The 56,890-nt window shown below is 65.8% G+C and carries 54 protein-coding genes, 1 tRNA gene, 1 pseudogene and 1 riboswitch (2 of these 57 only partly in view); of the genes and pseudogenes, 32 read left to right on the top strand and 24 right to left on the bottom strand.

The genetic code is table 11. The annotated features are described in order from the left end of the window. From ACFULV_RS05175 to ACFULV_RS05155, 5 genes are all read left to right on the top strand, one after another. Window positions 1-310: the 3' portion of an alcohol dehydrogenase catalytic domain-containing protein gene (locus ACFULV_RS05175; RefSeq protein WP_378653349.1), read on the top strand. It extends 707 nt beyond the left edge of the window; only the last 310 of its 1,017 coding nucleotides appear in the window; the start codon falls outside the window, past its left edge; the stop codon is at window positions 308-310. A 33-nt stretch (window positions 311-343) separates the two neighbouring features. Further along, window positions 344-1,819 (top strand): aldehyde dehydrogenase family protein, encoded by a 1,476-nt coding sequence (locus tag ACFULV_RS05170; RefSeq protein ID WP_378653347.1) that lies wholly within the window; start codon window positions 344-346, stop codon window positions 1,817-1,819. 110 nt (window positions 1,820-1,929) lie between these two features. After that, window positions 1,930-3,285, top strand: a complete 1,356-nt coding sequence (locus tag ACFULV_RS05165) for an MFS transporter (protein WP_378653345.1) — start codon at window positions 1,930-1,932, stop codon at window positions 3,283-3,285. Between the two features lie 128 nt (window positions 3,286-3,413). Then, complete coding sequence (locus ACFULV_RS05160; protein ID WP_378653343.1) at window positions 3,414-4,349, top strand: alpha/beta hydrolase; 936 nt, start codon at window positions 3,414-3,416, stop codon at window positions 4,347-4,349. A 173-nt stretch (window positions 4,350-4,522) separates the two neighbouring features. Beyond that, window positions 4,523-5,545 (top strand): SDR family oxidoreductase, encoded by a 1,023-nt coding sequence (locus tag ACFULV_RS05155; RefSeq protein ID WP_378653341.1) that lies wholly within the window; start codon window positions 4,523-4,525, stop codon window positions 5,543-5,545. Between the two features lie 31 nt (window positions 5,546-5,576). Here the strand turns inward: ACFULV_RS05155 and ACFULV_RS05150 are convergent, their stop codons facing one another. Beyond that, entirely contained in the window at window positions 5,577-5,750 is a 174-nt protein-coding gene (locus ACFULV_RS05150; protein WP_378653339.1) for a hypothetical protein, read from the bottom strand. Here ACFULV_RS05150 and ACFULV_RS05145 point away from each other — a divergent pair. Both ACFULV_RS05145 and ACFULV_RS05140 read left to right on the top strand, forming a co-directional pair. Next, window positions 5,714-6,106: pseudogene (locus tag ACFULV_RS05145) on the top strand (alpha/beta hydrolase-fold protein); the annotation flags it as partial. The gene ACFULV_RS05150 and the pseudogene ACFULV_RS05145 sit on opposite strands and share 37 nt — an antisense overlap. Window positions 6,107-6,281: 175 nt before the next feature. Then, on the top strand, window positions 6,282-6,584 hold the full coding sequence (locus tag ACFULV_RS05140) for a DUF4429 domain-containing protein (protein WP_378653337.1): 303 nt from the start codon (window positions 6,282-6,284) through the stop codon (window positions 6,582-6,584). Between the two features lie 609 nt (window positions 6,585-7,193). On the opposite strand, the gene ACFULV_RS05135 is transcribed toward ACFULV_RS05140, so the two are convergent. Then, window positions 7,194-7,278: transfer RNA gene (locus ACFULV_RS05135), tRNA-Leu, on the bottom strand. Between the two features lie 523 nt (window positions 7,279-7,801). Between ACFULV_RS05135 and ACFULV_RS05130 the strand changes: the two genes are divergently transcribed. Further along, window positions 7,802-8,773 (top strand): DUF6670 family protein, encoded by a 972-nt coding sequence (locus ACFULV_RS05130; protein WP_378653334.1) that lies wholly within the window; start codon window positions 7,802-7,804, stop codon window positions 8,771-8,773. A gap of 99 nt (window positions 8,774-8,872) precedes the next feature. Here ACFULV_RS05130 and ACFULV_RS05125 read toward each other — a convergent pair whose 3' ends face one another. After that, entirely contained in the window at window positions 8,873-9,265 is a 393-nt protein-coding gene (locus tag ACFULV_RS05125) for a hypothetical protein (protein ID WP_378653332.1), read from the bottom strand. A gap of 272 nt (window positions 9,266-9,537) precedes the next feature. Beyond that, window positions 9,538-10,449: a LysR family transcriptional regulator gene (locus tag ACFULV_RS05120; protein ID WP_378653330.1), complete on the bottom strand. Its 912-nt coding sequence runs from the start codon at window positions 10,447-10,449 to the stop codon at window positions 9,538-9,540. 226 nt (window positions 10,450-10,675) lie between these two features. Here ACFULV_RS05120 and ACFULV_RS05115 point away from each other — a divergent pair, with 226 nt between their 5' ends. From ACFULV_RS05115 to ACFULV_RS05095, 5 genes are all read left to right on the top strand, one after another. After that, complete coding sequence (locus tag ACFULV_RS05115; protein WP_378653328.1) at window positions 10,676-11,410, top strand: SDR family NAD(P)-dependent oxidoreductase; 735 nt, start codon at window positions 10,676-10,678, stop codon at window positions 11,408-11,410. 112 nt (window positions 11,411-11,522) lie between these two features. Then, window positions 11,523-12,146, top strand: a complete 624-nt coding sequence (locus ACFULV_RS05110) for an NADPH-dependent F420 reductase (RefSeq protein ID WP_378653325.1) — start codon at window positions 11,523-11,525, stop codon at window positions 12,144-12,146. A 52-nt stretch (window positions 12,147-12,198) separates the two neighbouring features. Further along, complete coding sequence (locus tag ACFULV_RS05105; protein ID WP_378653323.1) at window positions 12,199-12,822, top strand: NADPH-dependent F420 reductase; 624 nt, start codon at window positions 12,199-12,201, stop codon at window positions 12,820-12,822. Window positions 12,823-12,874: 52 nt separating this feature from the next. After that, window positions 12,875-13,807, top strand: coding sequence for an SDR family oxidoreductase (locus tag ACFULV_RS05100; protein WP_378653321.1), 933 nt, complete (start codon window positions 12,875-12,877; stop codon window positions 13,805-13,807). A 262-nt stretch (window positions 13,808-14,069) separates the two neighbouring features. After that, a complete protein-coding gene (locus tag ACFULV_RS05095) occupies window positions 14,070-14,594 on the top strand; it encodes a hypothetical protein (RefSeq protein ID WP_378653319.1) in 525 nt (174 codons plus the stop codon). 7 nt (window positions 14,595-14,601) lie between these two features. Here the strand turns inward: ACFULV_RS05095 and ACFULV_RS05090 are convergent, their stop codons facing one another. Further along, on the bottom strand, window positions 14,602-15,696 hold the full coding sequence (locus ACFULV_RS05090) for a hypothetical protein (RefSeq protein ID WP_378653316.1): 1,095 nt from the start codon (window positions 15,694-15,696) through the stop codon (window positions 14,602-14,604). A 14-nt stretch (window positions 15,697-15,710) separates the two neighbouring features. Here ACFULV_RS05090 and ACFULV_RS05085 point away from each other — a divergent pair, with 14 nt between their 5' ends. Both ACFULV_RS05085 and ACFULV_RS05080 read left to right on the top strand, forming a co-directional pair. Next, window positions 15,711-16,736: a S8 family serine peptidase gene (locus tag ACFULV_RS05085; protein ID WP_378653314.1), complete on the top strand. Its 1,026-nt coding sequence runs from the start codon at window positions 15,711-15,713 to the stop codon at window positions 16,734-16,736. A gap of 144 nt (window positions 16,737-16,880) precedes the next feature. Beyond that, window positions 16,881-17,216 carry a YnfA family protein gene (locus tag ACFULV_RS05080; RefSeq protein WP_378653311.1) on the top strand — a complete coding sequence of 112 codons (336 nt, stop codon included), beginning with the start codon at window positions 16,881-16,883 and terminating at the stop codon, window positions 17,214-17,216. A gap of 123 nt (window positions 17,217-17,339) precedes the next feature. Here the strand turns inward: ACFULV_RS05080 and ACFULV_RS05075 are convergent, their stop codons facing one another. Both ACFULV_RS05075 and ACFULV_RS05070 read right to left on the bottom strand, forming a co-directional pair. Beyond that, window positions 17,340-18,263 (bottom strand): inositol monophosphatase family protein, encoded by a 924-nt coding sequence (locus ACFULV_RS05075; protein ID WP_378653309.1) that lies wholly within the window; start codon window positions 18,261-18,263, stop codon window positions 17,340-17,342. Window positions 18,264-18,286: 23 nt separating this feature from the next. Continuing rightward, window positions 18,287-19,309: a hypothetical protein gene (locus ACFULV_RS05070; protein ID WP_378653307.1), complete on the bottom strand. Its 1,023-nt coding sequence runs from the start codon at window positions 19,307-19,309 to the stop codon at window positions 18,287-18,289. A 613-nt stretch (window positions 19,310-19,922) separates the two neighbouring features. On the opposite strand from ACFULV_RS05070, the gene ACFULV_RS05065 reads away from it, so the two are divergent. From ACFULV_RS05065 to ACFULV_RS05055, 3 genes are all read left to right on the top strand, one after another. Continuing rightward, window positions 19,923-20,153 (top strand): hypothetical protein, encoded by a 231-nt coding sequence (locus ACFULV_RS05065; RefSeq protein ID WP_378653304.1) that lies wholly within the window; start codon window positions 19,923-19,925, stop codon window positions 20,151-20,153. Further along, entirely contained in the window at window positions 20,150-20,629 is a 480-nt protein-coding gene (locus ACFULV_RS05060) for a DNA-directed RNA polymerase subunit beta (RefSeq protein WP_378653302.1), read from the top strand. Before ACFULV_RS05065 ends, ACFULV_RS05060 begins: the two co-directional genes overlap by 4 nt. Window positions 20,630-21,205: 576 nt before the next feature. After that, on the top strand, window positions 21,206-22,000 hold the full coding sequence (locus tag ACFULV_RS05055; RefSeq protein WP_378653300.1) for an SAM-dependent methyltransferase: 795 nt from the start codon (window positions 21,206-21,208) through the stop codon (window positions 21,998-22,000). 82 nt (window positions 22,001-22,082) lie between these two features. Here the strand turns inward: ACFULV_RS05055 and ACFULV_RS05050 are convergent, their stop codons facing one another. Then, complete coding sequence (locus tag ACFULV_RS05050) at window positions 22,083-23,063, bottom strand: zinc-dependent alcohol dehydrogenase family protein (protein ID WP_378653297.1); 981 nt, start codon at window positions 23,061-23,063, stop codon at window positions 22,083-22,085. Window positions 23,064-23,166: 103 nt separating this feature from the next. Between ACFULV_RS05050 and ACFULV_RS05045 the strand changes: the two genes are divergently transcribed. After that, a complete protein-coding gene (locus ACFULV_RS05045) occupies window positions 23,167-23,730 on the top strand; it encodes a TetR/AcrR family transcriptional regulator (RefSeq protein ID WP_378653295.1) in 564 nt (187 codons plus the stop codon). Between the two features lie 93 nt (window positions 23,731-23,823). Here ACFULV_RS05045 and ACFULV_RS05040 read toward each other — a convergent pair whose 3' ends face one another. Next, window positions 23,824-25,029: a PucR family transcriptional regulator gene (locus tag ACFULV_RS05040; RefSeq protein ID WP_378653292.1), complete on the bottom strand. Its 1,206-nt coding sequence runs from the start codon at window positions 25,027-25,029 to the stop codon at window positions 23,824-23,826. 140 nt (window positions 25,030-25,169) lie between these two features. Here ACFULV_RS05040 and ACFULV_RS05035 point away from each other — a divergent pair, with 140 nt between their 5' ends. Together ACFULV_RS05035 and ACFULV_RS05030 are read left to right on the top strand one after the other, a co-directional pair. After that, complete coding sequence (locus ACFULV_RS05035; RefSeq protein WP_378653290.1) at window positions 25,170-26,639, top strand: long-chain fatty acid--CoA ligase; 1,470 nt, start codon at window positions 25,170-25,172, stop codon at window positions 26,637-26,639. 47 nt (window positions 26,640-26,686) lie between these two features. Then, a complete protein-coding gene (locus ACFULV_RS05030) occupies window positions 26,687-27,544 on the top strand; it encodes an alpha/beta fold hydrolase (RefSeq protein WP_378653288.1) in 858 nt (285 codons plus the stop codon). Between the two features lie 87 nt (window positions 27,545-27,631). Here the strand turns inward: ACFULV_RS05030 and ACFULV_RS05025 are convergent, their stop codons facing one another. The 5 genes from ACFULV_RS05025 to ACFULV_RS05005 all read right to left on the bottom strand — a co-directional run bounded on the left by ACFULV_RS05025 (window position 27,632) and on the right by ACFULV_RS05005 (window position 40,390). Beyond that, a complete protein-coding gene (locus ACFULV_RS05025; protein WP_378653286.1) occupies window positions 27,632-30,121 on the bottom strand; it encodes an FAD-dependent monooxygenase in 2,490 nt (829 codons plus the stop codon). A 35-nt stretch (window positions 30,122-30,156) separates the two neighbouring features. After that, entirely contained in the window at window positions 30,157-37,317 is a 7,161-nt protein-coding gene (locus ACFULV_RS05020; protein ID WP_378653283.1) for an amino acid adenylation domain-containing protein, read from the bottom strand. A gap of 309 nt (window positions 37,318-37,626) precedes the next feature. Next, window positions 37,627-38,349, bottom strand: coding sequence for an MMPL family transporter (locus ACFULV_RS05015; RefSeq protein ID WP_378653280.1), 723 nt, complete (start codon window positions 38,347-38,349; stop codon window positions 37,627-37,629). A 2-nt stretch (window positions 38,350-38,351) separates the two neighbouring features. Then, a complete protein-coding gene (locus ACFULV_RS05010) occupies window positions 38,352-39,752 on the bottom strand; it encodes an MMPL family transporter (protein ID WP_378653277.1) in 1,401 nt (466 codons plus the stop codon). Window positions 39,753-40,015: 263 nt separating this feature from the next. Next, a complete protein-coding gene (locus ACFULV_RS05005; RefSeq protein WP_378653275.1) occupies window positions 40,016-40,390 on the bottom strand; it encodes a VOC family protein in 375 nt (124 codons plus the stop codon). 64 nt (window positions 40,391-40,454) lie between these two features. Here ACFULV_RS05005 and ACFULV_RS05000 point away from each other — a divergent pair, with 64 nt between their 5' ends. Next, window positions 40,455-40,823, top strand: a complete 369-nt coding sequence (locus tag ACFULV_RS05000) for a winged helix-turn-helix transcriptional regulator (protein ID WP_378653272.1) — start codon at window positions 40,455-40,457, stop codon at window positions 40,821-40,823. 140 nt (window positions 40,824-40,963) lie between these two features. Then, on the top strand, window positions 40,964-41,605 hold the full coding sequence (locus tag ACFULV_RS04995; protein ID WP_378653270.1) for a hypothetical protein: 642 nt from the start codon (window positions 40,964-40,966) through the stop codon (window positions 41,603-41,605). 89 nt (window positions 41,606-41,694) lie between these two features. Here the strand turns inward: ACFULV_RS04995 and ACFULV_RS04990 are convergent, their stop codons facing one another. Next, window positions 41,695-42,045 carry an Lsr2 family protein gene (locus ACFULV_RS04990; protein ID WP_378653267.1) on the bottom strand — a complete coding sequence of 117 codons (351 nt, stop codon included), beginning with the start codon at window positions 42,043-42,045 and terminating at the stop codon, window positions 41,695-41,697. Window positions 42,046-42,163: 118 nt separating this feature from the next. Continuing rightward, on the bottom strand, window positions 42,164-42,466 hold the full coding sequence (locus ACFULV_RS04985) for a hypothetical protein (RefSeq protein WP_378653265.1): 303 nt from the start codon (window positions 42,464-42,466) through the stop codon (window positions 42,164-42,166). A 63-nt stretch (window positions 42,467-42,529) separates the two neighbouring features. Here ACFULV_RS04985 and ACFULV_RS04980 point away from each other — a divergent pair, with 63 nt between their 5' ends. From ACFULV_RS04980 to ACFULV_RS04970, 3 genes are all read left to right on the top strand, one after another. After that, window positions 42,530-43,198 carry a TetR/AcrR family transcriptional regulator gene (locus tag ACFULV_RS04980; RefSeq protein WP_378653262.1) on the top strand — a complete coding sequence of 223 codons (669 nt, stop codon included), beginning with the start codon at window positions 42,530-42,532 and terminating at the stop codon, window positions 43,196-43,198. A 124-nt stretch (window positions 43,199-43,322) separates the two neighbouring features. After that, entirely contained in the window at window positions 43,323-44,123 is an 801-nt protein-coding gene (locus ACFULV_RS04975) for a helix-turn-helix domain-containing protein (protein WP_378653260.1), read from the top strand. Window positions 44,124-44,498: 375 nt separating this feature from the next. Beyond that, window positions 44,499-46,088, top strand: coding sequence for an alpha/beta hydrolase (locus ACFULV_RS04970; RefSeq protein ID WP_378653257.1), 1,590 nt, complete (start codon window positions 44,499-44,501; stop codon window positions 46,086-46,088). 196 nt (window positions 46,089-46,284) lie between these two features. On the opposite strand, the gene ACFULV_RS04965 is transcribed toward ACFULV_RS04970, so the two are convergent. Both ACFULV_RS04965 and ACFULV_RS04960 read right to left on the bottom strand, forming a co-directional pair. Next, complete coding sequence (locus ACFULV_RS04965; protein ID WP_378653255.1) at window positions 46,285-47,118, bottom strand: alpha/beta fold hydrolase; 834 nt, start codon at window positions 47,116-47,118, stop codon at window positions 46,285-46,287. A gap of 13 nt (window positions 47,119-47,131) precedes the next feature. Beyond that, a complete protein-coding gene (locus ACFULV_RS04960) occupies window positions 47,132-47,314 on the bottom strand; it encodes a hypothetical protein (protein ID WP_378653252.1) in 183 nt (60 codons plus the stop codon). 92 nt (window positions 47,315-47,406) lie between these two features. Here ACFULV_RS04960 and ACFULV_RS04955 point away from each other — a divergent pair, with 92 nt between their 5' ends. Both ACFULV_RS04955 and ACFULV_RS04950 read left to right on the top strand, forming a co-directional pair. Beyond that, window positions 47,407-47,982, top strand: a complete 576-nt coding sequence (locus ACFULV_RS04955; protein WP_378653250.1) for a hypothetical protein — start codon at window positions 47,407-47,409, stop codon at window positions 47,980-47,982. 166 nt (window positions 47,983-48,148) lie between these two features. Further along, the gene (locus ACFULV_RS04950) at window positions 48,149-48,808 is read left to right on the top strand and encodes a DUF3159 domain-containing protein (protein ID WP_378653247.1); all 660 of its coding nucleotides are present in this window, start codon (window positions 48,149-48,151) and stop codon (window positions 48,806-48,808) included. Here the strand turns inward: ACFULV_RS04950 and ACFULV_RS04945 are convergent. The 4 genes from ACFULV_RS04945 to ACFULV_RS04930 all read right to left on the bottom strand — a co-directional run bounded on the left by ACFULV_RS04945 (window position 48,755) and on the right by ACFULV_RS04930 (window position 52,130). After that, entirely contained in the window at window positions 48,755-49,594 is an 840-nt protein-coding gene (locus ACFULV_RS04945; RefSeq protein ID WP_378653245.1) for an ABC transporter ATP-binding protein, read from the bottom strand. The two genes, ACFULV_RS04950 and ACFULV_RS04945, sit on opposite strands and share 54 nt — an antisense overlap. After that, window positions 49,587-50,426: an ABC transporter permease gene (locus ACFULV_RS04940; protein WP_378628501.1), complete on the bottom strand. Its 840-nt coding sequence runs from the start codon at window positions 50,424-50,426 to the stop codon at window positions 49,587-49,589. Before ACFULV_RS04940 ends, ACFULV_RS04945 begins: the two co-directional genes overlap by 8 nt. Continuing rightward, entirely contained in the window at window positions 50,404-51,426 is a 1,023-nt protein-coding gene (locus tag ACFULV_RS04935) for an ABC transporter substrate-binding protein (RefSeq protein ID WP_378653242.1), read from the bottom strand. Before ACFULV_RS04935 ends, ACFULV_RS04940 begins: the two co-directional genes overlap by 23 nt. Next, window positions 51,423-52,130 (bottom strand): TenA family protein, encoded by a 708-nt coding sequence (locus tag ACFULV_RS04930; RefSeq protein WP_378628505.1) that lies wholly within the window; start codon window positions 52,128-52,130, stop codon window positions 51,423-51,425. Before ACFULV_RS04930 ends, ACFULV_RS04935 begins: the two co-directional genes overlap by 4 nt. Then, a riboswitch (TPP riboswitch) is annotated at window positions 52,121-52,217 on the bottom strand. It overlaps the preceding gene by 10 nt. Window positions 52,218-52,381: 164 nt before the next feature. On the opposite strand from ACFULV_RS04930, the gene gndA reads away from it, so the two are divergent. Both gndA and ACFULV_RS04920 read left to right on the top strand, forming a co-directional pair. Next, complete coding sequence (gene gndA, locus ACFULV_RS04925; RefSeq protein WP_378653240.1) at window positions 52,382-53,827, top strand: NADP-dependent phosphogluconate dehydrogenase; 1,446 nt, start codon at window positions 52,382-52,384, stop codon at window positions 53,825-53,827. 319 nt (window positions 53,828-54,146) lie between these two features. Further along, on the top strand, window positions 54,147-55,355 hold the full coding sequence (locus ACFULV_RS04920; protein WP_378653237.1) for an alpha/beta fold hydrolase: 1,209 nt from the start codon (window positions 54,147-54,149) through the stop codon (window positions 55,353-55,355). A 13-nt stretch (window positions 55,356-55,368) separates the two neighbouring features. Here ACFULV_RS04920 and ACFULV_RS04915 read toward each other — a convergent pair whose 3' ends face one another. Continuing rightward, complete coding sequence (locus ACFULV_RS04915; protein ID WP_378653235.1) at window positions 55,369-56,016, bottom strand: TetR/AcrR family transcriptional regulator; 648 nt, start codon at window positions 56,014-56,016, stop codon at window positions 55,369-55,371. Between the two features lie 76 nt (window positions 56,017-56,092). On the opposite strand from ACFULV_RS04915, the gene ACFULV_RS04910 reads away from it, so the two are divergent. Then, the gene (locus tag ACFULV_RS04910; RefSeq protein ID WP_378628513.1) at window positions 56,093-56,473 is read left to right on the top strand and encodes a DUF1761 family protein; all 381 of its coding nucleotides are present in this window, start codon (window positions 56,093-56,095) and stop codon (window positions 56,471-56,473) included. 25 nt (window positions 56,474-56,498) lie between these two features. Beyond that, the gene (locus tag ACFULV_RS04905) at window positions 56,499-56,786 is read left to right on the top strand and encodes a DUF1905 domain-containing protein (RefSeq protein ID WP_378653232.1); all 288 of its coding nucleotides are present in this window, start codon (window positions 56,499-56,501) and stop codon (window positions 56,784-56,786) included. 32 nt (window positions 56,787-56,818) lie between these two features. Here ACFULV_RS04905 and ACFULV_RS04900 read toward each other — a convergent pair whose 3' ends face one another. Further along, window positions 56,819-56,890, bottom strand: the 3' portion of a protein-coding gene (locus tag ACFULV_RS04900; RefSeq protein ID WP_378653230.1) for a MerR family transcriptional regulator. 237 nt of this gene lie beyond the right edge of the window; the window shows 72 of its 309 coding nt (coding positions 238-309); its start codon lies off the right edge, out of view; it ends in the stop codon at window positions 56,819-56,821.

Raw genomic sequence — 56,890 nt, 5'->3', positions numbered from 1 at the left:
TCTCGAGACCTCCGGCCGGGCCGGCGACGACGCTCTCGCCGTCCTCGGCACCTTCGGTCGCGCGGTGTTCACCGGCCTGCCCGGCGATGTCCAGTTCAAGACGCAGGCCGTCTACAAGAAGCAGTGGACGCTCATGACGTCCTGGACCATGTCCTCGATCGAGCAAGCGCGATGCGCTGATTACGTTGTCGCGCACAATCTTCCGGTCGACGAGCTGTATTCGCACACCTGGACCATCGAGCAGGCCGACGAGGCATACCGGTGGTTCGACAAACAGGACGCGGGCAAGGGCGTCTTCCTGTTCGACTGACCGCCGCGCGTCTTTTGTGATTCGGAGAAAACCATGACAACCACCCACCCCCTGCCCACCTTCGTCGGCAACGCCCAGCGCAACCTGATCGGCGGTCGCTGGGTGCCCGCCGCATCCGGCGAGACCATCCCCGTCGTCAATCCCGCCACCGGCGCCGAACTCGGCACCATCGCCGCAGGCGGCGCGGCGGACATCGATGCCGCGGTCGCGGCCGCCCGGGCCGCCTTCGACGGTGAATGGAGCCGGTGGACCCCGCATCAGCGGCGCTCGCTGATCCTGCGGGTCCACGACCTCGTCCTCGAGAATTTCGACGAGCTCGCGACCATCGAGACCCTGGACATGGGCGCACCCCTCACCCGGACCCGCGGTCTGCGCGAATGGACCTCGCAGGTACTGCAATTCTTCGCCTCCCAGGTCGACGCGGGCGCGGCCTCGACCCCGCCGAACTCGCTGCCCGGCGACTTCCTGACCCTGCGCTACCGCGAGCCGGTCGGCGTGGTGGGCGGCATCATTCCCTGGAACGGCCCGCTCATCGGCCTGTGGTGGATCTTCGGTCCGGCGCTCGCTACCGGGTGCACCGCCGTGCTCAAGCCCGCCGAAGACGCGTCGCTGTCGGTGCTGCGCGTGGCCGAATTGCTGACCGAAGCCGGTGTGCCCGACGGCGTCGTCAACGTGGTGACCGGCTACGGGAAGGACGCCGGTGCCACCCTGGCCGAGCATCCCGGCGTCGACCGGATCGCGTTCACCGGCTCGGTGGGCACCGCGCAGACCATCGTGCGGGCTTCGGCCGGGAACATGAAACGGCTACAACTCGAGCTCGGCGGCAAGTCACCCGACATCGTCTTCGCCGACGCCGATCTGGACCTGGCCGTGCCGGGCGCGGCGATGGGCGTGTACACCAACAGCGGTCAGGTCTGCGTCGCCGGGACGCGAATCTTCGTCCAGCGCGCGATCCACGACGAATTCGTCTCGCGCATGGCCGAATTCACCCAGACGATTCGCGTGGGTGACGGCCTCGACCCGAACAGCCAATTGGGCCCGCTGATCTCGCAACGACAGCTCGACAGGGTACTGAACTACATCGACATCGGCTCCGGTGAAGCCGAGCTGGTCAGCGGTGGACGGCGTCTGGACGGCGACCGCGCATCGGGCTTCTTCGTCGAACCGACGGTATTCGCCTCCGCGACCAACGAGATGACCATCGCCCAGGAGGAGATCTTCGGCCCGGTGGCGACGGTGATCCCCTTCGACGACATGGACGAGGCGCTGCACCTGGCCAACGCGACCCCCTACGGCCTGGCCGGCGGTGTCTGGACCAGGGATCTGACCACCGCCCACAAGGTTTCGCGCGGCATCACGGCCGGCACCGTCTGGGTCAACTGCTACGGCGTGCTCGACCCCTCCGTCGGATTCGGCGGCACCAAGATGAGCGGCTACGGCTGGAAGGGCGGGCGCGAACACGTGGAGAGCTACCTCTACCCCAAGGTGGTGTACATGAACCTGGGTTGACCGGCAACGGCGAAGATGCATCACGCACGGAGATTGTGATCCGGCACACTATGCGTGATATATAATCTACAAATCTATAAATCATCCGGGGTGGGGTTAGAAGGTCGACTATGAAACAGCCGTTCGATTCCAGCGACGAGGTCGCGGCACGCCCAGCGCCGGGCCGGTCCGTCGGACCTGCGGTGGTCATCGGTACCTCGTTGGAATGGTTCGACTTCTACCTCTACGCCTCGATGGCGGCACTGGTGTTCGGCAAGGTCTTCTTCCCGTCGAGCAATTCCTCGATCAGCACCCTCGCGGCGTTCGCGACCTTCGCGGTCGGCTTCCTGGCCCGTCCGCTCGGTGGCATTCTGTTCGGGATTCTGGGCGACAAGATCGGACGCAAGGCGGTGCTCTCGCTCAGCTTGCTGATCATGGGCATCGCGTCCGGCTTGATCGGATTACTGCCGTCCTATGAGTCGATCGGCATCGCGGCGCCGATCCTGCTGGTGATCCTGCGGATCCTGCAGGGCTTCGGCGCCAGTGCCGAACTGGGCAGCGCCATCGCTGTGGCCTATGAGTACGCCGACGAGAAGACCAGGGGCCGTTTCGGTGCACTGCCCGCGTTAGGTGCGCAGGTCGGCCTACTCGGCGCCTCGCTGGCGGTAACCGGTGTGACCAGCTTCGGTGACGAGTTCCTCTACGACTGGGGTTGGCGTATCCCGTTCGTCGCCAGCTTCGCCGTTGTCGGCGTCGGCTACTGGATCCGGCGGAACATGCCGGAGACGCCGGACTTCGAGCGGGTCGCCGCGCAAGCCAAGCAGCGCAAGGGTTTCCAGGTGTTCAAGGATCTGCTGAAGTCCGATTGGCGAGGACTCGCGGTGGTCGCCGCGGTCTACGGTGGCTACGCCGCGATCTCCTACACCTTCAAGACCTTCTCGCTGTCCTACCTCACCCAGTTCCAGGACGTGGCCGCCAACGTCGGCGCCTTCGGCATCACCTTGGCCAGCACGGCGGCGATCGTGATGGTGCCGTTCTTCGGCAGGCTCTGCGACAGGGTGGATCTGCGGCGCGTCATGGTGGGCGGCGCGGTGGGCGTCATGCTGCTGGCGTTTCCCATGTTCTGGGTCCTGAACACCGGCGAGCCCGTGCTCATCTGGGCCCTGCTGATCCTGGCGACCGGTGTGCTCGCGCCGCTGATCATCGTGGCCGCGAGCCCGTTCATGGCGCGACAGTTCCCCACCGAGGTCCGTGCGTCGGGTCTCGGTGCGGGCCGCGAAGTCAGCGGCGCGACGGCAGGCGGGCTGGTCCCGCTGGCCGCACTGGCGATCGTCACCGTCTCGCCCACGCACGCGACCTGGGGTGTCTCGCTGTTGATCATCGGCGCGGCCGTCCTGGTGGTCGTCGGTGTGCTCTTCGATCAGAAGGACCGGGCGCACTCACGGATCGTCGGTAAGGATCCGATGACGGAGGCCGAGGCGTACTGACGATGCCCCTTTACAAAGAGCATCTAGAACATAATGCTGAATGTGCACGGCCTCGCCGGGCATGAAGTGCCCGCGGCCCGGGGCCGATGTGCCGAACCATCGGGAGAGCACGACGGGAGAGGAAGCTCATGGCAACCGACAACATCGAGCACGTCCGAATCAAGGCCCTGGCCTGGGACCTCGCGGCCGACATCTACTATCCGCCAGGGTTCGACGCCGAACAGAAATACACCACGATCATCAGCGCCCACCCCACCGGTAGCTGCAAGGAACAGACCTCGGGCAATATCTACGCCACGGCGCTGGCTCAGCAGGGATTCGTCGCGATCGCCTTCGACGCCAGCTTCCAGGGCGACAGTGGCGGCGAACCACGTCTGATCGAAGACCCCGGATTCCGTACCGAGGACTTCAGCTATGTCATCGACTACCTGGTCACCCAGCCATGGGTCGACGAGAACCGCATCGGGGTACTCGCGATTTGCGGCGGCGGCGGCTACGCGGTGAACGCCACCATGACAGAACGACGTATCAAGGCGCTGGGTACCGTCACCGGCGCCAACGTCGGGCGCCGGATGCTCGAGGGGTTCACCGAGTACGACCCGCTCGGCGCGCTCGAGGCGATGGCCGCGCAACGCACCGCAGAGGCACGTGGCACGTCCGAGCAGGTCAACGATCTGCTGCCGCCGTCTCCGGAAGCGGCCGCGCAGGCGGGTCTGACCGATATCGATCTGGTCGAGGCGACCGAGTACTACAAGACCGATCGGGGGCGTAAACCCAACGGCCTCACCAGCTTCCTGTTCTCCCGTCAAGCCCGTCTCGTCGGCTGGGACGCGTATACCCGCGCCGAGATCCTGCTCACCCAGCCACTGTGCATCGTGGTCGGCGACAAGCCCGGCGCGTTCGGCGCCTACCGCGACGCCTTCGAGCTCTACCAACGTGCCGCCTCCGACGACAAGGAACTCGTCGTCTTGGAAGGGGTGTCCCACTACGAGCTCTACGACCAGCCCGAAGCGGTCTCGCAGGCGCTGGACCATCTCATCCCGTTCTTCAAGAAGCACCTCTGAACGGAGATCTACCTCGCAGGTGACGACCGGGCTCGATGCGGGGCCGTCTCTCTGTCTCGCCGGGCAGACCCCCGTGCCGTTGATTGGCGACCGCGAACGCGGGTATGCGCCTGTCATACGCAGATAAAGCATTATGCGTAATCATCGACAAGGGTTGGACTGGGGAGACGCACATGGCAAGGATCAAGCTAGAACCGCTCGCACAGCAGGTGGTTGTCGTCGCTGGTGGATCCAGCGGGATCGGACGGGAGACGGCACTTCGTCTAGCCGCTGCAGGAGCCAAGGTCGTGGTCGCGGCGCGGAACGAGGAAGGCCTCGCGACACTCGTACGTCAGATCGAGGACGCCGGCGGCGAAGCAGTTTACGCGGTCTGTGACGTCAGCGACCGAACTCAGGTCGAGGCCGTTGCCGAACTGGCCGTGGCGACATTCGGTCGCATCAATACCTGGGTCGCGGTGGCCGCGACGGTCGTCTACGCGGATTTCGAGGAGACCACGCCCGAGGAATTCCGTCGGCTCATGGAGGTCAACTTCATGGGGCAGGTGCACGGTTTCCAGGTCGCACTACCGCACCTGCGGCGTGCCGGGAGCGGTGCGCTGGTATCGGTCGGATCGGGTGAGACGGTGATTTCCATGCCGCTCAACAGCGCCTATGCCGCGTCCAAGCACGCGGTGGAAGGAATGATCGATGCGCTGCGGCGCGAGCTGAAAGCTTCGGGCACGCCGGTTTCCGTCACCAGCATCAAACCGGCCGCGATCAACACGCCCTTCTTCACCAACGGCCGCAACAAGATGGACGTGAAACCGAAGGGCGCTCCGCCCTTCTACGATCCGTCCGTCGTTGCGGACTGTGTGCTGTTCGCCGCCGCTCACCCGGTGCGCGATCTCTATGCCGGGGGCGCGGCCAAACTTATGAAGGTGACCCAGCACCTCACTCCGAGGGTGGCCGACGCTTTCCTGGCCAAGTTCGGTATTCCGTTGGAGCGCACAGACGAGCCAGCCGGGAACGCCGACGGCAATCTCTACGAGACCAGCGGAGATGCCCGCGTGCAAGGCGATTTCAGCAAGCAAGCCCTCCCTGCCAGTCCCTACACATGGTTGGCGACGCACCCCGCCGTTCGGCGTCTGATCTGGGTCGGTGCCGCGGGTGCGGTGGGAGCAAAGTGGGTCGGAGGGCGCGCGATGCGGCGCGCCTGAGGCACGCGACGGGCCCATATTCGTTCGGTCCTCAGGCGCGATGACGCTTGTGAGGCGGGTCGACGAAGATGTCGTATTCCAGATCGCCTACGCCACCGTAGGGCGAGAGATCGGTGATGCCCTCGGCGCGCAGCACATCGACGTCGAGGAACGTGTTCCCGGTGACGCCTGGTCGCGCATTGGGCGAACGTGTCGTCGGCGGCAATGGACCTGGCGGGCGGCACGATCTACGGCGCACCGTTCTGGAACCAGGCCAAGGTCAGCGCGGACAATCCGATCGAACAGATCGAACGCTACCGCAACAAACGGATCTTCTTGGCCGCGGGCACCAGCCCGGATCCGCTCAACTGGTTCGACAGTGTGAACGAGACCCAGGTGCTCGCGGGCCAGCGGGAGTTCCGGGCACGCCTGCGCGACGCGGACATACCGCACGAATGGCACGAGTTGCCCGGCGGTCACACCTTCCGGCCCGACATGTTCGCCCTGGATCTCGATGGCATCATCGTTCGGCTGCGACCCGCGGCACTCGTGTCCTCCAGGAACACGGTGCCGCAGCTGTAACCAGACGCCGTTCGGGTGTGTCCACCGAAATTCCAGCGCGACAACGTGATCTCCGTTGATCGGGGCACGCTAGAGTCAGAGCTCGTGAGGATGGTTGCCGGACGGGTCTGTAACGCTGCCAGCCTCGACCGCGACGGGCAACGCACGGACACGAGATGACAGCGAGGTGTGCAGCGTGCAGTACGCCGGACTCAACGGGCAGATCGAGGTAGTGGGCGATGCGTTGATCATCAGACGCACGGGCATGGTGGCCCGGATGGGCGGCACGTCGGGACCGGATCGCAGGATCCCGTTGCCGGCGATCTCGGGTGTGGGGTTCAAGGACGCGACCCGGCTGGTCAACGGGCACATCCAGCTGGGGCTGGGCGGACGGCCGATACGGGAGCTCGGCTCACAGGCCACCGGTGACCCCGACACTGTCGTGTTCACCCACAAGGCCGCGCCAGGTGGTCGCGGGTTCGAATCCTGTCAAGCCTGAAGGGGCAGCCCATCTGCCGGGTCAGCGCTGTTGTCGACCAGCATGCAGACTGTGAGTGCTTCTGATCGTCGCGGCCAAAGCTGCGAGGCGCTCGGGTCTTTCGTCGGGACGGGGCGTGGAGGCGGTATGAGGTCTTGCCTTCGGTCTATGCCGTGGGATCGACATCTGTTTTCGCGGGGTTCGGCTCTAGCGGCCTGTTCGCGAAGTTGGTGAGGCGATGCATCAATGCGCGAGCCGCGGCTGGTGTGAGGTCGGGCGGATTCGTCGGGACGATGACTTCGAGCTCTGCCGGTTCCGTGCTGGCGTCTCGGAGAGTGGCGCGCGTCGGCAAAGGGTTCTGGGGCAGGCCTGGTTTCTGCAGTGGGTCCACCTTCGGCAGTGGTGGCCTGGTCAGGGTTGCCTGCGGTGGACTCGATCGGCCCAAGGCCTCCGCGGTAGAGGGTTCCATGACCCGCTGATGTCGTCGGCTTCTTAAGGATCTCTCAGATTGACCCGTCTTGAACCCCCACGGGCTCCTGCCTGCGGTTTTGCGACTTACCCGACTCGGCTGTCCCCAGTGGCACACGGCCATATGTGCTGGTCAGAGGGGTAATGCGATGAAAAAAATTGTGTCCGGAGGGGGACTTGAACCCCCACGCCCTAATACGGGCACTAGCACCTCAAGCTAGCGCGTCTGCCATTCCGCCACCCGGACTTGCTGGTGTGCCAAAAGATTATCCGACGCGCCGTCGGAAACCAAATCGCCTAGCTGACCTGCTGTTTGTTCGGGTTCTGCACTCCATCGCTGAGATCGGTCCGACGCGGGATATCGATGCTTCGCGCTGCGGTTCGGCGTTGGTCTGCGATCGGCACCGTCCGTGTGCCGGTTGGCTGCCGTGGAGCGGCCGCTCCGTCGCGTAACCCAGGTCGGGCGGCCGATGGATAACATTCGGCCGCTCTTGACGGGCCGGAGTGCCGAGCGTAATTTACCAATCAGTCAATTCTACCCGTGACTATCGGTAACACACACATGTGGCTCGCGCCGGCAGGCGCGGGCCCGGCCGTCCAGCAAAGGAGCAATGGCGCTCATGGAACACCCCACGGCACTCTCTCAGCCCACCGCAGCCGACCGTCGATCGCGCGTACTCGATCGTCTCGCACGCCCGATATTGGACGTAGTCCTGCCGCGTATCGACTCGCGCATCCAGGATTCGACCAGGCCGTTCAGGGCACCGGAAATGATGCGACCGCATGCCGAGTCCCGGCGGTGGGCATGGACGCACTACGGAGTGTTCCTCCCCGAGCTACCCGGTCCCCACCGCTACCTGAACACGATGACCTTGATCGGCGCGACCGGTGCACTGGCTTTCGACAACGACTACCTCGCCGCCGATGACGCCCGCGACACGGCCACTGTCCTGTCGTCCACTGCCGCCGAGGGACACCACCATTACCGGGCCTACGACACCGGACGCGACTGCTCTTTCGCCGACGACGGCTCCCGTCTCGATTGGGGCCGCGACCTCAGCATCACCGGGGCGTATCCCTACTTCCACGTCCGCGGCCAGTATGACGATTTCGACGTGAGTCTCGATATTCGAGCGACGGACCAGGTTTCGTGGTTCGTCCGCACCCCCGTCTACGACCACCTCAGCCTGTTCGCGACCGCCACCGGAACCCTGACCGACAAGACCGGCACGGTCGCCATCGAACAGACGTTGTGCACGTTCGAATACGCCCGTTGTATGTCGCCGCAATCGGTTACGGCACAGGCGCTTCCGACACAACGCAAGCTCCCCGTCGATTTCTTCACCTACCAGATCATCAACCTCGACAGTTCGACGCAGGTCCTGCTGACCGAGGTTCGCGCCGCCGGCGCGGTCGCGTGCCGGCTCGCATATGTGCGGTGTCTCGACGGGACAACGCGGGTCTACGACGATGTCGCCATGACGGTCCTGTCCTATCAGCCGAAACCCCTGGTCGATCCTCGCGGCCGCCCGATGCGCGTCCCGCGACAACTGCGCTGGCGGGTGCGCGATGCGGCGGGTGCGGAGATCCTGACATTCGACGCCGAAGTCGACAGCCCGCTCCGCTACGGGCACGGCCGTGGCTATGTCGGCGCCTACACCTACCGAGGAACGTGGCAGGGCCGACGTTCAGTCACGGGAAGCGGCTACCTGGAGTGGATCGACTGCGAACCGGGGCAGTGACCCCGGCACGAGCACTCGAGCGTCGTTGTCTCGACCCGAAATGTTCACCGCGATTCGGCATCCACGGCGTCGCGCGACGCCGTGGAGCTGTCCGGTCCCTCAGGGTTCGTCCAACACGCTTGCCGGAACCCCGTAGGGCAGAAACCGCACCCGTCGGCGATCGTCGGTGTTGTCGCGATGTGCGCGTAAGGCCTCGAGCTCGGTCGGAAATACCTGGTCGACGCCGGCCTGGCCGGTGTCGTCGATGCCGAAGATCGCCCACACCCCGCTGCCGGTGTCACCGGTGGTCTCGCCCTCGGGCATCGGTGGGCGTGGCTGCTCCGGCTGGAACAACGGACCGAACAGCGACGTCAGTGAACCGACGTCGGCACGATCTACGCGGCTCAGATAGTCGCCAGCTTTTCCGAGCAGGTCGCGCAGTTCGGTTCCTGCCTCGCGCAGCGCACGTTCGAAATCTTGCGGATCGATGCCGAAAGGTTCATTGGTAGCCATCGCATCTGCTCCTGGGGACGAGTTGGGTGCTCCGTCCCTCAGTGTCCTCGCGAAACGACGACTTCGCCACGACGACGCTTCCGAGCTCATGGCGTCGGTGTCTGGCGGGCCGTTTCGATAACCACCCGCTCCTGCTCCCACCCCATGATCTCGTCCAACGCGATCGCGTACCAGGCTGCGCCGATACTCGTGAGGAATTGGGCCATGGTCGAATGGCCGTGCCGGGCAAGAGATTCGCGAACCTCGGCGAACTGGCCGATGCAATGTGACCCTCAGCCGTGCTGTGAAACCGCATCGCTTTGAAGCCGCCACATTTCATAGTTCCCGCATTCCGCCGTGATCTCAGCCGTCGCCTGGGCTGCGGCGAAGAAGTCGTCGGCCAGCGGCGAGGTGCGCGATGCCGCCATCGCGAGGTACACCTGGTCGGGCGCCAGATCCGGCACGGGCACGTAGCTGATGTCCGGACGTGAGTAGAACAGGGTCTCCGAACGCCCCACGAACGAGATTCCGCGGCCGGCGGCGACGTGCTCGAGCTTCTCCTCCACGCCGCGCACCCGGAGCCCGGAGTCGGGGAGCGGGCGCGTAGTGGGCTGCGTGCTCGCGTCGGCATGCCAGATCAGCGACTCACCGGCCAGGTCGGCCTCGAAGACCTCCTCCTTGCCTGCCAACCGGTGATCGGCGGGCAGCACCACCATGAGCGGCTCGGTGTAGAGCTGAGTCAGGCGCAGGCCGGTCTCGTCGATGGGCAGCCGCACATAGCCGACGTCGACGCGGCCGTCGAGCAGCATCGGGGCCTGGTCGTCCCATTCCATTCGCTGCACGTCCACCACCACGTCCGGATGCTGAGCCTCGAACGCCCGCGCCGCTGGGATGACCGGGATGCCGGCCCGAAAGCCGACTACCAGCCGATGGCTGCCGCGGGCGGCGACGGCCACCCGGCGCCGGACCGCGTGCGCGGAGGCGAGCAGCGGACCGGCGTCGGCCAGCAGTTGTCGGCCCGCGTCGGTCAGCGCTACGCCGTGGCGATCTCTGGTGAACAGCGCTGCGCCGAGATCGTGTTCCAGCGCACGGATCTGCCGACTGAGCGCCGGCTGCGCGATGTGCAGCTCATCGGCGGCGCGGCCGAAATGCAGCCTGTCGGCGACGGCGGCGAAGTAACGCAACTTGCGCAGATCCAGATCCATGGCGCCTCCTGGTCCGGTGATGCCTCCAAGGTATCACCACGGCTGAAATGGGTCTTGGACGCCAACTCGACCCAGTGGCATCGTTCATGGGGCGCAAGCGAATTCGGAATTGAACCAGAATTCGCACGTCAGTAATCGGTTCCCTCCATCGCGTCATTCGACGGCACTGACGAGCGCGACAAACAACCGAACTGTTTCGGATACCCAACAATTCAACGGAGTTATCGTGGGAAAGCTCGATGGCAAGGTAGCGGTAATCACCGGCGGATCCACCGGCATGGCACTGGCCGGCGCCAAACTGTTCGTCGAGGAAGGAGCGCACGTCTTCATCCAGGCCCGGCGGCAGGAAGCACTGGATGCCGCCGTCGAGCTGATCGGCCGCGGCGTCACCGCCGTCCAGGGTGATGCGTCCGATCTGGACGACCTGGACCGCCTGTACGACACCGTCAAGCGGGAAAAGGGCTCGATCGACGTGCTGTGGGCCAGCGCCGGGATGGGCGAACCCGCGGTCCTCGGCGAGATCACCGAGGAACAGTTCCACCGCTCCTTCTGGCTCAATGCGCGCGGCACCCTGTTCACGGTGCAGAAGGCGCTGCCGCTGATCAACGACAACGGCTCGATCTTCATGACCGGATCGAACGCCTCCCTCGGCGCCTTCCCCGGCTGGAGCCTCTACGCCGGAAGCAAAGCCGTCCAACAGGCCTGGGCCCGCGTCTGGCTCAACGAATTGCGTGACCGCAAGATCCGGGTCAACGTCCTGACTCCCGGCCAGGTCGCCACCGCCAAACAAGAAGAATTGTTCGACGAGGCCACCAGAGCCGAATTCGAGTCGCTCATCCCCCGCGGGAAAATGGGCCGCCCAGAAGAAATCGCTACCGTCGCCCTATTTCTCGCGTCCGACGACTCCAGCTATGTCAACGGTCTGGAGTTGGTCTCCGACGGCGGCACCACCGCCATCTGAACCACACCCCAGCAATGCCGTCGGCTCGAGAACGTAGTGGCCGGTGCCCCTGCGCTCGACCGGCATGAACGAGACAGAGCGACACCAATAGAACAGCGAGAGGGCACATCTCATGAGCAGCATCACCCTCATCGGTACGGGGAACATGGCTCGTACCATCGGCACGCTCGCGGTAGCGGGCGGCAATATCGTCGAGGTCATGGGCCGCGACCAGGCCAAGGCCGATGACCTGGCCGAGGCTCTCGGCGGCGGTGCGACGGTGGGAAAGTGGGGCGCCGTCCCGGCCGGGGACATCGTCATCACGGCCCTGTTGTACGACGGTGTCGTTCCGGTCGTCGCCGAGTACGGAGACGCACTCGCGGGCAAAGTCATCGTCGACATCAGCAACCCCTTCAACGCCGCGTTCGACGGACTGGCCCACAGCGAGGAAACCTCGATCGCGCAGGAAGTCGCCAAGGTGGCTCCGTCCGACGTCAGCGTGGTGAAGGCGTTCAACACCGTCTTTCGCAATGTCCTGGAGAACGGCCGGCCCAATATCTTCATCGCCGGCAACGATGCGCAGGCCAAGGCGGGGGTGGCGGCATTCATCGAGAGCCTCGGACTGCGCCCGATGGACGTCGGCGGCCTGAAAATGGCGCACTGGCTGGAAGGAATGGGCGTGGTCACGGTGGGCCTGGCAAACAACGGGGTCGGCCACTGGGAATTCGCCGTCGGCGTCAACGAATTCACCGGCTGAGCCCCCGGGCCCCTGTATTTCGATTCGGACCTGAGAAGGAAGGACATACCCCATGAGCAGCATCAGTTTCATCGGCTCGGGAACCATGGCCCGCGCTATCGCCACTCGCGCGGTCGCTGGGGGCAATACTGTCGAGATCCTCGGCCGCGACTCCGCCAAGGCCGAGGGCTTGGCTGCCGCGCTCGGCGGTGGTGCCACGGCCAAGACATTCGGCACCGTCCCTGCCGGCGACGTCGTCGTCCTCGCCGTGCCTTACACCAGCGCGGTGTCGGTCGTCGCCCAATACGGGGATGCGCTGGCCGGCAAGGTCATCATCGACATCACCAATACCTTCAACGCCGACGCCACCGGGCTTGTCACCCCGGACGGCACGTCCGGTGCGCAGGAGATCGCCAAGGTCGCCCCTGCGAGCGTGCACGTCGTCAAGGCGTTCAACACCGTGTTCGGGCACGTCATGGCCCAGGGCCGTCTGTTGGACGTATTCCTCGCCGGAGATGACGCGCGGGCCAAGGCCGGCGTGTCGGCGTTTGTCGAGAGCCTCGGACTGCGTCCCCTCGATGTCGGCGGACTCGAGATGGCTCGCTGGCTGGAAGGAGTCGGTCCGCTGCTGATGGGCCTGGCTCGCCACGGCGTGGGGAGCTTCGACGTCGCCCTCAGCGTCGGCATCGCCGACTGAGTAGGCGCGCACCGCCATCTCTTCCGCCGCATCACCGATAAGGAGCAGTAAATTGCGTGTTTTCGTCACTGGCGGGACCGGCTATTCCGGTTCGCACATCATCCCCGAACTCGTCACCGCCGGGCACGAGGTCACCGGCCTGGCCCGGTCGGACACGGCCGCGGCGGCCCTGTCCGCGCTCGGCGCGAAGGTACGTCGCGGCGATCTCGAGGATCTCGACGGGCTCAAAGACGCGGCCGCGGATTCCGGGGGCGTCATTCACGTCGCGCACAGGCAAGACCTGCTTCCCTCCGGCGGGCTCGACGCCGTGGCCGCCGCGGAACTCCCGATCATCCTCGCCTACGGCGAGGCACTCGCGGGAACCGGAAAGCCGTTGGTTGCGGCGGGGAGCATCGGCTCAGCCGGGAACCTGGGCCGACCGGCCACCGAGGAGGACGCGGCCCTTCCGAGTGGTGAGGAGTACAAGGGCACCCTGCGGGTTCGCAACGTCGTGGAAACCGCCGTAGTCGACCTCGCTGAGCAGGGAGTGCGGTCTTCGGTCGTGCGGTTTGCCAACATCGCGCACAGCACGACCGATCGTGGCGGGTTCCTCGTGCAGCTGATCGCGCTCGCGAAGGAGAAGGGTTTCGTCGGCTACCCCGGCGACGGCGCGAACCTGTGGAACGCCGTGCACGTCCGCGATATCGCCCCCGTGTTCCGCCTGGCGCTGGAGAAGGGGCCGGCCGGCAGGTACTGGCACGCGGTAGGGGAGGGGGGCATCCCGCTCCGCGATATCGCTGAGGCCATCGGCAGCCGACTGGGCCTGCCCGTCGTGAGCATTCCCTCGGATGTACTGATGGTGCCGGGATACTTCGGGTTCCTCGCGAACATAGTCACGCAGAGCTACCCGGCGTCCAACCACATCACCCGCCGAGCCCTCGGCTGGGAACCCACTCAGCCCGGCCTGCTCGCCGATTTGGACAACGGCCATTACTTCCCCGGGTAGGGAGCCTGATCACAAGGGACTGCTGCACGATCGGGTGGCACCACCCACGCTCAATCGTGAGTTCGCTGTGGCGAAGCGGACTTTCAACCCGCTGCGCCGACACATCCCTGGAAATCGAAATCTGTTGTGAGAGAACAAGAAAACCCGTTCCACCCGCCAATTTGCTCCAACCCGACCGAGTGAGCAGGGGTGCGTAGCAAACGTCTCACCCCAGCGAGTGGTACCACCTCAACACCCCCGATGGCCGGAGCCGCGGCGTCGAGTGCCGTCTGGCAATGGCGCACAGCTCGAGGGCGAGGTGAATGTTGCCTCCCACCTTGATCAGAAATTGTTGCGCCGTCAGCCCGGCCATGGGCGCCCGGCTGCGGCTGACACCGCCCCGAAAACACCGAGGCAGTTCATCCAAGCTGGTGGGGTGTTCTGGCCACGAAACATGGAAGGGCACTTGGCGTTCGTAAAGCCGCTGCGGGCTCGCTGGCTGGGTGGGTGCTTGCATCTGGCTCTGGACAACTACTCGGTCCACAAGTGCGGTGAGGTGCGGAAATGGTGTGTGGGCATTGAGGTCGAGTTATTCGTGCCGAACCATTCGTCGTGGTTGAACCTGATCGAGTGCGAGTTCGCGGCGTTCCGTTGCTTCGCGCTCAACGGCACCGATCGCCGCAGCCATGTCGTGCAGGCTGCGGCGATCGGCGGTAACACCCGCTGGCACAACCAGCGAGCCCCCGACCCGAACTTCACTGTCGGTGCGAAGATCCGGCGGTCGAATTACCCAACCAAGGTCGCCTGACGCGGCACTAGATGATTCCCAACCCGGCTGCGGAGTTGTACAGCAACCAGTCGTACCAGAGCTGATACCGCGCCTGCGGCGCCTTGGTCTCCAGCATTCGATCCGTGCTGTCCTTGCGGCCGGAGCTGACCCATACGCTGTCGTACGAGCCGATGTGGGCAGTTACAGTGAGGGGCCGGAATACAGTGTCCCGCCATCCCGAGGAAATGTAGTCGATCAGCTCACCGAATACCCAGGCGGCAATGGTTCCAACCACCAGCCCAAACGACCCTCCGGTGGTCTTGCCCACCTTGACAAGAGCGTCCTGAACCTGCTTCTTGATCTCCTTCGTGACCCGGTCCAGAAATGTTTGCATGGCCTTACCATTGTCCCGTTCGACTAGCACGAGTGTCACGAGATAGGCCTTGGGGAAGGAATTTCCGCGCTCGGTGATATTGAAGTTCGTGAAGGTCCGCGGGGGATTGTAGTGCTTGACGTCCTTATTGTCGAAACTTCCGAGTTTGATCGGCTTGATGGTTTTTGTGTCACCACTTTCATCGACGGATGTGCCACCGAGCCACATGTCGTCTTCGCCGATATGACCGCCGAACGGGCTGTTGGTCTCGTTGGCGCAGCGGATCTGGGTCACCCGCAGCAGGAGGCTGTCCGACCGCGTCGCTCGAGCGGGCGCATGCTGCGGGATCATCCCGCCCAATGTGCCGAGGAACGCCGAATTTTGCAGTTTCGCGAGGTCCGCAGCGGAGAACTTCAGGTTGGGGATGGCGAAAGCGGAGCCTTGCGAGGCGATCGGAGTCCGTGTCTGCAGATCGACCCCGGCCAGTTCCCCGAGATGCGCCGTGCGGATCGCAGTGGTATTCACCCGCCGGATAGCGGCGACTCCGGCGGCGGCCCGCTTCCTTTCTGGCATGGTGTCGAACCAGGCCGCCAGAATGTTCTCCGCGGAATCTCGTTGGGTGGGCAGCGGGAACCGCGCTGCGTCGGCAGCGTGTGCGGCGACTTTGTCTGCCGCCAGTTCGAGCTGGCGGACTACTCGCTCGCCAATTTTGCGCAGTTTCGGATCGATGATATCGCCGAGCTGCGAATCAATGCTGTTGATGGCCATGTCGATTTCCTTTCGTGTTTCATCACTTCGATGAGAACTCGACACTATGTATGAATTATTTGGCGCACTTCGGTGCTGACACCGAAAAGGGCACCGTGGTAGCCCGGATGTGGTCGGCGCGTTCGCGACACATGCTGCTGTGGAAGGCGATGAACGGCTGCAGTCAGTGGCCCGTGCGTAGATCGAAGGAAGTGCTCCGGATGTGCGGAATCAACGACAGTTCGAGGTCGGCGGTGGAGCGCGAGCGCACGGCCGTCATCGATGCGGTCGACTATCTGCGGCCCCGGATAGCCGCCGCGCACGATCCGCGCGTCGTGTGGTGGCCGAGCTCGATGGCCGAGGAACGGGAGACGCGCCTCACGATCGGACTGATCGAAGGCGGCTTCGATCAGTCGGTTGCCGACCTGGACGGCGCCGGCGTCACCGTCCGGTGGTTCGGTGGCGGACGGACCGCCCCACTGTGGTTCCGCGAACACGGGGCCTTCTCCGCATCGCTGTTGGTCGGACAGGGCGTGGTACGACTGCACGGAATCGTGCCACGTGCGCGCCTGAACGTTGCCTGCACCGCGTCGGCGGACGGCGTCATCCGGCCCGATGATGTCGCCACCGCCATTCGATGGCTGACGTCTTCGGGTGCAGCCGTGATCGTGATTCCGCTGGGCCAGCACGACGCCCATGCCGGACTGATCGCCGCGCTGCGGGCAGCGACGCACGCCGGGATCGCGGTGATCGCGGCAGCGGGCAACTCGGCAGCAGGGCCGATCCTCTTCCCGGCGAGTGACCCACGGTGCCTGGCCGTCGGGGCATGCACCGCGACTGGTGTGCTGCTACCTGGTTGTGTGAGCGAACCGCGGGTGGACCTGTTCGTGCGCGGCGACAGGGTCCGCGCACCTGTCCGCGGACGGCTGCTGCGAACCCGCAGCGGGACCTCGGTCGCGTGTGTACTCGCCGGAGGGCTCGCGACTACTTTGATGACCGAATACGGCCGGACAGCTGCGATCGAGTACATGGCGCGGCGGCGGAAATCAGTTAGGGATTGAAGTGGCCGAGGCGGATGCGCAACAAGCGCCGCATCGAGCAGGCCGAAACCGGCGTGTGAAGGCGTCGTTCCCGGATCAGATGTGGGCGTTGGACTCCAGGTGGTTGTCACCCTCCATCCTGAACCGGATATCTAGGCTCTGCCCATGACCGTGGTGCGCTCGATCCTGCTGTTCGTCTTGGCTGCAATCGCGGAGATCGGCGGGGCTTGGCTGGTCTGGCAGGGAGTGCGTGAGCATCGTGGCTGGGCATGGATCGGCGCCGGAGTCATCGCCCTGGGGATCTACGGTTTCGTCGCAACGTTGCAGCCCGACGCCAACTTCGGACGCATCCTCGCAGCCTATGGTGGCGTGTTCGTCGCCGGATCACTGTTGTGGGGGATGGCGCTTGACGGCTTCCGTCCCGATCGGTGGGACGCAGTCGGCGCGGTGATCTGCCTGGTCGGTGTCGCGATCATCATGTACGCGCCGCGCGCCGCTTGATCGGCTAGTCAGTCGCACGACACATCGTCGGCGGCAATCGGTAGATGGACAGATTTGCTGGGCAGGTCCGGGGAAACCGTCGGGGTAGGCGAGACCGCGAAAACTGTTGCGGGCGAGCCGCTCCTATTGCTGAATAGCCTCACGGATCTGATCGGCCAGCACCTGGTTGCCGGCGGCGATGAACTTGCGGCGCGTACTCATTGCCTTGTTTATTTCGGGCAGGCTGTTGAGACCGCAATCCATCGAGATCGGGTTACCGTCGAGGTCGATTATCACTCCGCCCGCAGCATGCAAAATATAGTGGCCGGGCGACAGATCCCAAATGGAAAATCCTTTTGCGAATTCGACGGTCGCATCAGTGAACCCGGCAGCAACATGACACAAGCTGATGGAGCCGAAATCAACCCCGATACGCCCTCTTCTCTTGCCATCCTCCGATGGTGCGCTCAGCGCATCCAAAAATCGTTGCTGTCGAGCCAAGGGCTTGAAACGCTCGTCGGGGCGCATCGAGTAGTTCGTCACCAGCGCTCGGGAAAGCTGGGTATCCGAGTGCATGTTCAGCACGTGGCGGTCTCCGCTCGCGGTGATCATGAAGGCACGATCAGATCCACCTTCGCGTACGGCTGCGTAGAGCTGAACATGATGAAAGATGTCGCCGACAACCGCAATAATCGGCCGCTTCAGAGACCGTGAGTAGACCATAATATGGGTGTAGCCATGCAGGGATCGAACAGCCAATTCGCTCGTATCCAGTGGATCGACCAGGATGCAAAGGTCTGGTTCCGGGTCGGTTCCCACGACTAGTGGGTCAGCCTCTTCTGATGCGTATATGAATGACGGGATCTGCTTGGCTAGAAGTTCTTTGTAGCGGTCGTGCATCCACAAGTCGTAGTTCGACAAGAAGTTGTCGTCGTGTCGGACATTCTCGGTTTCCGAACGATGCCCGCTCAGTGCGGCTCGTACAAGGCGAGGCCGTATCTCGCCCATCATGGTCGTTACCATGTTGGTGATCTGTTGCGCCAGCTGAATTGTGTTCTCGTCACTCATGGAAACGTCACCTTTGCTCGGATCTAGCGCAGTTCCAATGGAGGTTCAATGCCGGGAGGGCTCATCGTTGCGGCAATAAAAATGGCTTCGAATTCGGCAGCGCGCATAATAGAGGCGCCGGTCAAGTCATCGAAATTCTCGACGTCCAGTCGGCGGTCTTTGGTCATTGCGCCGAAGACGGCGAAATACAGTTCAGCCTTGGGGTAGCGCTCACGTAGTTGTCGAACGAGGTAGCCGATTACATCAGCGTGCTTGACCTCGAAGTCGCAGATGATGATCGTAGGGGCGCGTTTTGCTTCCGGATAGAAAGAAGCATCATCCAAAGCTATGCCGTCGCGCGACTTGTTGCATCGCAAATATCCGATTCGACATCGAGAAAACCGGGATGAGGCAAGAAACGTGGCCATCACCAGGCCCGCCTCATTGACTCCGAAACAAATATCCATATCCAGACGTCTTCCCAGGTTCTTGATCTGCTGGGTCAATTGTTCGACGCCGTGTCCAAATGTTTCCCAAGTCAGATCTATCAATCGTCCAGGTTGAGGATTTAGCAGGGTGAACACGTCTATCTCAGGGTTCCCGTATTCGACAGTAGGAACCGTCAATGCGAACGCTGGGCCGATTTGGCTCACCCGATCGTGCTGGGCGGTGAACTCGTTGCGGATCGTGTCATGCTCGTGCGATGCCGCAAGTGCTGGTTTCTCGCTTGAAACCTTTCCCACTGAATATTGTTTTAGTGCCAGTTGATCTTCGATAGGCAGCCGCTCGTAGGCTTCGGCGACCAGTTCCGTTGGGCTGATGTGCTCCTCGGCGACGCCCAGCGGCCCTCGTCCGTAAGCCGCACACAAGATCAGCAAACCTGACATCGGGGGCGGGGAACCCTGCCCCCGGCGGCGCGCCCATGATTCCCAGGCATTGACAGATGTGCCGCCCAGGCTGGTCTGGTTGCCGGTCACGTCGTTGTAGCGCGCGGCCGCCTGATCTTGGGATAGCCCAGCCGCGTAGCGGTGTGCCTGCAAACTCGGCACGTCCGGGTACTGGGCCATCAGCTCAGCCGCCGCGCTCTTTACCGACCCCAGCTCCGTCCACAGTTTCTTGCCCCGTGCTGCGAGCTCACGGCCACGCGCTTGTGGGCTCAGTTGGGGGGTCGTGCGTGTGGTTACGTCCGGTGACCGCGATGAGTTTCCCAAACCGACAGCCCTTCACTCCAGGAGCACCAATTTGTCAGGGAGGTTACCCATCGAAATGGGCAACTACTGCCCTTCGCGCTATCTGCGCAGGTCAAACCGCCTACAAACCCGTTGGGGTTCGTCCTGATCATCAGGTGTGAGCACCCCTGGCCGACTGCGACTCTGATTGGCAACAACCACGCCCATAGGAGCAAACAGCCATGACGGGCTTCGCGCACCATCAGCGCCCGGCGAGAGACGACATGCTACCGACCGCCCAACCACCGCCTAAACCGCGCTGGAAACCATTGTGGCCGAATCTATCAGGGGGAGCGATGGGTGCGGCAAACCTGACCGATGTCGAGCAAATGGTGCTTGATGTCCTTACACCGGGTGGCCTGCTCACCCTCGATACCCTCGCCAGCCGTACCGGCAGGCGGGTGTGGGAAGTGCGCCGGGCGGCCAACTCGTTGCGGATGAAGAACCTTGCATGGGCGAATCGTCGCGGACAGTGGGCCGCCTCATGATGGCCAACGAGAACATCAACCCCGGCGAGGGCGCATGCGCTTTCAGCCGATCGCTCACCGATCTGATCGACCTGCTCGAGGCTATGACAGTGGCCGGTTGGGTCACGAGTGTGCCGCTGGACTCCCAGACAGCAGTCGGGGGTGCCTCGATGCGCGCTGTTTCCGGCGCCGGGTCGCTCAAGGAATTCCGATGACCCAAACCAGCCCGCTCGCCTCGGCCTACGCGGAAACCCCGCGGTCACGCTGTGAGTTCTACCGCCGCGTGTGTTCGCTGCCGACCGTGATCGACCCGGCGACGGGCCGAATCACGATGCGGGCCGGGTTCGTCGGTGCGGTGATGATGCCCACCGACCTCGCCCAGCGGGTCAAGATCAGGCTCGATCTTCGTGGCGTCGCGCCGTTGCCGATCATCGGCCACCCCCGCGCGCATATGTGGACGTTTCTGGTGCGCTCCGATATCCGGCCGATTGGTGACCCCGCCGACGAAGCGCGGTTGTGGAAGGCGCGGGTCGTCGTGATCGGAGACGGCGACATCGCCCTACCGTCCCCGGCGCCGGACGCGCTGATGGTTCGCACCTGGGTATCTCCGGCCATCAGCAAGTTCCGACCGTCGGGGTCTGTCGTCCTCGAATGCGCCCGTGAGTGCCTACTGCGGCCGAGTCCACAATGAACTACGGCGGTAGCTCACCGCGCCCCGACGAACCTGACATCCGCATCGCAGTCCAGCTCTGTTGTGTTCGAATGGAGTTCGTCGCCTGTCTGACTGCGGCATTGGTGTTCGTCTGTGATGTGACAGCTCGTCGCCCCGGCGTAGTCGCTGTCGACTCCCAGCACTGTGCGGGGCTTCCGAGACTGCCGAATGAACGCTTGTATCTGCTGCCCTGACCTTCTGGCCTGGCGATGTCGCTGCACCTCGGCCTTGCCGCATGCGCTTCCAAACCACCTGAATGTCATCAGGCCGACCGGCGACCCAATGTCGGAGGAGCCGATCGGGACCGATATCCATTGCAAGGGAACCGGATTCACCTTTGCGGCGTCTAAGTCGTTGAAGGGGCTTCCACGGCGAAGGCGTCGAAGAACTCCAACGGTGCAACAACTCGACAGGAGTCGACTCGTGCTGATGACCTACGACGCGGAAGCGACGCCGCGATGACCTATCCCCAAGGCCTCGCTAGCTTGCCCATCCAATTCTGTTGCACCGCAACAACAGGCACAACTTGCGATGCCCAAACGGCAGGAGCCCGCAATGACCACCGCCGACCCGTACCGGCCCACCCCCGCGCGCCTGCACAATGCGATCCTCGGTGGGAAGGACCACTACGCGCCTGACCACGCGCTGGCTACCAGCCTGGCGACGAACAACATCACGCCCGCGATCACCGAATCACGCCGGTTCATCCTGCGCGCCGTCGAGTACTTGATCGACCAGCACGGGGTTTCCCAGTTCGTCGAACTGGGCTGCGGCTACCCGCACGCCCCGAACATCCACGAGATCGCAGGAGGCCGGAACGACGACCTCACCCGAATCCTCTACATCGACAACGATCCCGTTGTCGCCGCCTACGGCCGTGCCCTGCTGACCGGACCGAACCGCTTCTTTACCGATACTGATCTGACCGACACTTCGGCTGTGCTCGGCGACATCATTGCGGTGATGGACACAGCCAGGCCGATCGCGGTGTTTGTGTCGGGGACCGCGGAACTGATCAGTGACGCTCCAGCGATGGTCACGGCGTTGACCGACCGCCTTGCTTCCGGGACATGGATGGTGTTCACCCACATCACCGACGACGTCCACAGTCACCAGATCCACTCAGCCGCCGAAACTTTCCGCAGTGCGGGCATCGCCTTCCACTCACGCGGGCGCGACGAGATCACGGACATGCTCACCGGGTATCGGCTCGTCACGCCCGGCCTCATCGCCCCACACCGGTGGCGGCCCATCCCCAGCGGCGGGGTGCGCGCACTCTCCACCACGCCGCGACACCGCGCGGCGTCGGATCTGAGTGCTTACGCCGCAGTGGGCCGACTCCACCGATGACCGCACTGCGTTCACTGCCTCTGCCTCGCTCCCAACGCGATCTGGACGACAGTGGGCAGGAGGACGTCCGCCGGGGTCGGCGTCAAATGGTGACAACGACTTTGCCGGTGTGGTGGCCCTGTTCCAGGTAGTGGTGGGCGGCGACGATGTCGTCGAGGGTGAACACGGTGTCGACGATGGGGCGCAGTGCGCCGGTGCGGATGCCGGCGGTCAGGAACGCGGTGATGCGGTGCACGGCCGCCGGGTCGAGGGTGTGTTCGAAGCTCATGTACCGGATCATGGTGATCGGGCTGGCCGGATACGGTGCCGGCCGGGGATCCAGCCAGCCGACGGTGATCAGCCTGCCGCTGAATCGCTTGGCCGCGTCGGCAAGTTCGGCGAGGCCGGGACCCATGACCGAGTCCAAAATGATGTCGGCGCCGATGCCGTTGGTGTGACGGTGGGTGGCCTCGACGACATCGTCGCGGTCGGTGACGATGACGGCGGCGGCACCGGCCGCCAGCAGGGTGCGTTCTTTTGCGGCGCTCCGGGTGACGGCGAGGGGGATCGCGCCGATCTGGTTGGCGATCTGGATGGCGGCCAGGCCGACACCGCTGGAGGCTGCGGTGATCAGGACATGGTCGCCGGGTTGCATCCCGGCCTTCTCGACAAGCGCGCCGTAGGCGGTGGAGTACGCCACCCACAACGCTGCCGCACTGGTGGCATCCAGTCCGGCGGGCCTGGCGACGACCCGGTCGGCGGGAAGGATGAGGTGTTCGGCGTAGGTGCCGTTGGTATCCATGTCGGGCACGGCCGTGACGATGACCGCATCACCGGTGGCCCATCCTTCGACGCCCGAGCCGAGGGCGTCGATCGTGCCGGTCGCTTCGATGCCGAGGCGGGCGTGTGGCAGGCGGATCGGTCGCGGTGACATGCCCGCGCGGATCATCTGGTCGAGCCGATTGATACCGATGGCTTCGACGCTGATCCGCACCTCGCCGGGGCCGGGGTTCCCGACCGGTTCGTCGACGATCTGCAGGACTTCGGGGGTGCCGGTCTCATCGAAGACGACGACTCGTGACATGGGGGCTCCTGACCGCTCATCTATTTCTCGTACAGTCGTTCTATAAATATAGATAGTACAGTCGTTCAAGGAATGTCAATCGTGGTGGATCGGGAGGCAAGTGATGGCAGGACGTCCGGTCGACTATCAGCGCAGGGACGAATTGCTCGACGCGGTAGTGGATTACATGGTCGAGCACGGGCTCTCCGAGTTGTCGTGGCGGCCCGTCGCCGCCGGCCTCGGCGTCTCGCCGACCACGCTGGTGCACCACTTCGGCACCAAGGAGCAGATGCTCCAGGTCGTCCTCGAGCGGTTACGACGGCGCATGTTCGCCGCGACCAGTGACGCCGCGGGTCCGCATCCCGACCTGGCAACGGCAGCGCGTGCGGTCTGGACGCGAACCTCCGACCCACGCATGCAGGCGGAGTTCCGGTTGTTCTTCGCCGCCTACGGACGCGCCCTGCAAGCTCCCCAGCAGTTCGCGGACTTCCTCGACCACGTAGTCACCGATTGGATGACCTCATTGCGCGAGGCCCCCGACGTTGACACCGAGACCGCAGCTCGCACAGCCACATTGGTGATCGCGACGATTCGCGGACTGCTGCTCGACCTTCTCACCACCGGCGACCGGAACCGGGTCCAGGATGCTGCCGAAAGCTTCCTGAGCGCCCTCGAACGCCGACCCTAATCCTCGCCAACCCCTTGTGAGGCAGGGCAGCAGGTGGCGCGAAGGTTGGAATGGATCGCCAGCACGGGTAAGGGCGAACTCCGGGTCCTCAGATCACAGGCGTTGATCCGCGCGCACTGTGGCCAGTACCTTCCAAGCCTGTAGTGCCGCACCGAGATCGCGGACTGCGGCGGGGTCGGTGAGGGAGCGGCCGGTGAGTTTCTCGATGTGGCGGAGGCGGTAGCGCACTGTGTTGGCGTGCAGGTAGAGGCGTTCGCCGGTGGTGGCCGCGGAACCGCCTGCGGCGAACCAGGTTTCGAGGGTTTCCAGGAGGCGGTGGCGGTCGTCGTGGGGGAGGGCGAGTACCTCGTGTAGGCGCAGGTCGACCATGCGCGCTGCCTCCAGTGGTGCGGCGGCGACCACCATGCCCAGCGGATTGTCGTCGAATCGGGCGACGCCGGAGGTGTGATCGCCGAGGCCGACCACCGCGAGCCGGGCGAAATGCAGGGCCTGCGGGGTGTCGGTGAGTGACTCGTAGGGTGGGCTCATGCCGACGCGCGCTCGGAATTTGCGCAGCGTGGCCAGCGTGGTGGACTCCTGATTGGCCGGGAGCGCGAGAACGCCGATCTGCTGATCGGGGCGCAGTCGCCAGGCGGAGATGATCTGCGCACGGCGCAACTCGGTCTCGATGCCGGGCAGCGCCTCCCGGCCCGCGGCGCTGACCTCCGCGGCGACCACCACATAGCGCCCCCGCGGCGGCAGCCCGAGAACACGCGTGGCCTCGCCGAGGGTGGCCGGGTCGGCGATGACGCCGGTGAACAACGCCTCGACCAGCACCGACCGCTCGTGCTCACGCTGCAGCACGAGTTCTGAGCTCATCTCCCGGTAGGCGGCCGCGACGGCGACGGAGTACTCGCCTGCCAGCGCCCACACCTCGGCCGCCAGATCGACGAGGACGGCGTCGGTGACCGCCGGGTGACGTCTGGCCTCGGCGACCAACTCCGACCACAGGAATTCGAATCCGATCCGGAAGGCGTGCAGGGTCTCGGCCAGCGGCACACCCTGCTGGGCGCGCAGCCTGCCGGTTTCCTTCGGCGGCTCGGGATCCACCGGTTCGGCGGTGGTGAAGTGCTGCACCATCAGCGTCAGATTGCGGGTGCAGGAGGTGTGGATCGTGTCGAACGGAACCTGGTTCTCGTTGCGGTAGGTCTCGAGTTCGTCGACGAATCGCCGGGCCAGCTGTAGTCCGAGGTCGTCGATGCGCGCGAGCAGTGCCGCGGCGACGTCGACGATCGGGCTCGGTGGCGATGTTCGGACCATTTCCGCAGCTTACCGGGGGTGCGGTTGTTCCCGCGGACAATGCTTTCGCGGCGATGTTGTCCGGCGATCCATGGGATCGCGGTCACAGCGGTGCGACGATTTTCGCGTTGTCGACCGCTTTCGTCCCCGAGGATCTGCCGATGCCCGCTCTGAGCGAGAACCTGCTCCACTCCGCGCTGCGCCACCCGAACCAGCCGGCGCTGCGCTCGGGTACGACCGTGCTGACCTACGACGAGCTCGAGGAGCGCACCGCTCGGGTCGCCGCCTTTCTGCGCGAGCGCGGTATCGAGCGGGGGGACCGGGTGGCGCTGATGCTGCCGAACGTGCCGGAATTCGTCGTGCTGTACTACGGCATCCTGCGATCCGGCGCGGTGGTCGTGCCGATGAACCCCTTGCTCAAATCGCGCGAAGTTGCCTATTACCTGCGGGATTCCGAGGCTGCGCTGTTGTTCGACTGGGTCGACGGACCAGGTGAGGGTCCGCATGGCGCGCGGGAAGCCGGGACCACGGCGCTCACGATCGATGCCGACCTCTTGGCTGAATTGCTCGCCGGGCACGACCCCTGCCGCGACGATCGCTCGATCACCGCCGAGGAACCGGCCGTGATCCTCTATACCTCCGGCACCACCGGCACGCCCAAAGGCGCCGCGCTGTCGCATTCCGGGTTGGTGCACAACGCCGACGTCTATTCCACAACCGTGCTCGATATCGGCACCGACGACGTGATCCTCGGCTGCCTGCCGCTGTTCCACACCTTCGGGCAGACCTGCGCGATGAACGCGGCGATCCGCAGCGGCGCCTGCCTGACCCTGGTGCCGCGCTTCGAGCCCGCGGCGGTCTTCGAGGCGATCGCGCGCGATGGTGTCACCGTGTTCGCCGGTGTGCCGACGATGTACTCGGCGCTGCTGCACGACCCGGGCGCCGCCGAGGCCGATGTCTCGACGTTGCGGCGCTGCGTCTCCGGCGGCGCCTCGCTGCCGGTGGAGCTGTTGCACGGCTTCGAAAAGCGTTTCAGCTGTGTGATTCTCGAAGGCTACGGGTTGTCGGAGACCAGTCCGGTGGTCGCGTTCAACCGTGCGGGACAGCCACGCAAACCGGGCTCGATCGGTACGCCGATCCCCGACGTCGAGGTCGAACTCGTCGACAGCATCGACGGAATCGGCGAGATCGCGGTGCGCGGCCCCAACGTGATGCTGGGGTACTGGCGTCGACCCGCCGACACCGCCACGGCGATCCCCGACGGCTGGTTTCGCACCGGTGACCTCGCCCGCCGCGACGAAGACGGCTACCTCTACATCGTCGACCGCAAGAAGGACATGATCATCCGCGGTGGCTACAACGTGTATCCGCGCGAGATCGAAGAGGTGCTCTACGAGCATCCCGAGATCACCCAGGCCGCGGTTATCGGGATCGCCGACGCGCATCTGGGCGAGGAGATCGTGGCCGCCGTCGCCCTGCGCGCCGGCGCGACCACGACCGGCGAGCAGATCCAGGAATTCGTCCGGGATCGGGTCGCGGCCTACAAATACCCGCGGCAGGTGTGGTTACTCGACGCCCTGCCGACCGGGCCGACCGGCAAGATCCTCAAACGCGCCATCACCGGTCCGTGAAAGCCACCGTCGCACAACACTGTCCGCACATCACACAGGAGTGATCCATGTTCAGCTACCCCAGCAGTGACGGCACCACCATCCACGTCCGGTCCTGGCTGCCCGTCGGCGACGACGTCACCGGCGTGGTCCAGATCGCGCACGGCATGGGCGAACATGCCGCGCGCTACAGCCATCTCGCCGAACGTCTCGTGGCGCTCGGCTACGCCGTATACGCCGCCGACCATCGCGGACACGGACACAGCATGGCCGGCGCACCCGGTGACCTCGGCGCCAACGGCTGGAATCTGCTCGTCGAGGACATGACGGCGCTCACCACGATCCTGCGCGAGATCCATCCCGATCGGCGGGTGGTGTTGTTCGGGCACAGCCTCGGCTCGTTCGCGGTCCAGCAGTACCTGCTCGATCACGACGCGCTGGTCGATGCCGCGGTCCTGTGCGGTACCACCGCGGTGGATGAACTGTTCGTCGAGATCGCCGCCGCCGACGGCGACCTGCTCGCCCTGTTCAACCGGGAGTTCCAGCCGACCCGCACGCCCGCCGACTGGCTCAGCCGCGACGAGGCCCAGGTCGATGCCTACCTGGCCCACCCATGGTGCGGGTTCGAGATCGACGCGGTGAATATGGCATCGCTGGCGAAGCTGGGCAACGAACGGCTCGCCCGGCCCCGCGGCATCCGGGCAGACCTGCCGCTGTATGTCATGGTCGGTGGCAGCGACCCGCTCAATGACGGTGTGCGACTGAGTGATCTGCAGGTGCAGCGCTACCGTGACGCCGGGCTCACCGACATCACCTACCGCGTCTACCCGAACGCCCGCCACGAAATCCTCAACGAGATCAACCGCGACGAGGTGGAGAACGAACTCCTCGCGTGGATCTCGCGGGACCGTATTCCGGCGATCTAGGTGCCGTCGCGTCGATACCGAACGACCACGGCCCTTCGGTATCGAGAGCGATACCGAAGGGCCGTGGTGGTCGGTCGGGGGCGGAACTCAGTGCACAGCAGCGACTTCCGGTGCGGAAACCACGCTGAGCAGAGCGTCGACGAGGGTGTCGATCAACGCGTCGGCGCGTTCAGGCGACAGGAGCCCGTCGATGTAGCCGAGATTCAACGACAACGCGTCGGTGCCGTGACCGACGGTCAGCATCATCAGACCGCTGATCGACATGCCGGAGACTACTTCGGCGCCGGAGACAACCCAGTTCCCGATACGGGCAGGGAAGTCGCGAGTGTCGACGAAGGTCAGGCACAGATTGCCCGGTCCGCGGGCGTCCAGCAGGCCGACCACCTTGTCCGGTCGCGCCGGTGTCTTGGGCAGCATGAAGCCGATTCCACCCAGGTTGGCCAGGTGCTGGCGCTGTTCGATACGACTCGCGAAGTCGGTGGCGAACGCGGTGGCCGTCTGCCACAGCGGCTGTCCCGCCGGTGTGGGCAGGGCGATCATCGCCTGGTAGGCGCCGGTGTGGGTGGCGTCGAGCGGTCGCTCGAGCTGCTCGCGGAACAGTACCGAGACACCGACCGGGAAGTGGGCTTGCGGTGCACCGGCATCGTTTCCGGCCGCGCGCGCGAGTGCGGCGGCGACCAGACTCGACAGCGGTACGTCGTGTTCAGCGCAGGCTGCGAGGAGCGCCTGGTACTGGGTCCCGTCCACCACCCGCCGCGTCAGCTTGGTGAAACGCCGCGTGGGCGCGACTTCGGTGCCCGCGCTGACTCGCACCGGTTTGACCCGCAGATCGCGCACTCCATCGGCCGCCAGCCGGGCGATGGCCCTGCGCTTGCCTCGCCAGCCTTGGAACGGCCGGGGGAACAACGCTTCCGGCGCGGGGGGCGCGGGCACCTCGGCAACCCAGCCGGCGGCTTCGGCGGCGAGCTCGAGCACCTGCCGGGCGAACGACAGCACGGTCACCGCGTCGGCGATGGTGTAGGTGGAGGTCAGCACGAGGTCGTGGACGCCCGATGCGGCGGTGATCAAGGTGGCGCGCAGCAGCGGTGCCCCGGCCTCGAATCGTGTCCGCAATTCGGCGTCGACCTCGGCGGCCCAGTCCTCGGAAGTCACCTCGCGCAACGGAATCGGCTCAATCGCCACCGGGACGAAGCGTGGATTGCGGCCGTCATCGCTGCGCACCTCGGCATGCAGCATCGGATGCCGTCGAGTCAGTGCGGCCAGACCGGCACGGACCGTATCGGCGTCGAGATCGCCGGTGACGCGCACGCGCGACACGATGTGCAGCGGCGCAACCTGATCCACCGTCCAGTGCCAGCGTTCGAGCGTGGACAACGGCCGTGGCAGTGCGGCGACCGGTTCGAGATCGCCCAGACCGGGCCACGTCATCGGTTCGGCGAGACTGGCCTGCAGTTTCGCCTCGTTGCCCTTGGCGATGAAGCCGTCGCGAACGACGATCAGCGCCCGATTGCGGGTCTGTTCGAGCCGGCCCAGCTTGCGGGATCCGTCGACGAGCATCGTGGTGCGCGGAATCCGCCGCTGTTCGTAGACCCGCAACGCGGTCACGGCGTTGTCGTGGGTGGCGAGCGCGTGCGCGAGCACCACCGCGTCCTCGATGGCAGAGTTCGCGCCCTGGCCCAGGCTGGGCAACATCGGGTGGGCGGCGTCGCCGAGCAAGGTGACCCGGCCGCTGCCCCACGCGGTCAGTGGCGGACGGTCCTGAGCGGGCAACGCGAGAATGTCCGATTCCGTTGTGGCGGTGATGATCTCGGTGATCTCGGGCGCCCAGCCCGCGAATCGGGTGAGCAGATCGTCTTTGCCGTGCGGCCAGTCCGCGGCCTGCTCGGCGGTGGTGGTCAGGGTGGCCCACCAGTAGACATTGCCGTGTCCGATGTCGTGGATGCCGAAGCGCATGCCCCTGCCCCAGTAGTGGATCGAGGCGCCGGGCTCGATCGCCGGGTGCGCGAACGGCACCAGCGCCAGCCAGCACACGAACTTGCCCGGTCGCGGAGCCTCGGCGCCGTGCAGCTGGGCGCGGATCGCGGAGTTGATTCCGTCCGCGCCGATCAGCACGTCGGCGCTCAGGGTGCGGCCGTCGGCGAACTCGACCTGCACCGCGTCGGCGGTCTCGGTGAACGCGACCGCCTCGGCGCCGAGCTCCACCCGCAGGTCGTCGCCGCAGGCTGCCAGCAGCACGTCGTGGAGGTCTTTACGGGCGAGTGCGACTGCGGGAGCACCCAATTCGGCGTCGATGCCGGACACGTCGACGCGTCGCATGTCCGAACCGTCGGGCCGGCGGAAGGTGAACGACCGCGCCTGTGCGCCCGCTCGGAGCAGTTCCTCGTCGATGCCGAGATCGAGCGTGCGCAGGGCGTTCATCGCGTTCGACTGCACCGACAGACCGAATCCGGCCGCGCGCAGTTCCGGGCCGCGCTCGCACAGCACGACATCGATTCCGGCCCGGCGCAGGGCCGCGGCGGCGGTGAGACCGCCGATGCCTGCGCCGACCACTAGTGCCGACTTCACGGGAGAGTTCACTGGATTTCCTTGCTGTGTAGCGGGATTCGTCAGAGTCATGATGCGGTCGCCGCCGCTTGTTCGAGCAATCGAGCCAGTCGTGCGGCCACCTCGGCGACGTGCGGGGATTGGATCAACGTCAGATGGTCACCTGGTACCTCGACGACCTCGAGGTGTCCTGCCGCGTAGGCATCCCAGCCGTTGGTCGGGTCACGGTGCAGGGTGCCCGCCCGGTCATGGGCGGGACGAAGCACCTGCGGCAATGGCAGCGCGGCGCGCAACAAGGTGATGTCGCCATCGTAGGCCTGCGGCCGGTAGGCGTCGATCGCGCGCCACCCCGCCACGAACACCTCGAACAACCGCCGGACCAGCGCACGGGATCCGGTCGGCGGCAGCACGCCCGCTTCGACGGCAGTGGCGAGGATGAAGTCGAAGACGGCGTCGTCGGTGTCGAGCTCCTGCGGGATCTCGATCACCGCGGTGTCGGCGCCGCGCGCCAGCCACAGCAGTTCCCACAGGAAGAACTCGTAGAGCGCGTGTTCGGGCACCGGCATGCCGTCACCGTGGCGCACCGTCATGGTGTCGATCAGGGCCAAGGTGCCCACCTCGTGATCGGCTTCGGCCAGCTGGCGCGCCATTTCGAAGGCGACCATCCCACCCAGCGACCAGCCGCCCAAATGGTAGGGCCCCGCCGGTTGGACGCGGCGCAGCGCGGCGATGTAGTTGCCCGCCATCTCCGCGATGGACTCGGCCGGGGTGCTGCCCGTCTCGAGGCCCGCGGCCTGCAGGCCGTACAACGGCAGCCCCTCGGGTAGGTGTTTGCTCAATTCGATGTAGCACAGCACATTTCCGCCGATCGGGTGCACGAGGAACAGCGGTGTCCCGGTACCCGGTCGCAGCAGCACCAGCGGATCGAAACCCGACTCGGCACGTTCGTCGAGCTGCGCGGCCAGGGCGGCGACTGTGGGGCCGGTGGCCAGGGTGGAGACCGGCAGCGACACCCCGTAGCGCTGTTCGATGGACACGATCAGGCGCATCGCGGTCAGGGAAGTACCGCCGAGAGCGAAGAAGTCGTCGTACACGCCGATTTCGGGCAGGCCGAGTGCTTCGGCCATCAGTGCCGCCAGCCCTGATTCCGCGGGCGTGCGTGGGCGAACCCGGGCCGCGGAGGTGGCGGCGGGCAGTGCCATGGCGGCCAGGACGGCGTCGGCCCGCTTGCCGCTCGGGGTCAGCGGCATGGCGTCGAGCCAGACCAGCCGACTGGGAATCATGTAGTCCGGCAACCATTCCCGCAGTGCGGCGCTGATCTCCGGCTCGTCGACATCGGCACGGGAGCCGACCAGGAACGCCACCAGGGCGGTGTGGGCGCTGGAGGCCGCTGCGGCGGTGGTGTGCGCCACCACGGCGACTTCGCTGACGCCGGGCAATTCCGCGGTGACACGGTGCAGTGCCAGCTCGACTTCCATCGGTTCCACCCGGTGACCACGGATCTTGACCTGTCCACCGCGGCGGCCGTCACTGATCACCTCACCGCCGGGCAGTCGGCGTCCGATATCGCCGGTCCGGTACAGCCGACGCGGCGGTGCGAACGGGTGCGGAACGAAGGCGGCCTCGGTGAGATCGGGCCGGTGCTCGTAGCCGTCGGCGAGCGCGGCGCCGCCGAGGTAGATCTCGCCGGGCACGTGGTCGGCGACCGGGCGCAGCCGGTCGTCGAGGACGAGGATCTCCACGCCGTCGATGGCGGTGCCGATCGGTGGCAGCGCCGGGAACAGCGTCGGGTCGCCGGTCATCGTGTATCGGGTGGCGACATGGGTTTCGGTGGGACCGTACTGGTTCTCCAGCAGCACGTCGGTACCTGCCGCGCACAGCGCCCGGATCTCGTCGGTGACGCGGAGTTGCTCGCCGGAGGAGATGATCACCCGCAGCCCGGCCGGTGCCGTGCCGAGCCGGATCGCGGCCTCGGCCAGTTGCTGCAAGGCCACATAGGGCAGGAAGATCCGTTCGGCGCCGGTGCTCGTGAGCACGCGGGCAAGGGCGGGTAGATCGCGGCGCTGCTCCTCGCTCAGCAAGATCAGGCGACCCCCGCCGCACAGCGTCGAATAGATCTCCTGGAATGACACATCGAACGACAAGGGGGCGAATTGTGTGGTCGCCGGGGCTCGTTCGACACCGGGGAGTACCCCGCTGGTGGCCGAGAGCTGCCAGCGGATCAGGTTGGCCAGCGCGCGATGCGGCATGGCCACACCCTTCGGCGTCCCGGTGGAACCCGACGTGAACAACACGTACGCGGTGGCCTCGAGATCGCTCGCCGGCAGTTCGGCGGTGATTCCGGGTGCGAGCAGTTCGTCGAGGGTGAGTCGCGAATACCGGGGTGGTACCAGAGTCTCGTGGCCGGCGCCGGTGATCACCGCGAACGGCTGTGCCTGGTCCAGCATCGCGTGCAGGCGCGAGGTCGGATAGCTGACATCGAGCGGCACGCAGGCCGCGCCCGCCTTGGCGATTCCCAGAACTGTCGCGATCTGCTCGGGTGATCGGTCCACGGCCACCGCGATGCGGTCGCCCTGGCGTGCCCCGCGCGCCACCAGTGTTGCCGCGACCCGGTTGGACAGGGTGAGCAGCTCCGCGTATGTCATTGCCCGACTGCCGTATTCGACGGCAACCGCATCGGGTGTGCGGGCCGCGCGGGCATCGAAGAGGTCGATCACCGTGCCAGCGGCCGGCGCGGCAGCCAGCGTCTCCGGGGAGGGCGCCAGCGAGCCGAAGTCCACTGTGGCCGAGGGATCGCCGGTGAGCAGGTCGAGGACCCGCAGGTAGGTTTCACCGATGCCGATCAGCTGGTCGCGGGTGTAGGTCGCGGGGTCGCCGTCGACGCGCAGTGCCAGCGTTCCGTCGAGAGGGTTGCGGATCGCGTTGACCAGCAGCGCGAAGTTGGTGTCCTCGCGAATGTCGATGCCGAGCAGAGTCACATCCAGCGCGTCCATGGCCGCGCCCGCGGCATGGAAGTGCACATAGTTGAACGCGGTGTCGAGGACCACGCCTACTTCGCGCTGGATGTCGGTGAGCGGGAACCGCTTGTGCTGTGCGCTGTTGCGCTCCCGCTCGAAGACACCGGTGAGCACCTCACGCCCGCTGCGGCCGCTGAAGTTCAACCGCAGTGGCATCGTGTTCAGGAACAGTCCGGCCATGCGCTCGGCATCGATGCGCTCGGGCCGCCCGTGGGTGACGACGCCGGTGGTCACATCCGTGCGACCGGACAACAGGCCGACGGTGCACAGGTGTGCGGCCAGCAGGACCGCCTTGACCGGGATATGCGCGGCGGCGGCCACCTCGTCGGCACGTGCCAGCAACTCGGCGCCGACCGGAACCGGCACCGAAACACGCGCCTGCGGCGGACCCGCGGCCGGTGTCGCGTCCACGGGAACATGGGGGCGCAGCCCGGGAACGCGGATCGTCTCCGCACCGTCCAACTCCCTCGCCCAGTAGTCCCGATCGGCCGGATCATCGAGCGAATCACGCTCGGCACGAACATATTCGGCGAAGGACGGAAGCTCGGTGGGGAACTCGCCCGCGCCCCGATAGTCCGCCAGCAGCTCCGAGATCAGCGTCGCCACACTCCAGCCGTCGAGAATGGCGTGGTGGAACGACAGCACCAGCTCGATCCGGTCGGCGAGCCGGAACACCGTGAGATCGAACAGGCCCGGCTGCTCGAAGGCATACCGGCGCAGGCGTCGTCGCTCGATATGGTCACGAACCAAAGCCTCGGCCTCGTCGGCTTCGGTCGCGCGCAGATCGACGATCGTCAACGGGGGATCGAGGTGGGCGTGCACGAGTTGCAGCGGCTCGGAATAGCCGGCGAGCTCGAAGGAGGTGCGCAGCATCGGGTGCCGGGCGATCGATCGCGACGTCGCGGCGCGCAGCGCGGCCTCGTCCCACGGCATCCGCAGCGAATACCGGAAAACATCGTGGTAAAGCGATGATTCGGCACGTTCGCGGCTGTGGAACAGCATACCCAGCTGCAACCTGGTCAACGGGTACGCGTCCACCACATGCCGCAGGCGGGCCCGGTCGATCCCGGCCACGAGCTCGAACGGGGCGAGGGCGACCGCGGCGACGGCACCGGTGCCCGCCCGCTCGGCCAGTTCGGCGATGGTGGGGCATTCGGCGATGTCACGAGCACTGATCACCAGCCCCCTGGCCTCGGCCCTGGCTCGCACGCGCAGCAGCAGAATCGAGTCGCCACCGAGGTCGTAGAAATTGTCGAACACCGACACCGACTCGCGGTCGAGCACCTCGCGCCAGATGAGCGCCAACTGTTCCTCGACCGGTGTGCGCGGTGCGGTGTGCTCGACGGTCGAGTTCTCGGCGGTGATCGCCGCGAGCGCGGCGCGGTCGGCCTTGCCGCTCGGGGTGAGCGGGATCGCGTCGACGCGAACGAACAGCGACGGAATCATGAACTCCGGCAATGTCTTCGACAAGGCAGCACGCAGTGCGGCGGGCTCCGGTGCGGATGCCGCCACGCAGTAGGCGGCCAGATAGGTGGCGCGATCGGGTGCGGCCCGGTCGATGACCGTGGCGGCGGTGATGCCGGGCAGCGCGGCCAGCGCGTTCTCGACCTCGCCCAGCTCGACCCGGTTGCCCCGGATCTTCACCTGCCGGTCGATGCGTCCCAGGTACTCCAGTTCACCGTCGGCGAGGCGGCGAGCCAGATCGCCGGTGCGATACATCCGCTCGCCCGGATGGAACGGGTCGGCGACGAATTTCTCCGCCGTCAGTTCCGGGCGATCGCGGTAGCCGCGTGCCAGACCAGCTCCGGCGATGCACAATTCGCCCGCGACGCCGACCGGTTGGGGCTGGTCGGACGGGCCGAGTACGTACAGGCGGGTGTTGTCGATCGGTCGGCCGATCGGCACCCGGGTCACCGTCTGGGCCGGATCGACCGGGCAGTCGTAATAGGACACGTCCACCGTGGCCTCGGTCGGGCCGTACAGGTTGACCAGACGTGGCGCGCGGGCACCGAGCCCGGCGAAAGTCTGATTCCACCGGTTGACCTGATGGGGGAGCAGCGCCTCGCCACTGCAGAACACCGTCCGCAGACCGGCGGCGTTGTCCACCGCGGTCGGGTCGGACTCGAGCAGATCCAGGAAGGGCGTCAGCATCGACGGCACGAAATGCATGACCGTGACACCGAAGTCGGCGACGGCGGCGAGCAGTTCACGCGGATCCTTCTCACCGCCCGGCCGCAGCAGTGCCACCTGGGCACCCTCGAGCGCCCACCAGAACAGCTCCCACACCGACACGTCGAACGAGGACGGCGTCTTCTGCAGGATCACATCGGTGGGGGCCAGCGGATACTGGCGCTGCATCCAGCCGATCCGGTTGAGCACCGAATGATGCTCGACCACCACACCTTTGGGGCGACCGGTGGAACCGGATGTGTAGATCACGTAGGCCGGGTCGGTGCCGGTCGGGACCGGAGTCCGCGCTGGGGTGTCTGTCGACCAGTTCTCCGGCGACAGCGCGAGCCCGCCGGATATCTCGGTGTCGGTCAGCACCACCTTGGCGGCACTGTCGGCCAGCAGGTAGGCGATTCGGTCGGCAGGATAGCCGGGGTCGATCGGGACATAGGCGGCTCCGGCGTGCAGAGCGCCCAGGATCGCGACGAGCATGTCCGGACCGCGTTCGAGCAGCACCGCGACCAGATCGCCCGCCTCTACCCCGGAATCGCGGAGCACGCCGGACAGTGCGGCGGCACGGTCGGTGAGCTCGCGGTAGGTGATCGAGTCGCCGGTCGCGGTGTGGACCGCGACCGCGTCCGGTGTGCGCTCGGCCTGAGCCATGATGCGGGCGATGACGGTGGTCTGGTCCTCGTAGGGACGTGCTGTCGCGCGAGCGCGGTCGACCAGCAGGTCGTGCTCGGCCGCCGACAACATCGGCAGCAGTGACGGTTCGGTGTCGACGGCGTCGATCCCGGCGTGCAGCAACGCGATCAGGTGATCGGCGACGGACTCGATCGGGTAGTCGGCATCGAAGATGTCGGCGGCGTGATCGAGGCGGATCAGCAGTGGCCCGTCGTCGTCGATCTCGGAGATCGTCCAGGCCATCGCCAGCGGGCTGTACCCCTGGGAGGGTTGCTGTACCTCCTCGAGTCCGTCGATCAAGCCGGCGGCCGAGGGCAGGCGCGGGTAGGCGACCGTCACGTCGAACAGCTGTCTCGCCGGGTTGCCGAGGCGGCGCAGCTCACCCATGAGATCGCCGAGCGGATAACGCTCGTGCTGCTTCATCCGGCGCACATCGGCTTTCACCGCCGACACCAATTCGCGCACGGTGCGCGGGCCCGCCGTCCGGATGGACAGGGGAAGCGTGTTGGCGAAGTGGCCGATGGTGGCCTGCTCGGTGGGATTGGCACGATTGCCGAACGGAATGCCGATGGTGACCTCGTCGGCGCGCAGGACCCGCGACAGGTAGAGGCCGAGCATCGCACAGAAATACGGGTACAGCGACAGCCCCGATTCGCGAATCCGGTTGACCAGCAAGCGATCCAGCGTGAACTCGTATGCTGTGACCGGTGCCAGTCCCTCGGTGGCGCGGGGCCGGTCGAACAGCGCGGGGGTGGTGGTCAGCGCGGAGACCAGAGCGTCGCGGTCGAGGAGGTACTGATCGCTCGCCCGGTAATCACGCTCGAACGGCAGGCACCCCAGAAACGAGGACCCCGGCAGCTCGATCGGATTTCCCGCCGCCGTCGTGGCGTAGTCGGTGAGGATCTGCGCGCCGATATGGAACAGCCCGGTCGCGTCGGCGGCGACGTGGTGGGTGGTCAAGACCAGGTAGGAGGATTCCGCGCCGGCGCGGATGATGTGCGCCCGGAAGGGCACCGCCCCGGTGAGGTCGATCGCCGAACCGGTGAGCACCTCGATCCGGCGCTGCGCCTCGGCATGCGGATCGGGGGCAGCGCCGACATCGATGACCTGGACCTCCGGCATCGGATCGGACGAGAGCTCCTGGTAGGGAACACCGTCGAGGACGCGGTACCGCAACCGCAGACCGTCGTTGCGCGCCCAGGTCCGCTCGATCGCGGCGACCATCACGTCGACGTCGACGGCGAGGGAGAAGCGGCCGACCACAGTGGACAGGTAGCTGGGCAGACCGGGAAAATGTTCCACGATCGTCCAGATGTCGCGCTGATAGGCAGTCAGTGGATGGCGCATGGAAACGGACATGGATATACCCCTGAGGTGAAGAGCTGAAATGTGCTCGATCGCGCGGCGCTGCAGCGATCCGAATTCCGTCCGGTGGCGGTCTTCGCCCGGCTGATCGGGCGATTCACGAGTGGTCCGTGCGCCCAAACGGCGCTCGTTTCACTGTGTCATTCGGGCTGGTCGATAGCCAATGTTGTTGTGCGGTAACGGAAGTCACTTATCGCGGAAATCGACCGGTGAAACGCCGGATTGTCCGGATATTTGGTCCTGCGAGACGAATACGGAGCCGAAGAATTGCACCCGGAGCCAAACCGCCGCGCAGGGGATCGGTCAGTCCTCACGCACGGCGATGTGACGGTGGACTCTTCGCAGGAACCGCGGTGCCCACCAGTTCGCGGCGCCCAGCAGGCGCATGAAGGCGGGTACCAACACGCCCCGGACAACGGTCGCGTCCATCAGTACCGCCAGCGTCAAGCCCACGCCCATCAGCTTGGTGAACGCGACCTGTGAAAAGGCAAGCCCCACACAGACAATCGCCATCAGCGCGGCGGCCGCGGTGACGATGCGGCCGGTGCGCTCCAGCCCGTACGCGACCGCGTCGGCCGTCACACCGCGCGTCCGGTACTCCTCGGTGATCCGTGACAGCAGGAACACCTCGTAGTCCATCGACAACCCGAAGGCCAAGCAGAAGACGAGCACCGGCACGGGCGCGGCCAGATAGCCGATCTCGGTGAAATCACCGACCAGCCATTTCAGGTGCCCGTCCTGGAAGATGTAGACCATCGCGCCGAAGGTCGCCGACAAGCTCAATGTGTTGAGCAGCACCGCCTTCAACGGGATCACCACGCTGCCGGTGAACGCGAACAGCAACACCAGCATCGCGACCACGATGAGTGCGATGACCACGGGCAGGCGCCCTGCCAATCCGGATTTGGTATCGGTGTTCTCGGCCGTGGCGCCGCCGACCAGCAGCGGCGCGGGCGAGTCGGTCCGCCGGATGTCATCGAGCAGGGTTTCGGCGGCCTGCGAATACGGGTCGATATCGGGGATCACTGTCAGTGTGCGCCCTCGGGCCCGGGCTGGCTACGAACCAGGCGCACATGCGAGAGATGCTGTATGCGCTGTGTCAGCTCGGCCAGTTCGGTCGTGCTGATCTGCCCGTCGACGACCACATCGAACCGTCCCGCCGAGGTGGCCGGGAATTCGGCGCGGAGCACGTCACCGACGTGACGGCTCTCCACCGTCACCGGCAATGCTCGATCGTCGGTCAGACCCAATCGCAGCCCCGCGAACGGGACGCCGAGCAAGACCACCACCAGCAACGCCGCACCACCGAACACCCAGGGGCGCGCGGTGACTCGCCGCGCGGTGCGATACCAGAAGCCGTTCTCGGGCAGCATGGGTGCGGGGGCGGCTCGCCCGCGCAGCCGGCGGAGGCCGCGACGCAGGTCGAGTGAGTCGATGCGGTGCCCGAACAACATGAGCAGAGCAGGCAGCAACGTCACGGTGGCGAGCGCGGCCAAGAGCGTCACCGACAGGCAGGCCGCGGCCAGGGAACGCAGGAACGGCATCGGGAACAGCAGCATCGCCAGCATCGCGATGACGATCGTGGCGGCGGAGAACAGCACTGTGCGCCCGGCGGTCAGCACGGTCACCCGCACCGCGGTCGGTACGTCGCGGCCGCCGTGGCGTTCTTCTCTGAATCGGCTGACCAGGAACAGGCTGTAGTCGATGCCGAGACCGAGTCCGAGCATCGTGGTCAGATTCAGCGCATAGCTGGAAACCTGGGTGACCTCGGTGAGCAGGCGGAGGATTCCGAACGTGCCGATGATCGACACCACGCCGAGTACCAGCGGCAGCCCCGCGGCGACCAGACTGCCGAAGATCAGCACCAACAGCACCAGCAGGATCGGAATCGTCACCGCCTCACTGACTTTCATGTCATGCGACAGTTGTTCGGTGACATCGTGATAGCTCACCGCGGCGCCACCCAACCGCAGGTGGAGCTCGCCGTAGTCTCGATCCCGGTAGCTGTCGATCAGCCGGGACACCACGGTGTCCACCACGATCTCGTCACCGGGAATATCCACGGCGACCAGCGCCTTGCCGCGATCGGTAGTGCGGAGGAATTCCGGTGATCCGCTGGACCAGTACGAGTTCACCGAACGCACACCGGACACCGCGGCGAGCTCGGTGGTCAGCCGTAGACCGGTGGCGGCGACCGCGGGTGTGTCGACGTTTCCTGCTGCGGTCGGAACATCGACCAGCACAATGACATTCGGTGTCCCGGTGGTGTACTTGTCCGCCAAGACCCGAGCGGCGCGCGCGGATTCGGCATCCGCGTTCCAGAACCCGCCGCCGGACAATCGCTGCTGCAGCGAAGCGCCACCCGCACCTGCGAGAACGAGTAACAACGCGATCACCGCGATCACGGTCTTCGGTCGACCAACAGCCATCCGCGCGAGTACTCGCACCGTCCCTCATCTCATCGCGGGCACCGCACGTGCACTCCGGCGCCGTCTTCATCGCGACGGCCATCACCACCGCCGCGGCTCGGGCATGGAGGGGGCGGCGCCGGTGCCATCCCGCGACCCGGGTCGAAGCAAGTATCGATGCGGCGAACAGCCACTGTCACTGCATCCTCCGGAGAATTTCCGCCGCAGAACTTGTCGCGGCGACAGGATTCTGCGCTGGAGTCGACCGGACCGGTCCGCCGCTGTCAGTCGAGCACGTGCGAGCGGATGTCGGCTGCCCACTGCACATATTCGACGTTCGTGCCGTCCGGGTGGCGCGCGTACACCACCCGACCTGTCGCCGAGACAATCGGACCGCTGGTGATTTCGCCGCCGATGTCGGTGACGAACTGCCTCGCCGCGTCGAGGTCGTCCACGATCACCGGTCCGACGGTGTCGCGGTATGCGCTGACCGCGTCGTGCGGCCCGGCAATGACAAGGAAGTCCCCGACCGCTGCGATATCGGCTTGTTCGAAGCGGAAGCGCAGATCCGCCGCGGTTCCGACGAGCTTTTCGTAGACGGGAAGCGCTTGCTCGAGGTCGGTGACAAAGAGTCGGGCGTAGGTCTTGAGGATCTTCACCGCCACGACGGTACGGTCGATGTTTGTCGTGGGTAAGTACGCACTTCGAGGTGAGAGGCTCTACATGGCTGTCGTCAGTGAATCCGTGCGGCAAGCGCAGGCGGCCGCTGTCGCTCGCCGAATCTTCGCGACGCTGTCGACGAAGTGGGCATTGACGGTCATCGAAGCGATCGGAACTCGTGAGCGACGTTTCGCCGAGCTGCATCGGTCGGTCGAAGGCATCAGCTACAAGATGCTCACCCAGACCCTGCGTGGGTTGGAAGCCGACGGAATCGTCGCCCGCTACGACCACCACTCCGCCAGCCCCCGCGTCGACTATTCGCTCACCGCGGCCGGGATCGACCTGCTCACGACCGTGCACGAACTGTGTGGTTGGTCGCGCACGCACCTGGAATCACTGCTCGCCGCGCATCCCACCGCGGACCCTCGCTGACCGGTCACTGTGCACCAGGGAGCCCGGGCTGCGCGGGCGCCCTCGGCGTGATCACGCCGCCGAAGTAGCGGGTGCGAGATCTTAGGATGGCGCGTGGGCCCGCGATGGTGGGTGCGATCGAGATCGATGAGGAGCCGGTTGTGTCGGACACGTTTGTCGTTGCTGCTCGAATTCCCATGGAGCGACAGGCATTCGAGCAGTGGTTGAAGACACCGGCGCCGGGGCCGGAGACTATCGAGAATCACGGCGCGATGTATGACGGGCGGTTCTGGGACGGCAAGACACCGGATTGGCGGCAGGCCGAGGAGGGGATCACGCCTCGGGAGTACTTCGCCGACTGCTTCGGGGAGGACACCGGTGGGCTGACCTACGTGCTGAGGTATCGGGCGGGAGCGCTCGAGGCGTATTTGATGCACTTCGGATTCTGCGAGTCGAACATCTATACCGCGCTGGTGATGCTCGCCGCGGCGGGGCGCTCGAGCTCCGAGGTCACACCGAGCGCGGTGTTGTTCTGGGCCGAAACCAGCGGATCGATGTTCGCGGCGGATTCGGGTGGGTGGCTGGCGACGCTGTTGGTGGGTCCCGACCGGGCGCGGTTCGCCGCCGATTTCGATCTCACGGCGACGATCGCGGAGTTGCGGCCGGCTGAAGCGAGCTACTTCGATCTACTCGTCCGGTTGGCCGAGGTGGAGGAATCGGTTGGCGGCGAGGGTGAGTCGAGTTTCGCCGCGATCGCTCGTGATCCACGGTATGTGGATGCTGCGGTGCTCGCCGAGATCTGAGCGGGAAACGGTGTTGGACCCGGACGTTCGACTATGCCCGGGTCACCCGTCGCAGCCGGCGAACGCCCAGCACGACAAACAGTCTTGCTTTATGCAGACGCTGCGTCATATGCGGCGATAACGTCTGCGGAGATCCGTCCGCGAGTCGATACCGTGTGGCCGTTGCTGCCGGCCCATGCACGAATGGCGGTGAGATCGTTGCGTCGAATCGGTGTGCTCGCAGGGGTTTTCGCGGAGAGTCGACCGGTGGAAGTCTTGGTGCGGCCGATTCGGCGGGCGTAGGGAAGCCACTGGTCGAACGTTTCGCGCAGTTTGGTGGCGTTGGTCTCGGACAGGTCGATTTCGTAGGCGACTCCGTCGATTCCGAAAGTGACGGTCTCGTCGGCTTCGGATGTGCCGTCGAAGTCGTCGATAAGGCTGACAATGATTTTGCGCGCCATGGGAATCCTTCTCATTCGGGTGCGGAGGTGTCCACGGATCGTAGTAGCCGAATGCGGGTCGAGCGCGCCTAGTGCCAGCGCACAGGCAGCAGAAGGGCGCAAAGCGCAGAGTCGATGGTCACGTGTCCTTCGCGACCAGCAGCGAGCCTGTCGCGTGGACGATCTCGAGGTGTCGAATCGTCGGCTCGCCGGGACGGACGCCCGCGAAAGCGGCATCGACCGCGGGGTGGATGCGTTCGTCGAAGGCGCGAGCGCAATGCGCCTCGGACTCCCACACGTCGATATAGCGCAGTCCGCCGTCGTCGCGACGCACGCACAGGTGTAGCAGCGAGCCGTCGAGTGGTTCCGGACCCAGTCCTTCGATGATCCGGTTGTAGAGCTCCTCACCGATAGGGACATCTTGAATGTAGGCGTAGACCATGGCCGGATCCCTTCTGAATTCACCCGAATCAGTATCGGATGAATATTGGTAGAATAGGCGCCGATGAACGAGAACGTCAAGGCAGACAAGCGTCGATACCACGCCCCTCGGCGCGCCGCGCAGGCCGCGGATACGCGTCACGCGATCCTCGCGGCGGCGCGAGCGCTGTTCGTGGAGCGGGGCTACGCCGCCACCACGGTGGCCGAGATCGCCACGCACGCAGGCGTCTCCGTCGACACGGTCTACGCATCGATCGGACGTAAGCCGGTACTGCTCCGAGAACTGGTCGAGACAGCGCTCTCCGGGACCGATCATGCGATTCCGGCTCGGCAGCGCGAGTACGTTCGTGCGATCCGAGAGGCGAACGCAGCCGAGGACAAGATCGCGATCTATGCCGACGCGCTGGTCGCCATTCAGCAACGCCTCGCGCCGATCTTCCTGGCGCTGCGCGAGGCAGCGACGACCGACGCGTCGTGCGCGCGTATATGGGCTGAGATCAGCGAGCGCCGCGCCGTCAATATGCGTGAGTTCGCAGCAGACCTGCGCAGTACGGGGCAGCTGCGCGACGATCTGTCCGACGACGAGGTTGCCGACGTGATCTGGAGTATGAACGCCACCGAATACTGGGTACTGCTCGTAGGCGAACGCCATTGGACGGCAGAGCGTTTCCGTGACTGGCTGGCCGACGCCTGGATCCGGCTGCTCCTGCGCGATCGGCATAACGCGCGGTAGTGCGGCAAAGGAAAGCACCCTTGTCACCGGTCCGAACCTGCGTGTTCCGGGCCGGTAGCGTGCTGTGGTCGCTATCGTGCAGGGCGTAGGCAAGGCTCGAACGGGAGTGAGTGCCGTGAACCAAATGACCAGGTCGCACGATCCGGAACTGCTGACGCTGCCGACATTCGGCAGCTTTTTGCGGTGGTTGCGTGACGATCGCCGAATGTCACGCGAGCGACTGGCCGTCTCGGCAGGAGTCAGCGCCAGCTATGTCACCCACCTGGAGTGGGGCGACCGGGATCATCCAGCGCGTGCGGTCGTCGAATCCTTGGTCGACTGCCTGGGCCGAGCCCGGGCGTTGACGATGACCGAGCGACGGCACCTGTTCGACCTGGCAGGACTGCCGATCACGTCGACCCCCACGGTCGAGCAACTGCGCGCCCGAATCAGCGACGACGCGCTGCGCATACTCGATGCGCAGCGCGGCGGAGTGGCCGGATATTTCGACGCCCGCGGCAATATCCTGGCGCTCAACAATGCCGCGCAGTCGATATTGCCCGGGCTGCGCGTCGGCGAGAACGGGCTGCATTGGTTGTTCGGGAACGAGATCGCCCGGCAGGTCTTCGTCGACTGGGACACTGTCGCACAGGCGACGGTGAGCGGATTACGTGGCCGAATAGGCACCTTCGGCCACGCCGACTGGCCAGAGCAGCTTCTCGACGAGCTCGGTGCCTACCCGGAGTTCTGTTCGATATGGAACGCCGGAGAAGTGACGTTCACCTCGGAGCTGCCGCCGATCCAACTCCGCGAATCAGGGGCGGGACGACCGGTCAGTCTCACTGTGCAGGTGTTCGATGTCGACGTCGTGGATTATCCGGGCTGGTTGCGCGCCTTTGTGGGGATTCGCCGCGACCTTCCGATGGCGCGGGTATCGATCGTATAGAGGACCGATCTTCGGCGACCATCGTCGCGGCCCGATGCTCCGGTAGTCGACCTCGACGCGCGGCGCATCCTCAGGATTGTGCACTGTCGAGTGGTTGTACCGGACGGGGCTACCACGTGTGACCTGTGTTCAACTCACATATCGGTGTCGATTGCCCGAATTCCGCGTTGTGGCATCACCGGGTCGTATAGTTCACACCACTGAACGAATCCCGGACCAGTCCTCGTGTCGGACTGATTGCGCGACAGAGCTGCGCCGGGCTCGGCAGTGAATTCTGTGCGCCGGTGGATCGTTGGTCGAATCACAGGGGAACAAATGAATTCCAGATCCGATGCCGTGATGCCGACCGGTCGGAGATTCTATTTCGGTGGAGCCGTGGGAGCGTTGGTATTGGTGTGGTTGTCGCTGGCGCCGTCCCTGCTGCCCAGAGGTCCGTTGTTCCAGGGAATCGTCACCGGTGCCGCCGCTGCCTTCGGATACGGACTCGGCATCGCGGTCGCCGCCCTGATGCGGTGGATGTTGCAACGACAGCGTGGGCCCGCGCCATCGGTGGCGCGGTGGGGGTTGGGCCTCGTGGCCTGCCTCGGGTCGGTCGCGGTGCTGGCCTGGTATGCCGATTGGCAAAGCGATCTGCGTTCGCTCATGGGGGTGAGCGGACTTGCCTGGCACGCCTATCCGATCATCGTGGTGATCGCCGCAGTCGTGTTCGGGGTATTGATCGCGATAGCGCGGCTGTGCTGGTCGCTGTCGCGATGGGTCGGTGGGCTCTTGGCACGGGTGATGCCGCCGCGCGTCGCGGCGGTGCTCGGCGGTGTGGTGGTGGCCGCGGTGGCTGTCGCCGCGGTCAACGGCGTGGTCGCGGACGTGGCGATGTCGATGCTCAACCAGACGTTCAAGGCCGTGAACGACGAGAGCTCGCCCGATACCGAGGAGCCCGTTCTCGCGGAGCGTTCCGGTGGTCCCGGCTCGCTGGTGAGCTGGGACTCGCTGGGCAGGCAGGGGCGAATCTTCGTGTCCAACGGTCCCACCGCGAGCGAACTGGCCGCATTCAGCGGAAAGCCCGCGCGCGAGCCGATTCGCGTCTACACCGGCCTCGATTCCGCGGAGACCATCAGAGCCGAAGCAGATCTCGCGGTTGCCGAGTTGCGTCGGGCCGGTGGATTCGAACGAGCGGTCCTCGGGGTCGCGACCACCACCGGAACAGGGTGGATCAACGAGTCGACTACCTCGGCGTTGGAGTATCTGGCCAACGGTGACAGTGCGTTGGTGAGTATGCAGTACTCCTACCTGCCGAGTTGGCTCTCCTTTGTCGTCGACCAGGAACGCGCTCGACAGGCCGGTCAAGCGCTGTTCGAGGCGGTGCACACCGAGTGGGACCTCTTATCGGTCGATCGCCGGCCGAAGCTGGTGGTTTTCGGGGAGAGCCTCGGGTCCTTCGGTGGTGAGGCGGCGTTCTCCGGCATCCAGGACATGGCGGCCCGTACCGACGGCGTCCTGTTCGTCGGTCCCACCGCCACCAATCCGGTGTGGCGCGATGCCACCGCACGACGAGACCCGGGTTCCCCGCAGTGGCTGCCGATCTACCGGGACGGGCACACTGTGCGATTCGTCGCTGACACACCGGATCTCGCCCGCCCCGACGCCGTGTGGATCGCACCCAAGGTCGTCTATCTCCAGCACGCCTCGGACCCGATCACCTGGTGGACCCCGCGACTGCTGTTCCAGAAACCTGACTGGCTCACCGAGGAACGCGGTCGCGATGTCCTGCCTAGCACCCGCTGGATCCCGGTGGTGACGTTTCTGCAGGTGTCGGCGGACATGGCAGTCGCGGTCGATGTGCCAGACGGGCACGGCCACACCTTCCAGGCCGACATCGCCGATGCCTGGGCCGCGATCCTGTCACCGGCCGACTGGACCGTCGCCGACACCGAGCGTTTACGAGAGATCCTGCGTGGCGCCGAGTGACCGCCACCCCGTCGAAAGGAGGACTCCGATGAACGACGCCGCCGGTAAGCGGTCCCTGCTGAGTCGCGTGTCACCAACCCAATGGGTCGCCATCGGGTTGAGCATCTTCGCCGTCGTGTTTTGGATCGCCGCAGTTCTCACCACCCGGCGCGCCCGCAGATAAGTGCCCGGCTGGTCGCCGGTGCGGCGGACTCGGCTATCGAACCGAGTCCGCGGCGTCTGCGATGGTGTCGGCGACGGCGATCGGCTGGGAGACCAACGAGGCATGCGAGGAGCTGATCTCGCGAGTGGTGGCCCCGGCACGCCCAGCCATGAATCGTTGCGCGGCTGCGGGGATGACACGGTCCTCACCCGAGATCAGGTACCAGTTGGGTGTGCTCGCCCACGAGGGTGCGCCGGAGGGTTCCAGATTGGCGTTCAATGCCGCCGAGTGCTGATGGGCGTACATGTTCGCGGCGGTCTCGGCGCTGACGTCCTGGGCGAAGATATCGCGGAAGTACGGTTCCTCGATGTAGCCGTCGACATTCTTGCCCGCGATCCCGGTGGCGTCGTCCACGACCCGTACCTGCAGTGCGGGTGGGAACAGTCGGCTGCCGGGGAACCGGATCGGGTCGATCAGGCCCAGCACGAACTCACCCTGTGCCGGGGCGAATGCCGCGATATAGACGTTGGCTTTGACCTTGGAGTCGTGGGTGTTGGTGATGACCGACCCGCCGTAGGAGTGCCCGACGAGCACAACCGGGCCATCGATGGAGTCGAGCACGCCCTGCAGCGCCTGCGCGTCGTTGCGGGGCCCGCGCAGCGGGTTGTCCACTGTGACAACACGATAGCCGCGTCCGCGCAGCTCGGCGGCGACTCCATCCCAGCTGGTGGCGTCGGCGAAGGCGCCGTGCACCAGAACCAGGGTGGGTTCGCCGGGATCGGCGGTCGCGAGTGCGGGGACGAACGGGCCGAGCGCGACAATCGTGGCTGCCACGACGCTCAGCATCCGGCGTCGGCGCGGATTCGGAACGTTGGTCGACGAGGACATGATCAGTTCACCCTTACTTTCGCTGAAATGGGGTCCAGCCTTCGTAGTTCACCGCCACCGTGATGCGCGGGTGCGGCACCCGGATGACCCTGGTGGCATCGCGGGCGCCCATCGTGTATTTCACCGGTCCGGTGAGACCGAACCGGACCGCACTCAGATGCAGCAGCGCGACGTCGATGACGAGTCGGCGGGCCACTTGCTCGAGTCCCGAAAATACACTGAGTGACCCGACATCCGGACCGCGACATGCGATCGCGCCTGTCGGATGTCGTTTTCTACAATTTCGGCGTGACGCTCACCCTCGCCGACCTCGTCGGCTATACCGATCGTGGCCTCGATGCCGATCTCGCCCACTGGTTCGGTGACGGCGAACCTGTCGTCGTCTCCGCCGGAACTCGTTCGGTGGAACCGTTTCTCGAACGACTGCCTCCGGTCGGCGCCGCCGCACTCGCGGCCTTCGACCGCCGGGTTCGTTCCGGTCGGCTGCCGCAGTTCCTCGACATCTTCGACTGGTCCTACGCTTTCGACTTCGCCGGCAACGGCTGCGGGATTCTCGATGCCGACTACACGACCGAACTGACCGACGAGGACGTGTTCTCCCTCGGGGCCGACGGCGGCGGCAACCTCTACGTCGTGCTCACCACCGGTCAGGTCGCGGTGTGGTTTCACGAGGAAGAGGTCCTCGAGGGCGGGACCCGCTTCGACAACCTCGACGTCTTCCTCTGGTCGTATGTGCGCTACCGCGCGGTGCGTGCGGGCAAGCTCGCACTGTCGGAGGTCGAGGCCGACTTCGCCGCGCTCGGCCAGGACGGCGCGCTCGCCGAGGACCTCGGGTTGCTGAGTCTGATGGAACCCATGCGCTGAGCACGCGGGCGATCCCGGGCCGGCTGTCGTGACAGATGTCATGTCGCATCCATGAGGGTGTCATCGGAAAAGGTGTTGGCGCGCACTGGTTTCCGGCGTTCGCGGCGACGAACGTTGGAGCTGTTCCTCGCACAACACCTTTTCGCGCAACCGCTTGGAGAGCACGATGATTCAGCCCGAATCCCACCGCGACGTCGACGAGTCCGCCGCCTCGCGGGTATCGACGGCCGACCCTACGCAGCGGCTGGTCGACCAACTCGGCGGCACCACAGGAATGATCTACACGGCGATACCGATCATCGCGTTCGTCGTGGCGAATGCGCTGGTGGCACTACCGATTGCCATCGGGTCCGCTGTCGCCGTCGCGGTGGCGATCATGGGAGGTCGGATCCTTCGCGGTGAGCCGGCCGTCCAGGCGAGCGGCGGGCTCGTCGGAGTCGTCGTCGCCGGTGGTGTCGCCGCGTGGACCGGGTCGGCAGGCGGATTCTTCCTGGTCGGCATCTGGGCCAGTCTGGCCGGCGCCGTTGTCGCACTCGCCTCGCTGCTGGCACGCCGACCACTGACCGGGGTGCTGTGGAACATGCTGCACGGCAACGAGTTCGCCTGGCGGCAGGACCGCCCGTCACTGCGCGGGCACGATATCGCCACCCTCGCCCTCGCCGCGGTGTTCACGGCACGCTACTTCGTCCAGGACTGGCTCTACGACATCGATGCCGCCGGTTGGCTGGCCACCACCAAGATCGTCATGGGAACCCCGCTGCTGGCGCTGGCGCTAGTGGTCGTCGTCTGGGCGTTTCGTCGCTCGACCCAGCGACTGCTCGAGTGAGCGACGCGACTCCTCGTGCAGGATCGCGAGAAGTTCTTCCTCCAGTGCGACGAATTCGGGGGCGGTGATCATGGACAACCCGCGCGGACGCGGCAGATCGATGCGCAGTTCGCGGCGCACGGTGGCCGGACGCGCCGACAGCACGATCACCCGGTCCGACAGGTACACCGCCTCACGGACATCGTGGGTGATCATCAGGACCATCCACCGGTAGCGCTGCCAGACCTCTTGCAACCACGCCTGCATCTCGGTGCGAGTCAGTGAGTCGAGTGCGCCGAAGGGTTCGTCGAGCAACAGCAACTCGCGCTCCTGGACGACGGTGCGCAGCAGTGCGGCCCGCTGCCGCATCCCGCCCGACAGCTGGGACGGGCGGGCATCCTCGAAACCGGACAGGCCGAATACCGGGAACAGTTCGCGAGCGCGGCGTCTGGCCTCTGATTTCGGGACACCCTGCACGCGCAAACCGAGGATGGTGTTGTCGAGGATGGTTCGCCACGGGAACAGCAGGTCTTTCTGCGGCATGTAGGCGCAGTGCGACGCGGTGTCCTCGCCGTCGGCCGCACGGAAGCCGACGTTGCCGGAGTCGGGGGATTCGAGTCCGGCCAGCGTGTTGAACACCGTGCTCTTGCCGCAGCCGCTGGGGCCGATGACCGTGACGAACTCGCCCGATCGGACCGTGAACGACACCCCGCCCAACACCTCGAGACCAGGGCTGCCACGACCGGGCTGGGGGAACGACTTGGTGATTTGGTCGACGACGATCCGGTCGCCTGCTGCGTCAGTCACGCCGGCTCCTGTTCTCCGCGCGCGCCCACGGCGCGACGAGGCGCTCGACCGCGAACGTCGTCAGGTAGAGCGCGATACTCAGCAACGCGGTCACCAAGACCGCCGCCAGTACCAGATCGGTGCGGAACGAATTCTTCTGCAGGCTCATGTAGATGCCGAGACCGACACTGGCGCCGACATATTCGGCGAACACCGCACCGACGACCGCGTAGGTGATCGCGATCCGCAACGAGGTGAAGAATCGCGGCAGCGCGGAGGGCAGCCGCACATACCGGAACTCCTGCACGCGAGAGGCGCCCATACTGCGTAGCAGCGCGCCCGCGTCACGGTCTGCCGCGGCGAACCCTTCGATCAGGCCGATGGCCATCGGGAAGAAGGTGACCAGTGCGACCACCAGGATCTTCGGCAGGAGACCGAACCCGAACCAGATGATCATCAACGGTGCGATCGCGACGATCGGCACGGTCTGCGACGCCACGAACAACGGCACCAGCGCGCGTCGCAGCCAGGGCGAGAAGTCGACGACCACCGCCAGTATCCATGCCGCGCTGAGCGAGACCGCGAAACCGATCAGCGTCACCTGCAAGGTGGCGGCCGCGTGGGTAGCGATCTCGTCGCGATGCGCCCAGCCCTGCTCGACCACACGCACCGGCGAGGGCAGTACCTGCGGACGCACACCGCTGGTGATGACATAGATCTGCCACACGGCCACGAGGACCGCCACCGTGACGATCGATGGCACCGCCCACCGGATCCCTGTCCAGCGACCGGCCCGGTCGCTGGACAGGGCTTGCGCGTCTACGGACCGGTCACGGGTTGGCAAGGTAGTCATCGGTGAAATACGTCGACCAGTCGGGCTCGGTGGTCAGTGGTTTACCGTCGGGCCCGTTGAGCAGGCCGCTGCGGTACAGGAATCGGGAATTCGCTGACCACTGCTCCACGGTCTGGGTACCGACTCGGCCGTTCGGGTCTTTCATGAACTGGTCGGCCAGCATTCGCTGACTGTCGAAGACCAGCTTCTCGTCGTTGAACGCGCCCGGGTTGGCGTCGATGAGGTCCTGGGCAGCGGCGTCCGGGTTGTCGGCGGCGAACTGGTAGCCGCGTTGCAGGGCCTGGACGAACTTCTTCGCGCGGTTGGGGTTCTCGGCGAGCCAGCCTTCGTTGGCGTCGATCACGATGGCGTAGGAGTCGGGGAATCCGAAATCGGTGTAGCGGAAGTACTTCATCGGAGTGCCGTGGTGTTCGGCCTCGATGCCCTCCCACGCCAGATACGAGACGGTGAAGTCCGCTTTCCCGGAGTAGACGGCCTCGTACGCCGACGATCCCAGCATGACGGAGGTGAATTCGCCGGTGCCGCCGTCGTTGCGGATGACCTGCGCGAGTGACTCCTTCTCACCCGGGTCACCGAAACCGGCGTAGGTCTTGCCGTCCAGATTCTTCGGGCTCGCGAGGTCGGCACGGTCGGCGCGCACACCGATCCCGGTCGCCCAGTGCTGCAGGGGCGCGAGCACCGACTGGATGCGCGCACCCGAGGCGCGGGCGAACGTCGACGAATTGTGGGTACTGATCCCGAATTCGGCGTTCCCGGCGTCGACCACCGTGTCGACCGAGGTGTTGTTGTAGGGCAGCACCTGCACATCCAGGCCGGCGTCGGCGAAGTAGCCGCGCTGCAATGCGACATACAGTCCGGAGTGATTGGTGTTGGGCGTCCAGTCCAGCGCGAAGCGGATGGTCTGATCGGAGCCGCCGCCCGAACCGCAGGCGGTGACCAGCGACAGGGTCGCGACGGTGGTTGCCATGACCGCGAGTGCGCGGCGCAGCCGCCCGCTCATGCGGCAGGCCAGGGCTGCGGGTGCAGGGCGGTGTCCCAGAACATCAGCTCATAGCGCACGGCGAGGATGAATGCCTTCTCCATCGCCGCCCGCTCACGCTCGGTCGCCGACTCGGCAGCGGCGTCGACCAGCGATCGCGCCGTGGCCGCGGCCTGCTGGAACTCTTCCGCGCCGTAGGTGGTGACCCACTGCGCGTACGGGTGGGCGGCGTCGGCGGCGATCACCTTCGCGGCACTCTCGGCCAGGCCGCGTCCCACGTCGGCATAGATCCAGAAACAGGGCAGCGCGGCCGCCGCCGCGACCGCGTAGGACTCGGTCGCCGCGGCCGCGATCAAGTAGGAGACATAGGCCAGGCAGGTCTGGGAATGCTCCGGCTCGCCCTGCCGCGGGGGCAGGGCTCCGCCGGTGAGCATCTGGTCGTGCATGGCCGACTCGACAGCGGCGGCGTTCGCGGACGAGGTCGCCCAGAAAGCGGCGGTCTGCGGGTCCGGCGACTTGGCGGCGAGAATCGCCAGCGCCTTCGAGTACCCGGTCAGATACAGCGAATCCTGTTCGATGTAGGTCCGGAACACCTCGAGCGGCAAGGTGCCCTCGCCGAGGTGCCGCAGGAATTCCAGCTCATCGATCGCGCTCCGCAGGACCTTGGTGCGGTCCCAGAGGTGATCGGTGAACAGGCCGGTATTTGTGGTGTGGGCGTGCAACACCGTGACATCCCTTCGTCAGCATTACCTGAACAGGTTCAGCGGGTCTGTTCTCAGCCTCGCGGTCGCGAGACACCCCGTGTCAGAACTCGACCGACACTAGCAGCGACCGCCGACACGCGGGCCGGGCCCGGTTCGCCGTGTAGCCCGGTCACGGTGGTAGGTGTTCGGCGGCGAACCGGCACCCAGTAACTTGCCTGCCAAGGAGTTCGTCTTCCGCACCCATCGAATCGCCGAACGAAGAGAGCTGATCAATGTCGACCTCTACCGCGCGTGCGCACATCGGTGTCACCGGCCTGGCAGTGATGGGCAGCAACATCGCCCGCAACTTCGCCAAGCACGGCTACACCGTCGCGCTGCACAACCGCTCCGTGGCCAAGACCGACGCGCTGCTCGCCGAACACGGCGGTGACGGCGACTTCGTCCGCACCGAGACCGTGGAGGAGTTCGTCGCGGCGCTCGAGAAGCCGCGACGGGTGCTGATCATGGTCAAGGCGGGCGAGGCCACCGACACCGTCATCGAGGAGCTGGCTGCCGTGATGGAGCCGGGCGACATCATCATCGACGGCGGCAACGCCCTCTACACCGATACGATTCGCCGCGAGGCCGCCATGGCCGAACGTGGCCTCAACTTCGTCGGGGCAGGCATCTCGGGTGGTGAGGAAGGCGCGCTCAACGGTCCCGCGATCATGCCGGGCGGGCCCAAGGAATCCTACGAATCGCTCGGCCCGCTGCTCGAGTCGATCGCGGCGCAGGTCGACGGCACGCCGTGCTGTACCCACATCGGCCCCGACGGTTCCGGACACTTCGTCAAGATGGTGCACAACGGCATCGAATACGCCGATATGCAGCTGATCGGTGAGGCTTACCACCTGTTCCGTGACGCGCTCGGTTTCGACGCCGGGCAGATCGCGGACGTGTTCACACAGTGGAATTCCGGGGACCTGGAGAGCTACCTGGTCGAGATCACCGCGCAGGTGCTCGCGCAGGTCGACGCGAAGACCGGCAAGCCGCTGGTCGACGTGATCGTCGACGCCGCCGAGCAGAAGGGCACCGGCCGCTGGACGGTCAAGTCCGCGCTCGATCTCGGTGTGCCGGTGACCGGCATCGCGGAGGCGGTCTTCGCCAGGGCGCTGTCGGGTTCGCGTGCCCAGCGCAAAGCCGCGGTGGGTCTCGCCTCGGGCACGCTCGCCGACAAGCCCACCGATGTCGAGCAGTTCACCGAGGACATCCGGCAGGCGCTGTACGCGTCCAAGGTCGTCGCCTACGCACAGGGCTTCGACCAGATCGCCGCGGGCAGCGCCGAGTACGGCTGGGATCTGCACCCCGGCGATCTGGCGACGATCTGGCGCGGCGGCTGCATCATCCGGGCCCGGTTCCTGAACCGGATCAAGGAAGCCTACGAGCAGGACCCCGCCCTGCCGAGCCTGATCCTCGCGCCGTACTTCCGCGAGGCCATCGAGACCGCGATCGACAGCTGGCGGCGCGTGGTGTCCACCGCCACCCTGCTCGGTATCCCGGTCCCGGCGTTCGCGTCCTCGCTGTCGTACTACGACGCACTGCGCGCAGAGCGTCTGCCCGCCGCGCTGACCCAGGGCCAGCGTGACTTCTTCGGCGCACATACCTACGAGCGCATCGACGCCGACGGCAAGTTCCACACTCTGTGGAGTGGTGACCGCAGCGAGGTCGTCGCGGACTGAGCTCTGGCTGCCGGTGTGGTGAATCTCGGGGTCGGCCAAGGGAACCGAGGATTGACCCGCTGATGGTTTGTCGCTGATGATGGTCGTGGGACCAGGGCGGCAACCCGCCCCGCGTCACTGATACGTCCCGGATCGGGACGCAGGACGCGGGACGGGTGTCGACCCGAATTCCGCAGTCTGCGACGAAACCACGTCATTCCCGAAGTTCGCCGAGGAGCGTCATGAATACGACCGATCCTGCTGTGCGCAAGGACAATCCGCGACCGACCGGTGTGCTCACGGACAGCGGTGGCCTCGGTTGCCGGCGATCGGTTCGCTCATGACCGACGTGAGCATCAGCCTGGGGGATGTCACCTTGTGCGGCACCGTGACCGGCGCGGGCCCGACGGTGCTCCTGCTCCACGCGGGAGGCGAGCATCGCGGCGTGTGGGCACCGGTCGCGTCGCAGATCGCCGCGGCCGGATTCCGGACGGTCGCCTTCGATCTGCGTGGACACGGCGACAGCACCGGCGAGGCGAGAGTCCTCAGGGCGGTTGCCGATGACGTGGCCGAAATGGTGCGGCGCGAGCCGGCACCGCTCGTTGTGGTGGGCGCCTCCGTCGGCGGGCTCGCTGCCGTCGCCGCCCTCGGCGAACCGGATATTGCGCGTCGTGTGGCCGGTCTGATCCTTGTCGATGTGGTGCCGAATTCCGATCCGGATCGGGTACGCGCCTGGCTCGGTGAGATAGGTCTTCACGATCAACGCACGGAACTGGTGGAAGACAGCCTCGCGGCGGGGCCTGCGCTGCATGCGACGGCCGTCGGATCCGAGGTGCCGATGCTGCTCGTGCGCGGCGGACGGTCGCCGCTCACCGACGCCGAAGTGGATCGGTTCCTCGCCGATCGTCGTGTCACGGTTACCTGTGTGCCGGATGCCGGACATCTCGTCGCCCGGGAGGCTCCCGACGAGCTCGCGCGCATCGTCTCGGAGCACGCCGGCACCTGGCTCGCTACCGCCCACGCTGTTCAGAGCGCATTCGACCTACAGCGGGTTCTCGGTGCCGAAGAGATCGAACACCCCGGAGGAACTCTGCACGCTCACCTGCGCCGGGTCCATGCCCTCGTGGTCGAATGGAACGCCACGCCGCGAACCCGTCTGGCCGCGATCTGCCACGCGTCCTATGGCACGGACGGATTCGCTGTCGAGCTCCTGCCGACGACCGATCGGCCGCGGCTCGCGAACGTGATCGGGCACGACGCCGAGGATCTGGTCTATCTCTACGGCAAGTGCGACCGCGAACGGACATACCGCGACCTCGGGCGAGAGCCGCTGTCGGTGATCGACCGCTTCACCGGCACTTCCACGCTGGTCCAGGGCGCTGAACTGCATGATTTCGCGGTGCTGACGATCGCCAACGAGCTCGATGTCGCACGCCACGCGCACTTGCCGCCATCCGCGCGGACCGGGATCCAGAGCCTTGTCCTCGCGCTGGCGAATTACGCGCCCGACGAGGCGGCACGAGCACTCGCGGACGAGGCGCTCGCCTGAACGTGTGGCCGCATCACGAACCGCCGGGTTCGGATGCGGTCAGGGCCGGTCGGTAAGCGGCCAGGAAAAGATCTATCGCTGCGTCGGGCGTGTTCGCCGATGCTGCTGTGGCATCGAGCATTCGGGCGTTCAGCGGTGCGCCCACGACCAGCCAGGTGAGCTGTTCGGCTGCGGCCTGGGGGTCGGGGATCGCGAGCATGTCGCGTGCGTCGAGCACCTGCAGTGTGGTGGCGAGAGCGCCGATATTGCGGACCCAGCTCTGGTGCAGATATGTTGCCCCGACGTCGGGCAGACGGGCCGCCTCGGCGGTGACCAGCCGGCGCATCTCCACCACGGTCGGCGAGAGGACGCCGGCCAGCAGGGTTCGTGCCCAGACGAGTAAGCCCTCGCGGACATTTTCGGCGATCTCGAGTTCGGACAGGGCGGGGCGCATCGCATCACGCCCGGCGGTGGTCCAGTGCTCCACGACCGCGGCGAACAAGCCCTCTTTCGACGGATGTTCGCGATACAGCGATGTTTTGGAGATCCCGGCGCGTGCGGCGATCTCGTCCATCGTCGACCCCGCGAACCCGCGCTCGAGAAACACCTCGCGGGCGACGGTGAGTAATTCGGCGCCGGACTTCCCGGGTGGTCGGCCGCGGCGTCGAGCAGAAGAGGTCATGCTCCCCATATTAGTACTTGACAGTACTTATTCATCCTCCTAAATTGAGTACTGCATCGTACTCAAGGAGCTGGCCATGATAGTTGCAGGTGTCGTCGTTGCGGCGGTCGTCTCGTTCGTCATCAGCGCACTGCTGTACGCGACACCGCCGATCGCCGCGCTGGTGTCGAGGACGAGTACCCCGCGTCCCGGAATCGGCATGCCGGTCCAGATGCTGTTCGTGGTGCTGCGTGGGCTGCTGGCCGCGGCGGTGCTGGCGACACTGCTCGTCGCCGGCGATCGGCATGGCATCGCCGCAGGGGCGGCGGTAGGTGCGATCGTGGCGGTACTCCCGGTGACCATCCTCGCCGGTGCCGTCGTCCACGAGAACGTGCCGATACCGACCGCCCTGGTGCACATGACCGACTGGGTTCTCAAGCTGGTCGTCAGCGGTGTCGTGCTCGGCATGTTCGTCTGAATCCCGAACCCCGACAGGAGCTCTCATGAACACCGCACCGGGACCGATCGACATCACGTTCACCGCTGTCCTCGGAAAGGTCAGGGAGGGTGACACGTGGACGTGCGTGCAACTGCCCGACTCCGCGCGGATCTTCGGCACCCGGGGGCTGGTCAAGGTGAAGGGAACGGTGGACGGTGTCCCGTTCACATCGTCGTTCATGGCACTCGGCGACGGTACCCACAAGCTTCCCGTCGCCGCCGAGATCCGCCGCCGCATCGGAAAGACCGATGGTGACGAAGTCACCGTCGAGCTGACTGAACGATTGAGCTGACGGACGTGGCGAGTTTCCCTGCTCAGGGGCGTCTACTTCGGCTTGGCGCGTAGTCGATCGCGTTCCGCGCGCAGGCGCGCGACAGTGTCTTCGAGTTCGAGGAT

Source organism: Nocardia sp. NPDC057272, assembly GCF_042668615.1.
Lineage (GTDB): Bacteria > Actinomycetota > Actinomycetes > Mycobacteriales > Mycobacteriaceae > Nocardia.
Note: the sequence above shows the minus strand (reverse complement) of the source record. Positions and strands in the feature narration are given on the sequence as shown.

Coding starts and splice junctions, on each gene's coding strand:
- ACFULV_RS05170 (WP_378653347.1), top strand. CDS start 344: ATGACAACCACCCACCCCCTGCCCACCTTCGTCGGCAACGCCCAGCGC.
- ACFULV_RS05165 (WP_378653345.1), top strand. CDS start 1,930: ATGAAACAGCCGTTCGATTCCAGCGACGAGGTCGCGGCACGCCCAGCG.
- ACFULV_RS05160 (WP_378653343.1), top strand. CDS start 3,414: ATGGCAACCGACAACATCGAGCACGTCCGAATCAAGGCCCTGGCCTGG.
- ACFULV_RS05155 (WP_378653341.1), top strand. CDS start 4,523: ATGGCAAGGATCAAGCTAGAACCGCTCGCACAGCAGGTGGTTGTCGTC.
- ACFULV_RS05130 (WP_378653334.1), top strand. CDS start 7,802: ATGATGCGACCGCATGCCGAGTCCCGGCGGTGGGCATGGACGCACTAC.
- ACFULV_RS05125 (WP_378653332.1), bottom strand. CDS start 9,265: ATGGCTACCAATGAACCTTTCGGCATCGATCCGCAAGATTTCGAACGT.
- ACFULV_RS05120 (WP_378653330.1), bottom strand. CDS start 10,449: ATGGATCTGGATCTGCGCAAGTTGCGTTACTTCGCCGCCGTCGCCGAC.
- ACFULV_RS05110 (WP_378653325.1), top strand. CDS start 11,523: ATGAGCAGCATCACCCTCATCGGTACGGGGAACATGGCTCGTACCATC.
- ACFULV_RS05105 (WP_378653323.1), top strand. CDS start 12,199: ATGAGCAGCATCAGTTTCATCGGCTCGGGAACCATGGCCCGCGCTATC.
- ACFULV_RS05090 (WP_378653316.1), bottom strand. CDS start 15,696: ATGGCCATCAACAGCATTGATTCGCAGCTCGGCGATATCATCGATCCG.
- ACFULV_RS05080 (WP_378653311.1), top strand. CDS start 16,881: ATGACCGTGGTGCGCTCGATCCTGCTGTTCGTCTTGGCTGCAATCGCG.
- ACFULV_RS05075 (WP_378653309.1), bottom strand. CDS start 18,263: ATGAGTGACGAGAACACAATTCAGCTGGCGCAACAGATCACCAACATG.
- ACFULV_RS05070 (WP_378653307.1), bottom strand. CDS start 19,309: ATGGCCCAGTACCCGGACGTGCCGAGTTTGCAGGCACACCGCTACGCG.
- ACFULV_RS05065 (WP_378653304.1), top strand. CDS start 19,923: ATGGGCGAATCGTCGCGGACAGTGGGCCGCCTCATGATGGCCAACGAG.
- ACFULV_RS05060 (WP_378653302.1), top strand. CDS start 20,150: ATGACCCAAACCAGCCCGCTCGCCTCGGCCTACGCGGAAACCCCGCGG.
- ACFULV_RS05055 (WP_378653300.1), top strand. CDS start 21,206: ATGACCACCGCCGACCCGTACCGGCCCACCCCCGCGCGCCTGCACAAT.
- ACFULV_RS05050 (WP_378653297.1), bottom strand. CDS start 23,063: ATGTCACGAGTCGTCGTCTTCGATGAGACCGGCACCCCCGAAGTCCTG.
- ACFULV_RS05045 (WP_378653295.1), top strand. CDS start 23,167: ATGGCAGGACGTCCGGTCGACTATCAGCGCAGGGACGAATTGCTCGAC.
- ACFULV_RS05040 (WP_378653292.1), bottom strand. CDS start 25,029: ATGGTCCGAACATCGCCACCGAGCCCGATCGTCGACGTCGCCGCGGCA.
- ACFULV_RS05035 (WP_378653290.1), top strand. CDS start 25,170: ATGCCCGCTCTGAGCGAGAACCTGCTCCACTCCGCGCTGCGCCACCCG.
- ACFULV_RS05030 (WP_378653288.1), top strand. CDS start 26,687: ATGTTCAGCTACCCCAGCAGTGACGGCACCACCATCCACGTCCGGTCC.
- ACFULV_RS05020 (WP_378653283.1), bottom strand. CDS start 37,317: ATGTCCGTTTCCATGCGCCATCCACTGACTGCCTATCAGCGCGACATC.
- ACFULV_RS05010 (WP_378653277.1), bottom strand. CDS start 39,752: ATGGCTGTTGGTCGACCGAAGACCGTGATCGCGGTGATCGCGTTGTTA.
- ACFULV_RS05000 (WP_378653272.1), top strand. CDS start 40,455: ATGGCTGTCGTCAGTGAATCCGTGCGGCAAGCGCAGGCGGCCGCTGTC.
- ACFULV_RS04990 (WP_378653267.1), bottom strand. CDS start 42,045: ATGGCGCGCAAAATCATTGTCAGCCTTATCGACGACTTCGACGGCACA.
- ACFULV_RS04985 (WP_378653265.1), bottom strand. CDS start 42,466: ATGGTCTACGCCTACATTCAAGATGTCCCTATCGGTGAGGAGCTCTAC.
- ACFULV_RS04980 (WP_378653262.1), top strand. CDS start 42,530: ATGAACGAGAACGTCAAGGCAGACAAGCGTCGATACCACGCCCCTCGG.
- ACFULV_RS04975 (WP_378653260.1), top strand. CDS start 43,323: ATGACCAGGTCGCACGATCCGGAACTGCTGACGCTGCCGACATTCGGC.
- ACFULV_RS04965 (WP_378653255.1), bottom strand. CDS start 47,118: ATGTCCTCGTCGACCAACGTTCCGAATCCGCGCCGACGCCGGATGCTG.
- ACFULV_RS04950 (WP_378653247.1), top strand. CDS start 48,149: ATGATTCAGCCCGAATCCCACCGCGACGTCGACGAGTCCGCCGCCTCG.
- ACFULV_RS04940 (WP_378628501.1), bottom strand. CDS start 50,426: ATGACTACCTTGCCAACCCGTGACCGGTCCGTAGACGCGCAAGCCCTG.
- ACFULV_RS04935 (WP_378653242.1), bottom strand. CDS start 51,426: ATGAGCGGGCGGCTGCGCCGCGCACTCGCGGTCATGGCAACCACCGTC.
- gndA (WP_378653240.1), top strand. CDS start 52,382: ATGTCGACCTCTACCGCGCGTGCGCACATCGGTGTCACCGGCCTGGCA.
- ACFULV_RS04920 (WP_378653237.1), top strand. CDS start 54,147: ATGACCGACGTGAGCATCAGCCTGGGGGATGTCACCTTGTGCGGCACC.
- ACFULV_RS04915 (WP_378653235.1), bottom strand. CDS start 56,016: ATGACCTCTTCTGCTCGACGCCGCGGCCGACCACCCGGGAAGTCCGGC.
- ACFULV_RS04910 (WP_378628513.1), top strand. CDS start 56,093: ATGATAGTTGCAGGTGTCGTCGTTGCGGCGGTCGTCTCGTTCGTCATC.
- ACFULV_RS04905 (WP_378653232.1), top strand. CDS start 56,499: ATGAACACCGCACCGGGACCGATCGACATCACGTTCACCGCTGTCCTC.